The 57,671-nt window shown below is 70.4% G+C and carries 18 protein-coding genes (1 of these 18 running past the window's edge); 15 read left to right on the top strand and 3 right to left on the bottom strand.

The features are described 5' to 3' along the window. The 3 genes in view from AB0M73_RS24495 to AB0M73_RS24485 are tightly spaced (at most 38 nt apart) and all read left to right on the top strand, a layout consistent with a single transcriptional unit that may run on beyond the window. Positions 1-3,023: the 3' portion of a type I polyketide synthase gene (locus AB0M73_RS24495; RefSeq protein WP_363894409.1), read on the top strand. Its footprint begins 1,681 nt before the window's first position; the window shows 3,023 of its 4,704 coding nt (coding positions 1,682-4,704); the start codon falls outside the window, past its left edge; it ends in the stop codon at positions 3,021-3,023. 38 nt (positions 3,024-3,061) lie between these two features. After that, positions 3,062-18,070, top strand: a complete 15,009-nt coding sequence (locus AB0M73_RS24490) for a type I polyketide synthase (protein WP_363894407.1) — start codon at positions 3,062-3,064, stop codon at positions 18,068-18,070. 7 nt (positions 18,071-18,077) lie between these two features. Continuing rightward, positions 18,078-23,882, top strand: coding sequence for a type I polyketide synthase (locus AB0M73_RS24485; RefSeq protein WP_363894404.1), 5,805 nt, complete (start codon positions 18,078-18,080; stop codon positions 23,880-23,882). A gap of 292 nt (positions 23,883-24,174) precedes the next feature. Here the strand turns inward: AB0M73_RS24485 and AB0M73_RS24480 are convergent, their stop codons facing one another. After that, the gene (locus AB0M73_RS24480; RefSeq protein WP_363894401.1) at positions 24,175-24,588 is read right to left on the bottom strand and encodes an SRPBCC family protein; all 414 of its coding nucleotides are present in this window, start codon (positions 24,586-24,588) and stop codon (positions 24,175-24,177) included. 201 nt (positions 24,589-24,789) lie between these two features. Between AB0M73_RS24480 and AB0M73_RS24475 the strand changes: the two genes are divergently transcribed. Both AB0M73_RS24475 and AB0M73_RS24470 read left to right on the top strand, forming a co-directional pair. Further along, a complete protein-coding gene (locus tag AB0M73_RS24475) occupies positions 24,790-25,686 on the top strand; it encodes a proline iminopeptidase-family hydrolase (protein ID WP_363894398.1) in 897 nt (298 codons plus the stop codon). 13 nt (positions 25,687-25,699) lie between these two features. Beyond that, positions 25,700-26,644, top strand: a complete 945-nt coding sequence (locus tag AB0M73_RS24470) for an ACP S-malonyltransferase (protein WP_363894395.1) — start codon at positions 25,700-25,702, stop codon at positions 26,642-26,644. Positions 26,645-26,730: 86 nt separating this feature from the next. Here AB0M73_RS24470 and AB0M73_RS24465 read toward each other — a convergent pair whose 3' ends face one another. Then, positions 26,731-26,979, bottom strand: coding sequence for a phosphopantetheine-binding protein (locus AB0M73_RS24465; protein ID WP_043724431.1), 249 nt, complete (start codon positions 26,977-26,979; stop codon positions 26,731-26,733). A 189-nt stretch (positions 26,980-27,168) separates the two neighbouring features. Here AB0M73_RS24465 and AB0M73_RS24460 point away from each other — a divergent pair, with 189 nt between their 5' ends. From AB0M73_RS24460 to AB0M73_RS24420, 9 genes are all read left to right on the top strand, one after another. Beyond that, positions 27,169-28,683 carry an AMP-binding protein gene (locus AB0M73_RS24460; protein ID WP_363894392.1) on the top strand — a complete coding sequence of 505 codons (1,515 nt, stop codon included), beginning with the start codon at positions 27,169-27,171 and terminating at the stop codon, positions 28,681-28,683. Between the two features lie 139 nt (positions 28,684-28,822). Continuing rightward, positions 28,823-30,364: an AMP-binding protein gene (locus AB0M73_RS24455; protein ID WP_363894390.1), complete on the top strand. Its 1,542-nt coding sequence runs from the start codon at positions 28,823-28,825 to the stop codon at positions 30,362-30,364. Next, on the top strand, positions 30,361-31,596 hold the full coding sequence (locus AB0M73_RS24450; protein ID WP_363894387.1) for a type III PLP-dependent enzyme: 1,236 nt from the start codon (positions 30,361-30,363) through the stop codon (positions 31,594-31,596). The genes AB0M73_RS24455 and AB0M73_RS24450 overlap by 4 nt, the downstream gene beginning before the upstream one ends. Continuing rightward, entirely contained in the window at positions 31,593-32,087 is a 495-nt protein-coding gene (locus AB0M73_RS24445) for a cobalamin-dependent protein (protein WP_043724441.1), read from the top strand. Before AB0M73_RS24450 ends, AB0M73_RS24445 begins: the two co-directional genes overlap by 4 nt. Beyond that, on the top strand, positions 32,084-33,397 hold the full coding sequence (locus AB0M73_RS24440; RefSeq protein ID WP_363894383.1) for a methylaspartate mutase: 1,314 nt from the start codon (positions 32,084-32,086) through the stop codon (positions 33,395-33,397). Before AB0M73_RS24445 ends, AB0M73_RS24440 begins: the two co-directional genes overlap by 4 nt. Before the next feature lie 35 nt (positions 33,398-33,432). Then, positions 33,433-49,320, top strand: coding sequence for a type I polyketide synthase (locus AB0M73_RS24435; protein WP_363894380.1), 15,888 nt, complete (start codon positions 33,433-33,435; stop codon positions 49,318-49,320). 14 nt (positions 49,321-49,334) lie between these two features. Next, positions 49,335-54,659: a type I polyketide synthase gene (locus AB0M73_RS24430; protein WP_363894377.1), complete on the top strand. Its 5,325-nt coding sequence runs from the start codon at positions 49,335-49,337 to the stop codon at positions 54,657-54,659. 105 nt (positions 54,660-54,764) lie between these two features. After that, a complete protein-coding gene (locus tag AB0M73_RS24425) occupies positions 54,765-55,517 on the top strand; it encodes an alpha/beta fold hydrolase (RefSeq protein WP_363894374.1) in 753 nt (250 codons plus the stop codon). A gap of 258 nt (positions 55,518-55,775) precedes the next feature. Next, positions 55,776-56,045 carry a PqqD family protein gene (locus AB0M73_RS24420; RefSeq protein WP_043724450.1) on the top strand — a complete coding sequence of 90 codons (270 nt, stop codon included), beginning with the start codon at positions 55,776-55,778 and terminating at the stop codon, positions 56,043-56,045. A gap of 49 nt (positions 56,046-56,094) precedes the next feature. Here AB0M73_RS24420 and AB0M73_RS24415 read toward each other — a convergent pair whose 3' ends face one another. Next, complete coding sequence (locus AB0M73_RS24415) at positions 56,095-56,943, bottom strand: mycofactocin-coupled SDR family oxidoreductase (RefSeq protein ID WP_043724452.1); 849 nt, start codon at positions 56,941-56,943, stop codon at positions 56,095-56,097. 248 nt (positions 56,944-57,191) lie between these two features. On the opposite strand from AB0M73_RS24415, the gene AB0M73_RS24410 reads away from it, so the two are divergent. Then, entirely contained in the window at positions 57,192-57,623 is a 432-nt protein-coding gene (locus AB0M73_RS24410) for a VOC family protein (protein WP_363894369.1), read from the top strand. Positions 57,624-57,671: the final 48 nt, after the last annotated feature.

Raw genomic sequence — 57,671 nt, 5'->3', positions numbered from 1 at the left:
TGCATGCGGCTTTTCCGGTCTTTGCGGCGGCTTGGGACCAAGCGGTCGACGCCGACCTGTCCGCACAGGTCTGGGGTGCTGACCAGGACGTTCTGAACCGCACCGGCGCCGCGCAGCCGGCGCTGTTCGCGTTCGAAGTTGCACTGTACCGTTTAGTTCAGTCCTGGGGTGTGCAGCCCGACTTCGTGGCCGGCCACTCGGTCGGCGAGATCGCGGCGGCCCACGTGGCCGGCGTGCTGTCCCTGGAGGACGCCCGGAAGCTGGTCAACGCCCGCGGCAAGCTGATGCAGGCCCTGCCGGCCGGCGGCGCGATGGTGGCGATCCAGGCGTCCGAGGACGAGATCGAGCTGCCGGACGGCGTGAGCATCGCGGCGGTCAACGGCCCGCAGTCGGTGGTGATCTCCGGTGACGAGGCCGCGTGTCTCGCGATCAAGGCGGACTTCGAGGCGCGGGGCCGCAAGACCACCCGGCTCAAGGTCTCGCACGCGTTCCACTCGGCCCTGATGGAGCCGATGCTGGACGAGTTCCGCAAGGTCGTCGAGGGTCTGACCTTCACCGAACCGTCCCTGGGTGTGGTGACCACCTCGGCCGGCGGCGGGCAGTGGACCGAGCCGGAGTACTGGGTCGACCACGTGCGGGCGGCCGTCCGGTTCGCCGACGCGGTGACCGGGCTCAGGGCCCAGGGCGTGACCAAGTTCGTGGAGATCGGCCCCGACGGCGTGCTGACCGGCATGGGCTCGAACTGCCTGGAGGACGCGGCCTTCACGGCCCTCCAGCGGCGCGACAAGCCCGAGGAGCGCGAGCTGGTTTCCGGCCTGGCGCAAGCGTTTGCCCACGGCGTGACCGTGGACTGGGCCAAGTTCTTCGAGGGTCGCGAAGCGCGGCGGATCGACCTGCCGACCTACGCCTTCCAGCACCAGTTCTACTGGCGTGACAAGGAAGCCCTGGTCGCCTCGGCCGACCCGATCGACGCCGCCTTCTGGGACGCTGTCGAGCGCGAGGACCTCGCTGACCTGGCCGATCGGCTGGAGCTCCAGCCGGGCGTGCTCGGCGAGGTGCTGCCGGCGATGTCCGCGTGGCGCAGGCAGTATCGCGACCAGGCCATGGTGGATTCCTGGCGCTACAAGGTGAGCTGGCTGCCGGTCGAGGACATGCAGGCCGAATCCCTGCTCGGCACCTGGCTCGTCGTGGTGCCCCAGGGTTTCAAGGACCACGAGCTGACCAGGGCCGTTGCCGCCGCGACCGACGTCGAGATCCTCGAGTTCGCCGACGCCGACCGCGCCGGCCTCGTCACCCAGCTCGGCAGCCACGCCCCGGCCGGCGTGCTCTCGCTGCTGGCGCTGGACGACACACCGCACCCGCTCTACCCGGCGATGTCCACCGGCGGCGCCGCGACCGTCGCCCTCGCCCAGGCCCTGGCCGACGCCGGTGTCACCGGAAAGCTGTGGTGCGTCACGGCCGGCGGTGTCGCCGTGGCCGACAGCGCCGAGCTGACCAGCGCCACTCAGGGTTCGCTGTGGGGCCTCGGCGGCGTCCTCGCGCTGGAGCACGCCGACACCTTCGGCGGCATGATCGACATCGAGAGTGTCGACGAGACGACCGTGCGGCGCCTGCTCGGCGCCCTGTCCGGCATCGACGACGAGGACCAAATCGCTTTACGCGCCAACGGTCGCTTCGCCCGCCGCATGGTTCGTGCCGGCCTGAACGGATCCGCGCCCAAGCGGTCGTGGAAGCCGCGTGGCGCAACGCTGATCACCGGCGGCACCGGCGGCCTCGGTGCCCATGTCGCCCGCTGGCTCGCCGGCAACGGCGCCGAACACCTGGTCCTGACCAGCCGTCGGGGCAGCGCCGCCGAGGGCGTCAGCGAGCTGGAAGCCGAGCTGAAGGAGCTCGGTGCCGAGGTCAGCGTCGTCGCCTGCGATGTCGCCGACCGCGAGGCCGTGCGCGAACTCCTCGACGGCATCCCGAATCTGACCACGGTCGTGCACGCGGCCGGTGTGTCGCAACGAATCGCGTCGGTTGAGGAGATCACGCTGGACGAGTTCGCGGAGGTCGGGCGGGCCAAGGTCCTCGGCGCCGCGCACCTCGACGAGCTGCTCGGGGATCGCGAGCTCGACGCCTTCGTGCTCTTCTCCTCCGGCTCCGCGATCTGGGGCAGCAGCGGCCAGTCCGGCTACGGCACGGCCAACGCCCACCTCGACGCCCTGGCCCACCAGCGCATTGCCCGGGGCCGCACGGCCACCTCGATCGCCTGGAGCTCTTGGGAAAGCGGCATGGTCGACGAGGAGATGGTCGCCTTCATGCGGCGCATGGGCGCCCCGGCGATGCCGCCGAAGCAGGCCATCAACGCCATGCAGCAGGCTCTCGACAACGCCGACGCGCACATCGTCATCGCCGACTTCGACTGGGCCAAGTTCGTGCCCACCTTCACCATGTCCCGCCCGCGGCCGTTGCTCGACGCGCTGCCGGACGTCCGCGAGGTCCTCGACGCTGGAGAGGAGGCCGCCGGCGAGTCGGCGTTCGCCGCCAAGCTGGCCGGCCTGTCCGACGCCGAGCGCGGCCGTGCGGTGCTGGACCTGGTGCGCAGCCACGTCGCCGCCGTGCTCGGGTACGACGATCCGTCCACACTGGACCCGAGCCGGCCGTTCGAGGGGCTGGGCTTCGACTCGGTCAGCGCGGTCGACCTGCGCAATCGACTCGGCACGGCAACGGGCCTGAAGCTGCCGTCCACTTTGGTCTTCGAGTACACGTCCACCTCCGCGGTGGCCAGCCATCTCAAGTCGCTGCTGGGCGAGAGCGCCGGCGGCGTGCTGCCGGTGCTGGCCGACCTGGACCGGCTGGAGGAGACCGTGCTGGCGCTGTCGGCCGAGGACCTCGAACGCAACCGCATCACTTCCCGGCTGCAGACGCTCATCGGCCGGATCGGCGAGATGTTGGGCGACGGCAAGGAGAACGTCGCGTTGGACGACGCCAGCGCCGACGACGTTTTCGACTTCATCGACAAGGAACTCGGTCTTGCCTGACCGTGCGGTGACCCACTTGAAGGACGCGTGAGGCTGGGATGGCGAACGACGAGAAACTCCTCGACTACCTCAAGAAGGTGACCGCGGAGCTCCACCAGACGCGCAGGCGGCTGCACGAGGTGGAGACCGAGGAGCAGGACCCGATCGCCATCGTGGCGATGAGCTGCCGATACCCTGGTGGGGTTTCCTCCCCCGAGGAGCTGTGGCGGCTGGTCGCCGACGGCGTCGACGCGATCACCCCGTTCCCGACCGACCGCGGCTGGGACCTGGACGCGCTGAGCGGCGGCTCGGACACCGGCTCCAGCTATGTCAGCAGCGGCGGTTTCGTGCACGACGCCGGCGACTTCGACCCGGGCTTCTTCGGCATCTCGCCGCGCGAGGCGCTGGCCATGGACCCGCAGCAGCGGCTCATGCTCCAGGTGTCGTGGGAGGCCTTCGAGCGCGCGGGTATCAACCCGCATGCCGTGCGCGGTGAGCCGGTGGGTGTGTTCGCCGGTTCCGGCGTGCAGGACTACGAGTACGTGCTGGCGCAGCAGCCAGAGATCGCTGAGGCGTTCCTGACCACGGCCAACGCCGCCGCGGTGATCTCCGGCCGCATCTCGTACACGCTGGGTCTTGAGGGTCCGGCGGTCACCATCGACACCGCATGCTCCTCCTCGCTGGTGGCCCTTCACCTTGCGGCGCAGGCACTTCGCAAGCGTGAGTGCACGATGGCCCTGGCCGGCGGCGTAATGGTGATGGCCACGCCCGGCCCGTTCATCGCCTTCAGCAAGCAGAAGGGTCTCGCGTTCGACGGCCGCTGCCGCGCCTTCTCCGACGAGGCCGCCGGCACCGGATGGTCCGAGGGCGCCGGCATGCTGTTGCTGGAGCGCCTTTCCGATGCCCAGCGCAACGGACACCCCGTCCTGGCGGTGGTTCGCGGTTCGGCGATCAACCAGGACGGCGCCTCCAACGGCCTGACCGCGCCCAACGGCCGGGCCCAGCAACGGGTGATCCGCGAGGCGCTGGCCAACGCGCAGATCAAGGCGTCGCAGATCGACCTCATCGAGGGCCACGGCACCGGCACCACCCTGGGCGACCCCATTGAGGCGCAGGCACTTCTGGCCACCTACGGTCAGGGCCGGCCCGAGGACCGTCCACTGTGGCTCGGGTCCATCAAGTCCAACATCGGCCACGCCCAGGCAGCGGCCGGTGTTTCCGGCATCATCAAGATGGTCATGGCGATGCGGCACGGCGTGCTGCCCAAGACCCTGCACGCCGAGAACCCCTCCACGCACGTGGACTGGACCGCCGGCAACGTCAAGCTGCTGACCGAATCCCGGCCGTGGCCGACGTCCGACCAGCCCCGGCGGGCCGGTATCTCGTCCTTCGGCGTCAGCGGCACCAATGCGCACATCATCATCGAGGAGCCGCCGGCGGTCGAGGCCGTCGAGGCGGCCGAGCCCGTCACGCCGTGGCCGGCTGCTGTGCCGCTGCCGTTGTTGGTGGCCGGTCGCAGCGCCGAGTCGTTGGCCGCTCAGGCCGCGCGAGTGTCCAATGTGGAGGATGACCTCCTGGACATCGCCTACTCGCTTGTCACTTCCCGCGCCGCCCTGGAGCATCGTGCGGCGGTGGTCGCCGGCAACCGCGAGGAGGCTCTGGAAGGCCTGTCGGAGTTGACACTTCGCGGCGTGGCCGCGGACGTGCCGACGGCATTCCTGTTCACCGGCCAGGGTTCGCAGCGCATAGGCATGGGTCGCGAGCTGCACAAGGCGTTCCCGGTGTTCGCCCAGGCGTGGGACGCGGCGATCGACGCCGACCTCAACGCCGTCGTCTGGGGTGCTGACCAGGACCTTCTGAACCAGACCGGCAACGCGCAGCCGGCCCTGTTCGCGTTCGAGGTCGCGCTGTACCGGCTGTTCGAGTCCTGGGGCATCAAGCCGGACTTTGTCGCTGGTCACTCGGTGGGCGAGATCGCGGCGGCCCACGTGGCCGGTGTGCTGTCGCTGGAGGACGCCCGCAAGCTGGTGTCGGCTCGCGGTCGGCTCATGCAGGCGCTGCCGGCCGGCGGCGCGATGGTGGCGTTGCAGGCCACCGAGGACGAGATCACGCTGGTCGACGGGGTGGGCATCGCGGCGGTGAACGGCCCGCAGTCGGTGGTGATCTCCGGCGACGAGGCCGCCTGCCTGGCCATCAAGGCGGAGTTCGAGGTCAAGGGCCGCAAGACCACCAGGCTCAAGGTGTCGCACGCGTTCCACTCGGCGCTGATGGATCCGATGCTGGACGAGTTCCAGGCCGTCGTCGCTGGTCTGGAGTTCGCCGAGCCGAAGGTCCCGGTCGTGACCACCTCGGCCGGTGGCGGGCAGTGGACCGAGCCGGAGTACTGGGTCAAGCATGTGCGCGAGGCCGTCCGCTTCGCCGACGCGGTCAAGAACCTTGCGGCTCAAGGCGTCGGACGGTTCCTGGAGATCGGCCCCGAGGGTGTGCTGACCGGCATGGCCCAGGCGTCGGTCGACAACGCCACCCTGATTCCCGCGCTGCGCAAGGGCCGCGACGAAGCCTCCGCGATCATCGCGGCGATCGGCGCCCTGTACGTCTCCGGCCTGTCGGCCGACTGGGAGGCGTTCTTCGGCGGCCACGGCGCTCGTCGCATCGACCTGCCGACCTACGCGTTCCAGAACGAGCGGTTCTGGCTGCGTGGCGACGGCGTGGTCGGCAGCGATCCCACCGCCATGGGCCTCGGCGCGGCGGACCACCCGTTGCTCGGGGCCACCGTCACCCTCGCCGACTCCGACGGCGTCGTGCTGACCGGTCGCCTCTCGTCCGGAAACCAGGCGTGGCTGGCCGATCACGTGATCGGCACCGCGATCCTGTTCCCCGGCACTGGGTTCGTCGAGCTCACCCTGCGCGCGGGCGACCAGGTCGGCTGCGACGCGGTCGAGGAGCTGACCATCGAGGCCCCGCTGATCCTGCCCGAGCGTGGCGGCGTCGCGGTGCAGGTCGTGGTCGGTGGCCCCGAGGACGGCCGGCGGCAAGTCAGCGTTTACTCCCGTGGCGACGACGACCTGGCCTGGACCCGGCATGCGTCCGGTGTGCTCGGCACGGCCTCCGCCTCGTTCGATCTGACCGAATGGCCGCCGCGCGGCGCGGAGGCCATCGACGTCACCGGCACGTACGCGGGCCTGGCCGAGGCCGGCATGAACTACGGCCCGACGTTCCAGGGCCTCAAGGCGGCCTGGCGGGTCGGCGACGAGGTGTACGCCGAGGTTCAGTTGCCGGCGGGAGCCGACGCCGAGCAGTTCGGCCTGCACCCGGCCCTGTTGGACGCGGCCCTGCACGTGGTGCCGATGACCGGCGTGGTCGGCGACCAGGCGGCGCTGCCGTTCTCCTGGTCCGACGTCACGCTGCTGGCCGCCGGCGCGTCCGCGCTGCGGGTCAGGGTCAAGCCGGTGGGCGAAGGCACGATCTCGTTGCAGGCGGCCGACGCCGGCGGTGCGGCGGTCGTGTCCGTCGGCTCCCTGATGTTGCGGCCGGTCGCGGTCGACCAACTCAGCGCGTCGAATTCCGCCGAGTCCCTGTTCGGTGTCACGTGGTCGCCGATCCCGACCACGCCCGCCGACATCAGCGACGTCGAGGTGTTCGAGCCCGCTACGAACTCCGCCCTTGGTGCGGCGGCCGAGACCCTGGCCAAGCTCCAGACCAGCGAAGCCCCGGTGCTGGCCGTGGTGACTCGCGGCGACCTGGTCGGCGCGGCCGTGCGCGGCCTGGTGCGGTCGGCGCAGTCGGAGAACCCCGACCGGTACGTGCTGATCGATCTGGAGCCCGGCGTCGATGTCGGCTCCGTGCTGCCGGACGTGATCGGATCCGGCGAACCGCAGGTCATCGTGCGTGACGGCGTCATTCAGGGCGCCCGACTGACCCGCGTCACACCGGACGAGCCGGCGACGCCGTTCGGCGAGGGCACGGTGCTGCTCACCGGCGGCACAGGCGGCCTGGGTGTGCTGTTCGCCCGGCACCTCGTCAACGAGCACGGCGTGAGCAAGCTGCTGATCACCAGCCGCCGCGGTACCGACGCCCCCGGTGCGGCCGAGCTCAAGGCGGAGCTGGGTGATGTGGTCACCTTTGCCGCCTGCGACGTGGCCGACCGGGACGCGCTGGCCGCGCTGCTGGCCGACATCCCCGACCTGAACGCGGTGGTACACGTCGCCGGTGTGCTGGACGACGGCGTGATCTCCACACTGACGCCCGAGCGCCTGGCCACGGTGTTCCGCCCCAAGGTCGACGCGGCCTGGAACCTGCACGAGCTGACCCGCGACCGCGACCTCTCGGCATTTGTACTGTTCAGTTCAGCTGCCGGCGTGATCGGCGCGCCCGGCCAGGGCAACTACGCGGCAGCGAATGCGTACTTGGATGCGTTGGCCGAGCAGCGGCGGGCCGAGGGTCTGCCGGGCCTGTCGCTGGCGTGGGGCCTGTGGGCCGACTCCAGCGACATGACCGACACCATCGACGACGCCAACCGGTCCCGCATCTCGGCCGGCGGCCTGGTCGCGCTGGGCAAGGATGAGGGCCTGGAGCTGTTCGACGCCGCACTGGCTGTCGATCGTGGCGCCGTGGTCCCCGTGCACCTGGACCTATCTGCGCTGAAGGCCCGGGGCGAAGAACTGCCGCCGCTGTTCCGCACGCTCGTTCCGTTGGCGCGCAGGCGTTCCGCTGGTGCGAAGGCGGAATCCGGCGCGCTGCGGCGACTGCTGGCCGCGCTGCCGGCCGAGGAGTGGGAGAGCACGGTCCTCAACCTCGTGCTGACCAAGGTCGCGGCCGTGCTGGGCTTCAGCTCGGCCAAGGCCGTCGAGCCCGAGCGGGCCTTCCGCGACCTGGGCTTCGACTCGCTGGCCGCGGTCGACCTGCGCAACACCCTGAACACCGAGACCGGACTGCGGCTGCCGGCGACCCTGGTGTTCGACTACCCGACGCCGATCGTGCTGGCCCGCTACCTGCTGGACGAGGTCTCGGGCAGCGGCGAGGACGCCAAGATCGTCGCGCCTGTGTCGACCGCGTCCACTTCGGACGATCCGATCGTCATCGTGTCCATGGCTTGTCGTTACCCCGGCGGGGTTTCCACGCCTGAGCAGCTGTGGCGACTGGTGGCGGACGGCGTGGACGCGATCACGCCGTTCCCCGAGGACCGCGGCTGGGACACGGCCGCGCTGTTCGACCCGGCGAACGAGCGGCCGGCCACCAGCTACACCAACCAGGGCGGCTTCCTGCACGAGGCCGCCGAGTTCGACCCGGCCTTCTTCGGCATCAGCCCCAACGAGGCGCTGATGATGGACCCGCAACAGCGTTTGCTGCTGGAGGCCACCTGGGAGACGTTCGAGCGGGCCGGTATCGACCCGGCGACGTTGAAGGGCAGCGACACCGGCGTGTTCGCCGGCATGATGTACCACGACTACGCCGCCAACAGCAGCACCGGCGCCATCGCCTCCGGCCGAGTGTCCTATGTGTTCGGTCTGGAGGGGCCGGCCGTCACCATCGACACCGCCTGCTCTTCGTCGTTGGTGGCTCTGCACCTGGCCATGCAGGCGCTGCGGTCGGGGGAGTGCACCCTGGCGCTGGCCGGCGGTGTCGCGGTCATGGCGACGCCGGAGCTGTTCGTGGAGTTCTCGCGGCAGAAGGGCCTGGCCCACGACGGCCGAGCGAAGTCCTTTGCCGGCGCCACGGATGGCACCAGCTGGGGTGAGGGCGTCGGCATGCTGCTGGTGACCCGCCTCTCCGAGGCCAAGCGTAGGGGCCTCCCGGTCCACGCCATTGTTCGCGGCTCGGCCGTGAACCAGGACGGCACTTCCAACGGCCTGACCGCCCCCAACGGGCCTTCGCAGCGCCGGGTTATCCGTCAGGCGCTGGCTTCTGCCGGTCTCGCGGTGTCCGATGTGGACGCTGTCGAGGCGCACGGCACCGGCACGACCCTGGGTGACCCGATCGAGGCTCAGGCGCTGTTGGCGACCTATGGTCAGGATCGGGACGAGCCGTTGTGGCTGGGGTCGATCAAGTCCAACATGGGTCACACGCAGGCCGCTGCCGGTGTCGCCGGGATCATCAAGATGGTCATGGCGATGCAGAACGGTGTGCTGCCCAAGACTTTGCACGTCGACGAGCCGACCCCGCACGTGGACTGGACCGCCGGCAATGTGCAGCTGATCACCGAGTCTCGCCCGTGGCCGGCGGTGGATCGCCCACGCCGGGCGGGTATCTCTTCGTTCGGCATCTCCGGCACCAACTCGCACGTGATCATCGAGCAGGTGCCCGAGGCCGCCCCGGTCGAGCGCACGGAGACGGCACGGATCGTCCCGGTGATCGTCTCCGGCAAGACCCCCGAGGCTTTGGCGGCGCAGGCGGCTCAACTGTCCGCAGTGGACGTTTCCCCGCTGGACCTGGCATACACGCTGCTCACGGATCGGGTCGCCTTCGAGCACCGGGCCGTGGCCCTCAGCGACGCGCTCGACAGCGGGCTGGACGCCATCGCCGCCGGTCGGAACCGTTCCGTGGCAAGGGCAACTGGCGCGACGGCCTTTCTGTTCACCGGCCAGGGTTCGCAGCGCATAGGCATGGGTCGCGAGCTGCACAAGGCGTTCCCGGTGTTCGCCCAGGCGTGGGACGCGGCGATCGACGCCGACCTCAATGCCGTCGTCTGGGGCTCAGACCAGGATCTACTGAACCAGACCGGCAACGCACAGCCCGCCCTGTTCGCCTTCGAGGTCGCGCTGTACCGGCTCCTCGAATCGTGGGGCGTGAAGCCGGACTTCGTGACCGGTCACTCGGTCGGTGAGATCGCCGCCGCGCACGTCGCCGGTGTGCTGTCGCTGGACGACGCGAAGAAGCTGGTCAGCGCCCGTGGTCGCCTGATGCAGGCGCTGCCGGCCGGCGGTGCGATGGTGGCTCTGCAGGCCACCGAGGACGAGATCACCCTGCGCGAAGGCATGGGTATCGCGGCGGTCAACGGCCGGCAGTCGGTCGTGATTTCTGGTGACGAAGCGGCCGTGCTGGCGGTCCAGGCCGAGTTCGAGGCGTTGGGCCGCAAGACCTCGCGGCTGAAGGTGTCACATGCGTTCCATTCGCCGCTCATGGAGCCGATGCTGGATGAGTTCCGGACCGTTGTCGCTGGTCTGGAGTTCGCCGAGCCGAAGATCCCGGCGGTCATCACCTCGGCCGGCGGCGGCGACTGGACGCAGCCGGAGTACTGGGTCAACCACGTTCGGGCGGCCGTGCGGTTCGCGGACGCCATCACGTCGCTGCACGAACAGGGCGCGACCAAGTTCGTGGAGGTCGGACCGGACGGCGTGCTGACCGGCATGGGTGCCGACTCCGTCGAGGACGCGGCGTTCGTGGCGACCCAGCGGCGCGACCGGGACCAGGAGCGCGAGCTGGTTTCCGGTGTGGCGCAGGCATTCGCCAACGGCGTGCCCGTCAACTGGACGAAGTTCTTCGAGGGCGCCGGTGCGCGGCGGGTCGAGCTGCCGACCTACCCGTTCCAGCACCAGGCGTTCTGGATCAGCACCACCAACTACATGAAGGAAGCCTGGGCCGGGGCCGCTTCCGGGCTCGGCGACGTGCTGTCGGCCGGCCTGGAGTCGGCCGAGCACCCGCTGCTCGGCGCGATCCTCGGCTCGCCGGAGTCGGACGGCCTCGTGTTCACCGGCCGCCTGGCCGTCGGATCCCAGTCCTGGCTGGGTGATCACGCCGTCGGTGACACGATCCTGTTCCCCGGCACCGGAATCGTCGAGCTCGTGCTGCGCGCGGCCGACCAGGTCGGCTGCGATGTCATCGAGGATCTCACCCTGGAGGCCCCGCTCGTCCTGCCCCCGCTGGGCGGCGTCGCGCTCCAGCTCGTGGTCGACAACGGCCAGGTCACCGTGTACTCGCGTGGCGACGACGACAGCTCGTGGACCAAGCACGCCACCGCCGCCGTCGGCAAGGCCCCGGTCTCGACGTTCGACCTGGCGGCGTGGCCACCGGCCGGCGCGGAACCCATTGACCTGGACGGCCTCTACGACAACCTCGCCGGCGCCGGCCTCAACTACGGCCCCACCTTCCAGGGCCTGCACAACGCCTGGAAGAGCGGCGACGAGGTGTACGCCGAGGTTCAGTTGCCCGCTGGCACCGACGTCACCGGCTACGGCGTGCACCCCGCGCTGCTCGACTCGGCCCTGCACGCCATCGGCCTCACCGGCATCGTCGGCGAGCAGGCCGCGCTGCCCTTCGCCTGGGCCGGCGTCGCCCTGCACGCCACCGGGGCGTCCGCGCTCCGCGTGCACGTCAAGCCGACCGGCGACGGCGTGGTCACGCTGCGCGCCGCCGACCCGGCCGGCGCTGCGGTGGTGTCGGTCGGCTCCCTGATGCTGCGGCCGGTCGCGGTCGAGCAGGTCGGGGCGCGCCGCACCGCAGACTCGCTGTTCGGCGTCACCTGGACGTCGATCACCGCCAATCCCGTTGCCGTGGAGGGCTTCCGCGTCTTCGAGCCGTCGGGAGACGTCCGCGAGGCCACCTACTCGACGCTTGCCGAACTCCAGACCGGCGAGCCGCTGGTGATCGTCACCCGCGGCGGCCTGGTCGGCGCGGCGGTGGCCGGACTGGTCCGTTCGGCGCAGTCGGAGAACCCTGAGCCGTTCGTGCTGGTCGACCTGGAGCCCGGTGTCGACGTGAACACCGTGCTGCCGCAGGTGATCGGCGCAGGTGAGCCGCAACTCCGGCGTCGCGACGGCAAGCTGGAGTCCCCGCGCCTGGCCCGGGTGCCGCTGCCCGAGTCGACAAATCCCTTTGACGGCAAGGTGCTCATCACCGGTGGCACCGGCGGCCTCGGCGCCAAGCTGGCCCGGCACCTGGTGGTCAACCACGGCGTCACCGACCTGGTCCTGACCAGCCGGCGTGGCCTGGAAGCACCCGGGGCCGCTGAGCTGCGGTCGGAGCTGGTCGAGCTCGGTGCCACGGTCACCGTCGCGGTCTGCGACGCCGCCGACCGGGCCTCGCTGGCCGGCGTGATCACCGACGACCTGCGGGCCGTGATCCACGTGGCCGGTGTGCTGGACGACGGCGTGATCTCCGCGCTGACGCCCGAGCGTCTGGACAGGGTGTTCCGTCCCAAGGTCGATGCGGCGTGGAACCTGCATGAGCTGACCCGTGATCTTGATCTGAGTGCGTTTGTACTGTTCAGTTCAGCTGCCGGCGTGATCGGCGCGCCCGGCCAGGGCAACTACGCGGCAGCAAATGCGTACTTGGATGCGTTGGCCGAGCAGCGACGGGCCGAGGGTTTGCCGGGCCTGTCCCTGGCCTGGGGTCTCTGGGACGACGGCATGGGCGATCACGTCGACACCGCCCGAATGCAGCGGACCGGCGTGCTCGGGCTGTCGGCCGAGGAGGGCCTGGCCCTCTTCGACGCGGTCATCGGCAGCGACGCCGCCGCGCTGGTGCCGATCCGCCTGGACATCCGGGCCCTGAACGCGGCCGGCGCCGACCGGCTGCCGCCCGTGTTCCACGGCCTGGTCCGCGCTAGCCGTCGTGTCGCCGGCGGTGCCGCCGCGGCCGGCGCATTGCAGAAGCGGGTCGCGGGCGTGCCGGTGGAGGAGCGGCTGACCGTTGTGCTGGACGTGATCCGGCGCGAGGCCGCCGCCGTGCTCGGCCACGCCGGGCCGGAGGCGATCGAGCCGGAGAAGGCGTTCAACGAGCTGGGCTTCGACTCACTGTCCTCAGTGGAGTTCCGCAACGCCCTCAGCGAGGAGGCGGGCATCCGCCTGCCGGCGACGATGGTGTTCGACTACCCGACGCCGGTGGCGCTGGCTGAGTACCTGCTCGGCGAGGTGCTCGGCGGCGACGGGCCGGGTGCGGCGATCGTGGCCACCACCTCGGCGTCCGACGAGCCCATCGCCATCGTGAGCATGGCCTGCCGCTATCCCGGCGGCGTGCTGTCGCCGGAAGACCTGTGGCGGCTGGTGTTCGACGGCGTGGATGCCATCTCCGAGTTCCCGACCGACCGTGGTTGGGACACCGAGCGCATCTTCGACCCGAGCGGCGAGCGGCCCGGCAGCACCTACACCCGTGAGGGCGGCTTCCTGCACCGCGCGGCCGAGTTCGATCCGGGGTTCTTCGGTATCAGCCCCAACGAGGCGCTGATCATGGATCCGCAGCAACGGCTCCTGCTGGAGACCGCGTGGGAGACCTTCGAGCGGGCCGGCATCGACCCGGCCACGCTGAAGGGCAGCGACACCGGCGTGTTCGCCGGCATGATGTATCACGACTACGCGACCAACAACAACACGGGATCCATTGCCTCCGGCCGGGTTTCGTACGTGTTCGGGCTGGAGGGCCCGGCCGTCACGGTCGACACCGCGTGCTCGTCGTCGCTGGTCGCGCTGCACTGGGCGATCCAGGCCCTGCGCACCGGCGAGTGCTCGCTGGCCCTGGCCGGCGGCGTGACCGTGATGGCCACGCCCGAGACGTTCGTCGAGTTCTCCCGTCAGCGCGGCCTATCGCCCGACGGCCGTTGCAAGTCCTTTGCCGGCCAGACGAACGGCACCGGCTGGGGCGAGGGCGTCGGTCTGCTCTTGGTGGAACGCCTTTCCGACGCCGTCCGCAATGGACACGAGGTGCTGGCCATCGTCCGCGGTTCCGCCATCAACCAGGACGGCGCCTCGAACGGCCTCACTGCACCGAATGGTCCCGCGCAACAGCGGGTCATCCGCCAGGCACTGGCCAACTCTGGCCTGACAGTGTCCGATGTGGACGCCGTCGAGGCTCACGGCACCGGCACGACTTTGGGCGATCCCATTGAGGCGCAGGCCTTGTTGGCGACCTATGGTCAGGATCGCGATGAGCCGTTGTGGCTGGGGTCGATCAAGTCCAACATGGGTCACACGCAGGCTGCTGCCGGTGTTGCCGGGATCATCAAGATGGTCATGGCCATGCGTAACGGCGTGCTGCCCAAGACCTTGCACGTGGATGAGCCCACCCCGCACGTGGATTGGGCCGCCGGCAGCGTCGAGCTATTGACGGAGTCGCGGCCGTGGCCGGCGGTGGATCGTCCGCGCCGCGCGGGTATTTCGTCCTTCGGCATCTCCGGCACCAACGCCCACGTGATCATCGAGCAGGCGCCGGCGGCCGCGGAGCCCGCGCGGGAGATCACCCCGGCCGTCGTGCCGTGGGTCGTCTCCGGCAAGACCCGGGAGGCCCTGCGCGAGCAGGCCAGCCGGCTGTTGACCAGGGTCGATGCGCTGGAGCCGTTGGACGTCGCCTACTCGCTGACCACCAGCCGTGCCGCCTTCGACCACCGCGGCGTCGTCGTCGGCGCCGACCGCGACGACCTGATCCGGGGCTTGATCGCCCTTTCCTCCGGCACCTCCGGTGCCGGCGTCACCACCGGCACGGCCGCAAGTGGCAAGACGGCGTTCTTGTTCACCGGCCAGGGCTCGCAGCAGATCGGCATGGGCCGTGAGCTGTATGAGCGGTTCCCGGTGTTCGCGACGGCGTGGGATGAGGCGATTGATCCGGAGGTCGCCGCCATTGTCTGGGGCGCCGATCAGGAGGCTCTCAACCAGACCGGGAATGCGCAGCCGGCGCTGTTCGCGTTCGAGGTTGCACTGTACCGTTTAGTTCAGTCTTGGGGGGTGAAGCCGGACTTCCTGGCCGGTCACTCCGTGGGCGAGATCGCCGCCGCGCACGTCGCCGGTGTGCTTTCGCTGGAGGACGCTCGGAAGCTGGTGTCCGCTCGCGGCAAGCTCATGCAGGCGCTGCCGGCCGGTGGTGCGATGGTGGCGTTGCAGGCCGGCGAGGACGAGGTCCAGCTCCGTGACGGCATGGGCATTGCGGCGGTGAACGGGCCGCAGTCGGTGGTGATCTCCGGCGACGAAGAGGCCGTGCTGGCGATCAAGGCGGAGTTCGAGGCGCTGGGGCGTAAGACGTCACGGCTGAAGGTGTCGCACGCGTTCCACTCGTCGCTGATGGACCCGATGCTGGATGAGTTCCGCGAGGTCGTCACCGGCCTGACCTTCAACGCGCCGAAGATCCCGGTCGTGGTCACGTCGGCCGGGGGCGGGGAGTGGAGTGAGCCGGAGTACTGGGTCAACCACGTCCGCGAGGCGGTGCGGTTCGCGGATGCGGTCGGGCAGCTGTCCGAGCTGGGCGTGACGAAGTTCGTCGAGAGCGGGCCGGACGGCGTGCTGACCGGGATGGCGGCGAACTCCGTGGACAACGCCGTGCTGATCGCGACCCAGCGGCGTGAGCGGCCACAAGAGCAGGAGTTGGTTGCGGGCATCGCGCAGGCTTATGCCAACGGCGTGGCCGTGGACTGGATGAAGTTCTTCGCCGGGGCGCGCCGGATCGACCTGCCGACCTACGCCTTCCAGCACCAGCGGTTCTGGCTGCGGGCCGATCAGCTCAACGGCGGCGGGGACGCGGCGTCGATGGGCCTGAGCACTGCCGACCACCCGCTGCTCGGCGCGGCCGTTGCGCTGGCCGGTTCCGAGGCAGTGGTGTTCACCGGGCGGCTGTCGGCCAGCACCCAGCCGTGGCTGGCCGATCACGTGGTGGGCGGCTCGATTTTCTTCCCCGGTACGGGATTCGTGGAGCTCGCGGTCCGGGCCGGCGACCACATCGGCTGTGACGTGGTCGAGGACCTGACCCTGGAGGCCCCGCTGGTGCTGCCGGAACGCGGCAGCGTGGCGATCCAGGTCGTGGTCGACGAGAACCGGGGCATCGCCGTCTACTCCCGTCCCGACGAGGACGAGGCGTGGACCCGGCACGCCACCGGCCGCCTCGGCACCGGCGCCCCGGCCGCCACCGCGGTCGAATGGCCGCCGGCCGACGCGGAGCCGATCTCCCTCGACGGCCTGTACGACAACCTGGCCGACGCCGGCCTCGCCTACGGCCCGGTGTTCCAGGGCCTGCACACCGCCTTCAGGCGCGGCGACGAGGTGTACGCCGAGGTTCAGTTGCCCGACGACGTCGACATCGACGGTTTCGGCCTGCACCCCGCGCTACTGGATGCGGCTTTGCATGCCATCAGTCTCACCGGTGTCACCGGCGACCAGGCCGCGCTGCCCTTCTCGTGGGGCGGTGTTGCCCTGCACGCCACCGGCGCGAAGGCCTTGCGCCTCAAGGTGAAGCCCGTCGGCGAAGGCGTGGTCGAGCTGCACGCCGTCGACCCGGCCGGCGGTGCCGTGGTCACCGTGACCACACTTGCCCTGCGGGCCATGTCCATGGACCAGCTGGCCGCCAGCCGTTCCAACGATTCGCTCTTCGCCCTGAACTGGACGTCGATCACCGCCACCCCGGCCGACACCGCCGGCTGGGAGGTGTTCGAGCCGACCGGTGACGTCCGCCAGGCCACCTACGCCACGCTGGCCGAGCTCCAGAAGGACACGCAGCTGGTGGTGGTGACCCGCAGCGGCGTGGCCGGTGCGGCCGGAGCGGTGGAAGGTGGTCCGGCCGGGGACGGCGCCGCTGGGATTGAGTCGGCTGAGGCTGGCCTGGCTGGGATCGAGTCGGGTGAGGCTGGCATGGCTGGGGTCGGGTCGGCCGAAGCCAGCCTGGCCGCTGCCGCGGTCACCGGTCTCGTGCGGTCGGCCTGGTCGGAGAGTCCGGGGCGGATCGTGCTCGTCGATCTGGAACCCGGGGCCCCGCTGGAGAAGCTGGCGGAGATCATCGGGTCCGGCGAGCCGCAGCTGCGGGTGCGTGACGGGCAGCTGTTTGCCGCCCGCCTGGCCAAGGTGCCGACGCCGGAGCCGACGAATCCGTTCGACGGCAAGGTGTTGCTGACCGGTGGCACCGGCGGCCTGGGCGCGAAGCTGGCCCGCCACCTGGTGGTCAACCACGGCGTCACCGACCTGGTGCTGACCAGCCGTCGAGGACTGGAAGCCCCGGGGGCCAAGGAGTTGGCCAAGGAGCTGACGGAGCTCGGGGCCAAGGTCAAGATCGCGGCGTGCGACGCGGCCGACCGGAAGTCGCTGAAGAAGGTGATCACCAAGGACCTGCGGGCGATCATCCACGCGGCCGGCGTCCTGGACGACGGGGTGATCTCCGCTCTGACGCCCGAGCGCCTGGACAGGGTGTTCCGGCCCAAGGTGGACGCGGCGTGGAACCTGCACGAGCTGACTCGCGACCTCGATCTGAGTGCTTTTGTACTGTTCAGTTCAGCTGCCGGCACGCTCGGCACGCCCGGCCAGGGCAACTACGCGGCAGCAAATGCGTACTTGGATGCGTTGGCCGAACTCCGGCACAGCGAGGGCCTGCCAGCCGTGTCGCTGGCCTGGGGCCTCTGGGACGACGGCATGGGAGGGGACCACGCCGACGCCGCCCGCATGCAGAAGTCCGGTGTGCTCGGGCTGTCCACCGAGGAGGGCTTGGCCCTGTTCGACGCCACATGCGGCAGCTCGACGCCCTCGCTGGCACCGATCCGTATCGACATCCGGGCCCTCAACGCCGCCGGCGCCGACCGCCTGCCCCCGGTGTTCCACGGACTGATCCGCCCCACTCGCCGGGCCGCCGGCGGCGCCGTCGCCGGGTCGCTGCGGGACAAGCTGATCGGGCTGCCGATCGAGGATCGTGCCAGCACCGTCCTGGATATGGTGCGTCGGGAAGCCGCCGCCGTGCTCGGCCACGCCGGGCCGGAGGCCATCGAACCGGACCGTGCCTTCTCCGAACTCGGCTTCGACTCGCTGTCCGCGGTCGAGTTCCGCAACCAGATCAACACCGTCACCGGGCTCAAGCTGCCGGCCACGCTGATCTTCGACTACCCGAGCGCGAAGGCGCTCGCCGACCACCTCCTGGAGGAGTTGGCGACGACCGTCACCGACGGCGGCGGGGACGACGAGATCCGCCGTGTCCTGCAGTCGATCCCGCTGGCCCGGCTGCGGGACTCCGGCCTGATGGACAGCCTGCTCGAACTGGCCGGGGTGCGGGTGGAGCAGGCCGCGGCCGCCGGCACCGAGGACGACACCGAGTCCATCGACGACATGGACACCGACAGCCTGATCAGCATGGCCCTGGGCGACCTGGACCTGGACGACGCGATGCGGGAAGCGTGAGAGTGCGATGGCCGAATCCGACAAGAAGCTGGTCGACGCGCTGCGGGCGTCGCTGAAGGAGACCGAGCGGCTGCGGCAGCAGAACCGGAAGCTGAACGCGGTGATCCGGGAGCCGATCGCGATCGTGGGCATGGCGTGTCGATACCCCGGTGGGGTGTCGTCGCCGGAAGAGCTGTGGCGGCTGGTGCGCGACGGCGAGGACGCGGTGACGTCGTTCCCGACCGACCGGGGCTGGGACGCGGAGCGGATCTTCGACCCGACCGGGGAGCGGCCCAACACGACGTACACGGACCAGGGCGGCTTCCTGCACGGAGCGGCGGACTTCGACCCGGGCTTCTTCGGCATCTCGCCGAGGGAAGCCCTGGTGATGGACCCGCAGCAGCGCCTGCTGCTGGAGGCGACGTGGGAGGCGCTGGAGCGGGCGGGCATCGACCCGACGACGCTCAAGGGCAGCTCCACGGGTGTGTTCGCTGGCATGATGTATCACGACTACGCGGCCAACAACTCGACCGGCGCCATCGCCTCGGGCCGGGTCTCCTACACGTTCGGGCTCGAAGGGCCGGCGGTCACGATCGACACGGCCTGCTCGTCGTCGCTGGTGGCACTGCACTGGGCGGTGCAGGCGCTGCGGGCGGGGGACTGCTCGCTGGCGCTGGTCGGCGGCGTGGCGGTGATGGCGACGCCGGAGACGTTCGTCGAGTTCAGCAAGCAGCGCGGGCTGTCCAAGGACGGTCGGTGCAAGTCCTTCGCCGGGGCCACGGATGGCACGGGCTGGGGCGAAGGCGTCGGCATGCTGGTGGTGGAGCGGCTTTCCGACGCCCGCCGCAACGGGCATGAGGTCCTGGCCATCGTGCGGGGCTCGGCGATCAACCAGGACGGCGCGTCGAACGGCCTGACCGCGCCGAACGGTCCCTCGCAGCGCCGGGTGATCAAGGCGGCGCTGGCCGGCGCGCAGGTCTCGGCCGACCAGGTGGACATGGTCGAGGCGCACGGCACCGGCACCACCCTGGGTGATCCCATTGAGGCGCAAGCGCTTCTGGCCACCTACGGCCAGGATCGGGCCGAGCCGCTGTGGCTGGGGTCGATCAAGTCGAACATGGGGCACACGCAGGCGGCGGCCGGCGTGGCCGGCATCATCAAGGTCGTCATGGCCATCCGCAACCGGACCATGCCGAAGACGCTGCACGTGGACGTGCCGACGCCGCAGGTGGACTGGACCGCCGGCAACATCGAGCTGCTGACCGAGTCGCGGCCGTGGCCGTCGGCCGATCGCCCGCGCCGGGCCGGCATCTCGTCGTTCGGCATCAGCGGCACCAACGCCCACGTGATCATCGAGGAGGCGCCCGAAGAGGAGATCGCCGAGCGCACCGTCGCCCAGCGGCCGGTGCCGTGGATCCTCTCCGGCAAGACCCCCGAGGCGCTGGCCGGTCAGGCCGTCAAGCTGTCGCATGTGGACGGTGTGCCGCTGGACGTCGCCTACTCGCTGGCGACGGGCCGTGCTGCCTTCGAACACCGGGGCGTGATCGTCGGCAGCGATCTTGAGGAGCTTCGACGGGGCGCGATCGCCCTGTCCGAAGGCGCTTCGGCGCCGGGCGTGGTTCGTGGGTCGGCGCGTGGCGGCGGTTTGACGGCGTTCTTGTTCACGGGCCAGGGATCCCAGCGCATCGGCATGGGCCGTGAGCTGTACGAGCGGTTCCCGGTGTTCGCGGCGGCTTGGGACGAGGTCGTTGATCTGCTGGACCTGGCCATGGCCACTGCCCTTGGCGCTGCTTCGTCGGCGTCTTCTTCCCTGCGCGACGTCGTTTGGGGCACCGACCAGGACCTTCTCAACCAGACCGGTTTCGCCCAGCCCGCCCTGTTCGCGTTCGAAGTTGCACTGTACCGTTTAGTTCAGTCCTGGGGCGTCAAGCCGGACTTCGTGGCTGGTCACTCGGTCGGTGAGATCGCCGCCGCGCACATCGCCGGCGTCCTCTCCCTCGAAGACGCGTGCACGCTGGTGTCGGCTCGCGGTCGCCTGATGCAGGCGCTGCCGGCCGGTGGTGCGATGGTCGCCTTGCAGGCCGGCGAGGACGAGGTCCAGCTTCGTGACGGCATGGGTATCGCTGCCGTGAACGGGCCGCAGTCGGTGGTGATCTCCGGCGACGAAGAGGCCGTGCTGGCGGTCCAGGCCGAGTTCGAGGCGTTGGGGCGTAAGACTTCGCGGTTGAAGGTGTCGCACGCGTTCCACTCGCTGCTGATGGAGCCGATGCTCGACGAGTTCCGCGCTGTCGTCGCCGGGCTTGAGTTCAGCGCCCCGAAGATCCAGGCGGTGACCACGTCCGCCGGCGGCGGGGAGTGGAGCCAGCCGGAGTACTGGGTCAACCACGTCCGGGCGGCCGTGCGGTTCGCGGACGCGGTGAAGACGTTGGCCGGCAAGGGCGTCGGCCGGTTCGTCGAGATCGGGCCGGACGGCGTGCTGACCGCGATGGCCGCCAACTCCGTGGACGACGCGGTGTTCGTGGCAACCCAGCGGCGCGACCGGGAGTCCGAGCGCGAGCTAGTTTCCGGGCTGGCGCAAGCGTTTGCCCACGGCGTGAACGTGGATTGGGCCGCGTTCTTCGAGGGGCGCGAGGCGCGGCGGGTGGACCTGCCGACCTATGCGTTCCAGCACGAGACGTTCTGGCTGACCGCGCAGGACTACCTGGCCAATTCCTGGCTCGGCGGCGGCGCGGGCGATGTGGTGTCGGCCGGGCTGGAGGCGGCCGGGCATCCGCTGCTCGGCGCCGTGCTGACCGCGCCGGACGGCGACGGGCTGGTGCTGACCGGGCGGTTGTCGCCGGCCACGCTGCCGTGGCTGGCCGATCACGTGGTCGGCGGCTCGATCTTCTTCCCGGGCACGGGATTCGTGGAACTGGCGCTGCGGGCCGGCGAGTTCGTCGGCTGCGACGTGGTGGAGGAGTTGACGCTGGAGGCCCCGCTGGTGCTGCCGGAGCGCGGCGGCGTCGCGGTGCAGGTGCGGGTCGGCGACGACCGGCAGCTCGGCGTCTTCTCGCGTGCCGACCAGGACGAGACGTGGACGCGGCACGCGACCGGCCGCCTCGGCAGCGGCGGGCGGGCGGAGACCGTGGAATGGCCCCCCGTCAACGCCGAGGCGGTCGACCTGACCGCCCACTACGACGTCCTGGCCGACGCCGGCCTCGCGTACGGCCCCGTGTTCCAGGGCTTGCACACGGCGTTCAAGCGTGGCGACGAGGTGTACGCCGAGGTTCAGTTGCCCGAGGGCGTCGAGATCGACGGCTACGGCGTGCATCCCGCGCTACTGGATGCCGCTTTGCATGCCATCAGCCTCACCGGCGTCACCGGCGACCAGGCCGCGCTGCCCTTCTCCTGGGCCGGCGTTTCCCTGCACGCCACCGGGGCCAGTGCGCTCCGGGTGCATGTCCGGCCTACGGGTGAGGGCGTCGTCTCCTTGCACGCCGTCGACCCGGCCGGTGGCAGTGTCGTGTCGGTGGAGTCCCTCATGCTGCGGCCGGTCGCCCTGGATGCGGGCAATGCCCGGCGCGCCAACGATTCCTTGTTCGGTCTCACGTGGACGCCGATCACCGCCAGCCCCGCGGACACCGCCGGCTGGACCGTGTTCGAGCCGACCGGTGATGTGCGCGAGGCGACCTACGCCACGCTGGCCGAGCTCCAGAAGGACACACCGCTGGTGGTGGTCACCCGCGGCGGCCTCGCGGCCTCTGCCGTCGGTGGCCTGGTGCGATCCGCGTGGTCGGAGAGCCCGGGGCGGATCGTGCTGGTGGACCTGGAAGACGGGGCACCGCTCGACAAGCTGGCCGAGATCATCGGGTCGGAGGAGCCGCAGGTCCGGGTGCGCGGGGGAGAGATCGAGGCCGCGCGGCTGGCCCGGGTGCCGGCGCCGGAGTCGACAAAGACGTTTGGCGGCAAGGTTCTCATCACCGGCGGCACGGGCGGGCTGGGGGCGAAGTTGGCCCGACACCTGGTGACCGAACACGGCGTCACCGAGCTGGTGCTGACCAGCCGTCGCGGCCTGGCGGCTCCCGGGGCGCAGGAGCTGAGGGAAGAACTGGCCGGGCTGGGGGCGAAGGTCGAGGTCGCGGCGTGCGATGCGGCGGACCGGGAAGCCCTGGCCAAGGTGGTCACGCCGGACCTGAAGGCGGTGGTTCACGCGGCGGGGGTGCTCGATGACGGGGTGATCTCCGCATTGACGCCGGAGCGGCTGGACAAGGTGTTCGGGCCGAAGGTCGATGCCGCCTGGAATCTGCACGAGCTGACCAAGGACCTGGAGCTGGACGCGTTTGTACTGTTCAGTTCAGCTGCGGGGATCCTGGGCACGCCGGGGCAAGGCAACTACGCGGCGGCAAATGCGTACTTGGATGCGTTGGCGGAGCTACGGCGGGCCGAGGGGCTGCCGGCGGTGTCACTGGCTTGGGGCCTGTGGGACGACGGCATGGGCGACCACGCCGACGCCGCCAGGATGCAGCGCAGCGGCGTGCTGGGCCTGACCACGGAAGAAGGCCTGGCGCTGTTCGATGCGGCAACCGCGAGCGAAAAGCCGGTGCTGGCGCCGATCCGGATCGACGTGAAGGCGCTGAACGCGGTGGGACAGGACCGGCTGGCGCCGGTGTTCCACGGCCTGATCCGCACCACCCGCAAGGCCGCGGGCAAGGCGGCCGACCCGGCGGTGCTGCGCAAGCAGCTGTCCGGAATGGACGAAGCGGGGCAGGAACAGGTGCTGAAGGACCTGATCCTGGCCAACGCGGCCGTCGTGCTCGGGCACGCCAGCGCGGACAGCGTCGACCCGGACCGGGACTTCCTGGCCGCGGGCTTCGACTCGCTGACGGCGATGGAGCTGCGCAACGCGCTGAACGCGGCGACCGGTCTCACCCTGCCGGCGATGGTGGTGTTCGACAACAAGTCGCCGGCCGAGTTGGCCCGCTGGCTGTGTACTGAACTGTCCAGTACACAGACCGAGGACAGCAACGCCGACGAGACCCTGAGCGACTTCTTCCGGGACTCGGTGCTGTCGGGCAACCTCCAGAAGGGCCTGACCCTGCTGCGGGCGGTCGCGGACATCCGGCCGAAGTTCACCGGCGTGGCGGACGTCGACCACCTGCCCAAGCCGGTGACCTTCGCGGAAGGCACGACCACGCCGCGCCTGATCTGCATCAGCACCCCGATGGCCTTGGGCGGCACCCACCAACACGCCCGCGTCGCCGCCAACATCGGCGGCGGCCGGTCGGTCAACGCGTTGCCGGTGCCGGGCTTCGGCCGCGGCGAAAGCCTGCCCGCCACGGCGGAAGCGGCCGTCAGCGTGCTCGGCGAGGCCGTGAACCAGTTGGCCGGAGGCGAGCCGTTCCTGCTGCTCGGTTACTCCTCCGGCGGCGTGCTGGCCCACGCGACGGCGAAACACCTTGAGTCCCAAGGCATCAAGCCGGACGGCGTGGTGCTCGTCGACACGTATCACGTCAGCGAGGGCGAGGAACGGGACGTCTTCGAGCAGCTGGCCGTTGTGCTGTTGGAGAAGGAATCCGTGTTCGGCAAGTTCGACAGCGCAAGGCTGAGCGGCATGAACGCCTACATCGACCTGCTGCCCAGCTTCGACCTCGGCCCGATCGAGGCCCCGGTGTTGTTCCTGCGGGCCGACAAGTCCTTCATGAACCCCGACGACACGGGCGACGACTGGCGGGCCGTGGCCTGGGACAAGACCCACAACGTGGTCACCGTGCCCGGCGCGAGCCACTTCACCATCGTCGAGGAGCACGCCGCCGCGACGGCCCAGGCCGTCAACGACTGGCTGTCCTCCCGATAAAGGCGGCTGTCCCCGGTCTGGGATCGGCAGACCGGGGGCAGCACGACAACAGCCCCGGCGTGACCATCACGCCGGGGCTGTTGGCAGCCCCAGGGGGTGGAGGGGGCTGCGGGGGGAACACCGGTCGCCACGTCGAGCCAGAGGGGTTGACGTCCGGTGGCCGGGGCGGACACCGCGGGATGTGAGGGGATCCCATCCGCGGCGCCGCGCCGGCGATGAAGTTGTGGGGGACAGCGGGGCCGGGAACGCCGGCCCCGCTGCCGTGCTCAGAAATCCCGCGCCGGAACCGACTTCAGCTCGCGACCTTGGCCAGGGCGTCGAGGCCCGCGTCGATGCCGCCGCTGAGGAACTGGCCGATGGCCGCGCCCATCTCGTCGCTGCCGGGGCCGTCGAGCTCGGTGCGGTGGGTGATGGTGGAACCGGCGCCGGCCGCCACGACCTTGCAGTGGGACCGCACGACCACGTTCTCGTCGATCTGCGTCTGCGTGGTGAAGCTGACCCCGTCAACGACGTCGACGAGGGTGAACGGTGCCGGACCCTGCTGGGCGTTGGTGATCACGCCGGTGGAGCCGCCGGCGAACGGGCCGTCGAGGGTCATCTTCTCCATGCCGGCGTTCCACTCGGGCCAGGTGGCCACGTCGGTGTAGCGCGCCCAGACCGCCGCGGGGGTCGCGTCGGCGTCGATGCTGCGCTCGTAGTGCCACACGGGGATCCTCCAGTGAAGTTCATACGTACTTACGTCTAATACATTTGTACAGCACTCGTCGATCCAGCACAAGGACCGAACGCCCCCGAGGTTAGGGACTTCGATCGAAGGGTTTCCCCACCTTCTCCGGCGCTACCGTCGACCTGCGGTGCGCCGCCGCACGCGTTGGCGGCCAAGGACTATCGACGAGGTGGTGGAACGATGTCGCTTGCCCCCAGCGCCAAGGGGACCGTGAAGTTCGGTGATTACAAGACGTGGTACCGGGTGACGGGCGACCCGAGCTCCGGCAAGCCGGTGCTGGTGGTGGTCCACGGCGGTCCCGGCAGCACCCACGACTACCTGCTGCGCCTGAGCGAACTGGCCGCCCGCGGCTGGCCGGTCGTGCACTACGACCAACTCGGCAACGGCGGCTCCACGCACCTGCCGGACAAGGGCGCGGACTTCTGGACCCCGGAGCTGTTCGAGGCCGAGCTGACGAACCTGGTGCGGCAACTGGGCATCGACGGCAACTACGTGCCCTTCGGCCAGTCCTGGGGCGGCCTGCTGGTCGCCATGCACGCCGCCAAGCGCCCGAAGGGCCTCAAGGGACTGGTGATCGCCAACTCGCCGGCCTCCTACCCCTTGTGGTTGCAGGAGATGAAGGTCCTGCGCGACCAGCTGCCGGCCGGCGTGGACGAGATCCTGCGCCGCCACGAGGCCGAGGGCACAACCGACAGCCCCGACTACCACAACACCATGCAGGCCTTCTACGACAAGCACGTCTGCCGGATCAAACCGGCGCCGCGGGACATGCAGGCCTCGCAGTACGAGATCTACAACGACTCCACCGTCTACTCCACCATGAACGGCCCCAGCGAGTTCCACGTGATCGGCACGCTCAGGGACTGGGGCGTCATCGACGTCCTGCCCGACATCGAGGTGCCGACGCTGATCATCTCCGGCCGGCACGACGAGGCCACGCCGGCCACCGTCCAGCCCTTCCAGGACCTGATTCCCAGCAACCGCTGGGAGATCTTCGAGGAGTCCAGCCACGTGCCGCACCTCGAGGAGCCCGAGCTGTTCGACGACGTCCTGCACACCTACCTGTCCAGCCTGTAGCGGAGACAAGCCAATGCGCACCGAGTTCACCGCGTCCGAAGCGGTCGTCTTCCCCGGCATGGGGCCGTCCCGCTTCGCCGACGTCGGCAAGTTCATGGTCATCAACCCCTACGCGCGGCGCCTGGTCGCCCAGGCCGACGAGCGCCTGGGCTACTCGCTGGTGGACGCCTTCCGTGACACCGAGGGCGACTACAGCCGGCACGCCCAGGTCAGCTTCCTGGTCAACTGCGTCGCGCTGGCCCAGTGGGCCGAGGGCGAGCTGGGCGCCAAGCCCGAGGTCGTCGTCGGCCCGAGCTTCGGCGGCAAGGCGCTGGCCGCCTACACGGGCTCACTGTCCTTTTCGGACGCTGTGTGGATGACGTACGAGTTCGCCCGCTGCCTCGACGAGTTCTTCGCCACGGAGTTCGCCGACGTGGTCACGCACTCGTTCGTCCGGACGCCGCAGGACATCCTCGCGCAGCTGTTCGCCGAGATGGACGAGCTGGGCTACTGGCACGACGTGTCCTGCCACATCGACCACGACTTCCACATGGTCTCACTGAGCCGGGACAACCTGGAGTGGTTCCAGCAGAAGCTGCGCCGCAACGGCGGCATGTCGCTGTACACCATGCATCCGCCGATGCACGTGAGCAGCTTCGGCCCGCTGCGCGAGAAGATCCGGACCGAGGTCTTCGACCAGCTCGCGTTCGCCGACCCCGCGCTGCCCGTGGTCAACGACCAGAACGGCGAGATCGTCACCACCGGCGAGCACGTCCGGGACATGCTGCTGGACGGCATCGTCAACACGGTGCGCTGGCCGGACGCGGTGGCCACGCTCAAGCGCCTCGGCGTGACCAAGGTGCACATCGCTGGCCAGGACAGCCTGTTCGGCCGGGTCGCCGTGACGACCAAGAACTTCGAGGTCGCGGCGGTCGATCCGAAGCTCGCGGTCAGCCCCCGCAAGCGCACCGCGGCGTGAGAAAGGGGACCGGCTCACGAAGCCGGTCCCCCTACAGAACAGAAGCGGCCATGTCCACAGTGGACATGGCCGCTTCGACGCAGCGCTCAGGCCGCCTGCTTGTCCAGGTTGTCCAGGGTGGCCCACAGCACGCCGGCGTTGGCGAAGGTCTCCAGGCTCAGGGCGTCGTCCACGAAGCGGACGCCGAACTCGTGCTCAAGCGCGCCGAGCAGCTCGACGGTGCCCAGCGAGTCGAGCCCCAGGTCGCGCAGGCTCGACTCCTGCGTCAGCGGCTCGTCCGCCGGCAGGAAAGGCAGGTACGGGCGCAGCACTTCCTCGAACCGTGCGTCCCACATGGGTGACTCCAATCTATTTCCGGGCCGAATTGGTCCGGCTGTGGCCGATGTTGACGCTAAACCGCTATCCCCCCGGTCGCTACCCCTGTCCAGCATGACGCAAACAGGGGGCGGGATTTCCCTCGAATCTCTGGCCGATCCTTGAAATCCCTAGTAGACCCATGCCATGCATGTCATAGAGGAGGAAGAATGAACTCATCGCTGCACGCACGTTTCCTTCGTGGCCTCGCCGCTTCGCCGGACGGGGCCGCGATCCGGTTCGGCGACCGGGAGGTCACGTACCGCGAGGCGCACGAACGGGCCCTGCTGTGGGCGGGATCACTCCACGCCGGCGGCCCGAGGCCGCCGGCCGTGGTCGGGGTCCTGTTCGGCAAGACCATCGAGTCCTACCAGGGCCTTCTCGCCGCCCTGTACTCCGGCGCCACCGTCGTCCCGCTCAACGTCAGCTTCCCCAGCCCGCGGCTGCGGGCCATGATCGACCTGGCCGGGGTGACCGCGCTGCTGGCCGACGAGTACGGCCTGGCCGTGCTGGAGGACGTGCTGGCCGGCGACACCATGCCGGTGTTCGACCTGACCGGCGAGCCCGAGCCGGCGCACAAGCTGGCGCAGCCGCATCCGGTGACCGCGACCGACACCGCGTACATGCTGTTCACCAGCGGTTCCACCGGCCGGCCCAAGGGCGTGCCGATCACCCACGGCAACACCCATCACTACTTCTCGTACCTCGACGAGCGCTTCGACTTCACCCCGGACGACGTCTTCTCGCAGACGTTCGACCTGAACTTCGACTGCGCGATGTTCGACCTGTTCTGCGCCTGGGGCGCCGGCGCCACCGTGTGCGCGATCCCGCCGCACGCCTACCGCGACATGCCGGCCTACTTCGCCGCGCAGAACATCACCGTCTGGTTCTCGACGCCGTCGGCGATCGGCCTGGTCAAACGCATGGGCGGCCTGAACGCCCGGTCGATGCCGACGCTGCGCTGGAGCTTCTTCGCCGGCGAGGCCCTCAAGTGCGCGGACGCCGCGGACTGGCAGGCGGCCGCGGCCGGCTCGACGCTGGAGAACCTGTACGGGCCGACCGAGCTCACCGTCACCATCACGGCCCACCGCTGGTCCGCGGAGTCCGAGAGCCTGAGCGTCAACGGTGTCGTGCCGATCGGCGACCTCAACCCGGGCCACGAGCATCTGATCATCACCCCGGACGGCGAGCCCACCGAGGACGAGGGCGAGCTGTGCATCACCGGCCCGCAGATGACGCCCGGCTACCTCGATCCCGAGGACGACAAGGGCCGTTTCCTGGAGTACGGCGGCAAGCTCTGGTACCGGACGGGCGACCGGGTCCGCTGGGTCACGCCGACCGAGCTGGCCTATCTGGGCCGCCTGGATTCCCAGGTGCAGATCCACGGGCTGCGCATCGAGCTGGCCGAGATCGACAACGCGGTGCGGGCCAGCGGCGTGGAGGACGCCGTCACCGTGACCCGGGAGACCCCGGGCGGGCTGGAGCTCGTCGTCTTCTACACAGGCGAGCGCGTGTCCGCCGCCGAGCTCAACAAGCGGCTGTGCGACCGGCTGCCGCAGAGCATGGTGCCCAAGCACTACCAGCACGTCGAGGAGTTCCCGCTCAACGCGAACCGCAAGGTGGACCGGCGTGCGCTGGCCGGTGTGGCAGCCGACCTGCTCAAGGCGAAGGCGGGCGCACGTTAGGGGTGCCAGGGGGGATGACGAACGTATGTACAAATCTTACTCTTGGGTGGTGAGGAGATTTAGTTCGCACCAGGTCGGGTATTACCCGGCAGCGAGGTGAATCACTCGTCGTTCTTTTCCGAGCGTACGGAGAGCGACCATGGATGCCACAGCCACTCCAGTCGTCAATGTCAGCGCGGCGCACCACGCACCGGGTGAACTGATTCACTCGCTGCTCGACGGCGCCCTTATCGAAAACGCGGACAGCGTCGCCGTCCGCGACTCGCAGGGCCACTGGACCTACCGCCAGCTGGCCGAGCACAGCCACCGGTTCGCGCACTGGCTGCGCCTGCACGGTGTCAACCACGGCGACCGCGTCGCGGTCCAGCTGCCCAGCACCCGGGAGCTGGTCGCGATGCTGCACGGCGCGGTGCGCGCCGGCGTGGTCCTCGTGCCGCTGAACCCCGCCATGAAGCCGTTCCTGATGTCCTCGGTGTTCGAGAACTCGCAGCCGCGGCTGGTCATCGGCAAGGGCAACGCGGTCGAGGCCATCCGGGAGGTCGCGGCGACCATCCCGGTGCACGACTTCGACGCCGTCTGGCCCGACGTCCAGGAGCAGGACGCCACGCCATTCGTGCACGACGTGCGGCCGACCGACCTGGCCGTGCTCATCTACACCTCCGGCAGCACCTCGGCCCCGAAGGCGGTGATGTGCCCGCACTCGCAGGTCGTGTTCGCGACCCGCGCCCTGGTGCAGGCGCTGGAGTACCGCCAGGACGACGTCGTGTTCTGCCGGTTCCCGCTGTCCTGGGACTACGGCCTGTACAAGGTCCTGATGACCGCGGCCGTCCAATGCGAGATCGTGCTGGCCGGCGAGGAGTCCGATCTGGGCCTGCTGCGGCGCATGAGGGAGACCGGCGCGACCGTCGTGCCGATCGTGCCGTCGCTGGCCTCGATGATCGTGTCGCTCGCCTCGCGGGACAAGGAGACTCCGCCGCCGGTGCGCATGTTCACCAACACCGGCGCGGCCCTGCCGGAGGCCACCATCGACGGCCTGCGGGAGAACTTCCCCGGGGTCAAGGTGGTCCGGCAGTTCGGGCAGACCGAGTGCAAGCGCATCACGGTCATGCCGCCGGACGAGGACACCGAGCGCCCCGGCTCGTCGGGCATTCCGTTGCCCGGCACGCGGGTCGCCATCGTCGACGAGAACGGTGACGAGGTGCCGGCGGGCACGGTCGGCGAGATCGTCGCCGACGGGCCGCACGTGATGCCCGGCTACTGGCGCAACCCCGAGGTCACCGCCAAGGCGTTCCGCCTCGACCCGCGCACCGGCCGCACCCGGCTGCACACCGGGGACTACGGCTCCGTCGACGCCGACGGCTACCTGTACTTCGAGGGCCGGCGCGACGACATGTTCAAGCGCAAGGGAATCCGCATGAGCACGCTGGAGATCGAGGCGGCGGCCATGGACGTCCCGGGCGTGCGGGCGGCGGCCGCGCTGCCGCCGAGCCAGGACCACGACCTGGCCCTGTTCGTGGAGGCCGATCTCCAGCCGGCGATCGTGCTGCGCGAGCTGTCCCGGCGCCTGGAGGCGCAGAAGATCCCGTCGATCTGCCGGGTGCTCGAGGAGTTCCCGCTGACCCTGCACGGCAAGAACTCGCGGGCCGCGCTCCTGAGCCTGCTGGAAGGGAGCGCGAAATGAGCCGCTACGAGAAGCTGGCCGCCGAGCACGGCACCCCGCTGTACGTCTACGACGTCGAGGAGGTCCTGGCCGCCCGCGAGCAGCTGTTCGACCAGCTGCCCGAGCCCTTCGAGCTGTTCTATGCCCTGAAGGCCAACCCCCATCCCGATCTGCTGCGGGCCCTGCGGTCCGGCGACGGCCGCAGGTGCCGGGCCGAGATCAGCTCCACCGGGGAGCTGGCCAACGCCCTGGCCGCCGGGTTCGCCGGCAGCGACTGCATGTACACCGGCCCCGGCAAGACCTTCGGCGAGCTGCGCGAGGCGATGAGCCTCGGCGTGCGGATGTTCTCCACCGACTCCGTCACCGATGTGCAGCACGTCGGCCAGGTCGCCGTGGAACTGGGCATCACCGCCGAGTGCCTGCTGCGCGTCAACCTGGCCACGGCCAGCGCCGGCAGCGGCATCCGGATGACCGGCACCCCCTCGCAGTTCGGTTTCGACGCCGAGCACCTTCCCGAGGTCATGCCGCAGCTGCGCCGCGTGGACGGGGTGACCATCGCGGGCATGCACCTGTTCCCCCTGTCCAACACCACCGACGAAGACGCGCTGATCGGCGAGTTCCAGAACACCATCGCCGGCGCGGCGGCCCTGGCCGAGCAGCTCGACCTGCCGCTGCGCTACCTGGACATCGGCGGCGGATTCTCCGTCCCCTACGGCGTTCCCGGCATCCGGGCCACGTACCCGAAGCTGCGCCAGGAGCTGGAGATCGCGCTGGACACGCACTTCCCCAGCTGGCGCGAGGGAGCGCCGCAGCTGGCCTGCGAGTCCGGCCGCTACCTGATCGGCGCCAGCGGCACGCTGCTGGCCGGCGTGAGCAACGTGAAGGTCAGCCGGGGCAAGAAGTTCGTCATCCTGGACGCCGGCATCAACACCTTCGGCGGCATGTCCGGGCTGGGCCGGCTGATGCCGGTGCAGGTGGCCACCGACGACGAGGAGACCGTCGAGACGGTCAGCCTGGTCGGGCCGCTGTGCACGCCCGGCGACACCTTCGGCCGCGCCGTCAAGGTGCCGGACCTCAAGGCCGGCGACGTGATCACCATTCCCAACGTCGGCGCCTACGGCCCGACCGCGAGCCTGCTGATGTTCCTCGGCCGCCCCTCGCCCACCGAGGTCGTGGTGCGCGGCGACGAGATCGTGTCCGTTTCCCGGCTGGACCACAGCCGCACGTACTCCAACCAGGCGGTGGCCCGATGAGCGCGCAGATCTTCGAAGACAGCAACACCACTTCCACCTCCGGCCGGGGCACGGTCGTGGTCAGCGGTGTCGCCTCCGACGCCCACACGTGGAACCTGGTGTTCCTCCAGCTGATGATCGAGGAGCTCGGCTACGACGTGGTCAACCTGGGCCCGTGCGTGCCGGCCGAGCTGCTGGTGGCCGAGTGCGAGCAGCACAAGCCGGCGCTGGTCGTCATCTCCAGCGTCAACGGCCACGGCTACCAGGACGGCCTGCGTCTGATCGACGAGGTCCGCGCCAGCTCCGAGCTCGTGGCCACCCCCGTGGTGATCGGCGGCAAGCTCGGCATCGCCGGCTCCCTGGACGAGGGCGCGTCGGACCGTCTGGTCTCGGCCGGCTTCGACGCCGTCTTCGAGGACGGCGCCCGCACCGTGCTGAGCTTCTACGACTTCATGGCTGGACTGCCGTCGGCGGCGACACCGCTAGCGGCCCGGACCAAGGTGTCGGTGTGAGCGCCTGCTTCCCCACTCGGCCCAGCGCGGACGAGAACCCCGTCGACTTCGGGGAGTTCGTCCGCAGCCGGGGCGGCCGCGGCTCGATCGTGGCCCAGCCGAGGATGGGGTTCAGCGACCCGAACCGCATGCGAGAGGGGCTCATCGCCACCAAGAAGGCCGACGCCCACACCGTCGGCACGCTCACCCTGGACAGCTACACCCGCGTCGGCGACCACGAGGCCGCGGACACCGCGCTCCGCGAGGGCTTGGCCCTCAACGGATATCCCATCGTCAACCACCCGGTCGAGACCACGCGGTGGGTGCTGGACGGCATCCGCGACGACGAGTTCCCGGTGCAGGTCCGGCACGGATCGGCCACCCCGCTCAACATCTTCGCCTCCATGGTGGCGCTGAACCTCAACGCCACCGAGGGCGGCCCGGTCTCCTACTGCCTGCCCTACGGCCGGGTTCCGCTGCAGGACTCGGTGCGCAACTGGTCGCAGTGCTGCGAGATGTTCACCCAGTTGCAGAGCCGCGGCATAGAGCCGCACCTGGAGACCTTCGGCGGCTGCATGATGGGCCAGCTGTGCCCGCCGAGCATGCTGGTGGCGATCAGCGTGCTGGAGGCCCTGTTCTTCGCCGACCACGGGCTGCGCAGCGTGTCGGTGAGCTACGCCCAGCAGACCAACCTGGACCAGGACATCGAGGCGGTGCAGGCACTTCGGGCCCTGTGCGCCGAGCTGCTGCCCACCGACAACTGGCACGTCGTGATCTACACGTACATGGGCATGTACCCGACCACCGACCACGGGTGCGAGAGCCTGCTGGGCTCGGCGGCCCAGCTGGCCGTGGCCACCGGGGCGGAGAGGGTGATCGTCAAGACCGTCGCGGAGTCGCGGCGCATCCCGACAATCGCGGAGAACGTGCAGGCGCTGGAGCACGCGCACAACAGCACGCGGGTCTTTCGTCCGGAGGTCGGCCGTTCGCGAGAACTGGCGGATTCCCAGACGTACCAGGAGGCCCGGGCGCTCGTCATGGCGGTGTTGAACCTGCACAGCGACCTCGGACAGGCCCTGCTGCTGGCTTTCAAGCAGGGATATCTGGATGTTCCCTACTGCCTGCACCCCGACAATGCTGGGAGGAGCCGCAGCTACATCGACGCCGATGGCTGGCTGCGGTGGGGTGAGGTCGGGTCACTGCCGTTGGGGCACCTGGTGCCCAGGACGCGGTCCCGCCGCATCACTTCTAGCGGTTTGCTGGACGACTTGTCATACGTTCGACGCAAATATGACGAGGAGCCGTCGACGCGGGTCGAGGTCGGCGTCTAGGCGTCGTCGAGGGCAGCGGTGTGGAGAGTGGGCGAATGAGCGAGTCCGGAAACTTCGTTCCTGACGCGGGTGGGGCGCTCGCGAGTCGGCTGGGCGCGGTTCCACCCGCCGAGCAGGTCCGGATCCTGGTGGGTCTGGTGAGCGAGCACACACTCGCCGTGCTGCGGCGGATCCGGCCGGAGACGACCGTCCGGATCGGACCCGACGAGGCCTTCCGCGACCTGGGTCTGGACTCGCTCGGTCTGGTCGAGCTGCACACGCGGCTCGGGGCCGAGACGGGTCTGTCCCTGCCGCCCACCGTCGGTTTCGACTACCCGACACCGAATCTGCTGGCCGCCCATCTGCGGGCGGAACTGCTCGGCCTGGAGGCGGAGGCGCCGGAGACGGTTGCCTCCGCTTCCGCGGATGACGAGCCGATCGCCATCGTCGGCATCGGCATCCGCCTGCCGGGCGGCGTGGACTCCCCGGATGCGCTGTGGCAGCTGGTTTCCGAGGGGCGTCACGTCAGCGACGAGTTCCCGACCGATCGCGGCTGGGACCTGGATCGCCTGTACGACCCCAATCCCGACAACCCCGGCACGACGTACGTGCGGCACGGCGGCTTCCTGCCCGACGCCGGCGACTTCGACGCCGACTTCTTCGGCATCAGCCCGCGTGAGGCGTCCGCGATGGACCCGCAGCAGCGGCTGGTGCTGGAAACCTCCTGGCAGGCCCTCGAACGCGCCGGCATCGACCCGCACTCGTTGCGGGGCAGCCGATCCGGCGTGTTCGTCGGCGCCGAGCCGCAGGAGTACGGCGTGCGCCTGCACGAGGCGCCCGACGGCTTCGACGGATATCTGTTGACCGGCAACGCCCCCAGCGTGGTCTCCGGGCGCGTGGCCTACACCCTGGGGCTGGAAGGCCCCACTCTGACGGTTGACACCGCGTGCTCCGGCTCGCTGGTGGCGCTGCACCTGGCGGTGCAGTCGCTGCGTCTGGGCGAGTGCACGCTGGCCCTGGCCGGCGGCGTCGCGATCATGGGCAGCCCGGGCACCTTCACCGCCTTCGCCCGCCAGCGCGGCCTGGCCGCCGACGGTGTAGTGAAGGCCTTCGCGGCGGCGGCCGACGGCACCGGTTTTGCCGAGGGCGTCGGCATTCTCGTGTTGGAGCGGCTGTCCGAGGCGCAGCGCAACGGGCACAAGGTGCTGGCCGTGATCCGCGGTTCCGCGATCAACCAGGACGGCGCGTCCAACGGCATCACCGCGCCGAACGGCCTAGCCCAGCAGAAGGTCATCCGCCAGGCGTTGGCCAACGCCGGCCTGACGGCCGCGGACGTGGACGCGGTCGAGGCCCACGGCACCGGCACCACCCTCGGCGACCCGATCGAGGCCAACGCGTTGCAGGCCGTGTACGGCCGCCATCGCGAACGCCCGATGTGGTTGGGGTCGTTGAAGTCCAACATCGGGCACACGCAGGCGGCCGCCGGTGTGGCCGGCGTGATCAAGATGGTCACGGCCATGCGGCACGGGGTGCTACCCAAGACCCTGCACATCGACGCGCCTTCGCCGCACGTCGACTGGGCGTCCGGGGCCGTCACGCTGCTGACCTCCGAAGTCCCCTGGGACAGCGAGGTTCGCCGAGCGGGCATCTCGTCCTTCGGCGTCAGCGGCACCAACGCCCACCTCATTCTTGAGCAGGCCCCCACTGGAGATGTCGAGTCCGCACAGCCGACCCCGGACTCGCTCTCTCCTTTTGTCGTCTCCGCCCGCAGTGCCGACGCCCTAAAGGCCCAGGCCGCCCAGCTGTCCACTATGGATGCGCCGCTGGTGGATCTGGCCAACTCCCTGGCCACGACCCGGGCCGCGCTGGAGCACCGCGCCGTGGTCATCGCCGGCGACCGCGACGAGCTGCTGCGTGGTCTGGCCAGCATCGCCTCCGGCGACGCCGCGACCAGCACGGTCGACGGCCGGCTGGCCTTCCTGTTCACCGGGCAGGGTTCGCAGCGTCTCGCCATGGGGCGGGAACTCTCTGGCAAATACCCAGTCTTCGCCGAGGCGTTGGAAGACGCCATCGCCCACCTCGACGTGCAGCTGGACCGTCCCCTGAGCGAAGTCCTGTTCGGCGACGACGAGGAGCTGCTGGGGGAAACCGCTTACACACAGGCCGCGCTGTTCGCGGTCGAGACGGCGCTGTTCCGGCTGCTGGAGTCCTGGGGCGTCACCCCGGACCTGGTCGCCGGCCACTCCATCGGCGAGCTGGTCGCCGCGCACGTCGCCGGCGTGCTGTCGCTGGAGGACGCCGCCACCCTGGTCGCCGCGCGCGGCCGCCTGATGCAGGAGCTGCCGCGTGTCGGCGCGATGGTGTCGGTGCGGGCCAGCGAGGGCGATGTCCGTGCCGCGCTCGAGGGTTACGAGGGTGTGAGCATCGCGGCCATCAACGGCCCGCGGTCGATCGTCCTGTCCGGCGTCGAGGAGCAGGTGCTCGCCGTCGCCGGGAAGTTCGAGAAGTCCAAGCGGCTGCGCACTTCGCACGCGTTCCACTCGGCGCTGATGGAGCCGATGCTGGAGGAGTTCCGGCTCATCGCCAGCGTGCTCGACTTCCGGCCGCCGCAGATTCCCGTCGTGTCCAACGTGACCGGCGGCGTCGCCGGCTCGGCCGACCTGTGCTCGCCCGACTACTGGGTCCGGCACGTGCGGGAGGCCGTGCGTTTCGCCGACGGCATCACGACCCTGGTCGACGAGGGCGTGACGACGCTCATCGAGCTCGGCCCGGACCCGGTTCTTTCGGCCATGGGAAAGGAAAGCGTCGACGGCGATGTCGTGTTCGCCGCCGCGCTCCGCCGTGACCGGGACGAGGTCCGCGAGCTGCTGACCGCCCTGGGCACGGCCTGGTCCCGTGGAGCCAAGGTCAACTGGGCAGCCTACTTTGCCGGCGCGGCAACGGTCGAGCTGCCCACCTACGCCTTCCAGCGGCGCCGCTACTGGATGTCCGCGGCCATCGGCTCCGGCGACGCGACCGGCTTCGGCCAGGTCGCCGCCGATCACCCGCTGCTCGGGGCCGTGGTCGGCCTGGCCGGCGGCGACGGAGTGGTGCTGACCGGCCGGGTGTCGCTGCGTTCGCACCCGTGGCTGGCCGACCACGTGATGTCCGGCGTGGTTCTGTTCCCCGGCACGGCTTTTGTCGAGCTGGCCGTTCGGGCCGGCGACCAGGTGGGGCTCGACGTCGTCGAGGACCTGACCCTGGAGAGCCCGCTGGCGCTACCGGAGACCGGCGGCGTGGCGCTACAGATCGTGGTCGGGGCCGAGGACCAGGGCCGTCGGACCGTGGAGTTCTACTCCCGCGGCGAGGCCGACGAGTCCTGGGTCCGGCATGCCGCCGGTGTCCTGGGGCGTGGCAACGCATCTGAACCGGTCGCGTTGGATACATGGCCGCCTGCGGGTGCTTCGAAGATCGACATCTCCTCGCTGTACGCCGACATGGCCGACCAGGGATACGGCTACGGGCCGGTGTTCCGGGGCCTGCGTGCCGTGTGGCGCACCGGTTCCGAGGTGTTCGCCGAGGTCGCGCTGCCGGAGCAGGAGAAGGCCGGCGCGTTCGCGCTGCACCCGGCGCTGCTGGACGCCGTCCTGCACGCCACCGACTTCGCCTCCGACGAGCCGGTCGGCGACGACATCCGCCTGCCGTTCGCGTGGAGCGGCGTCTCCGTGCACTCCACCGGCGCCTCGGCCCTGCGGGTGCGCATCAAGTCCACCGGCCGTGAGGCCGTCGCCATGGACATCGCCGACTCGACCGGCGCCCCCGTCGCCACGGTCGAATCCTTTGTCGTGCGGGCCGTCTCGGCGGAGCAGCTGCGCGCTGCCGGCCGTGGCGGCGAGGCCCTGTTCCAGGTGCGCTGGGAGGCCATCGCCCCGGTCGCGCAGGTCCCGTCGGTCAAGGGCTGGGCGGTCGTCGGCGCGGACTACATTGGTCTCGCCGACGCTCTCGGCAGCGGCATCACCGTGCATGCCGACCTTCAGGCCCACCGCGAGACCCTGGACTACGGGGCGCTGCCGAGCGAGGTCGTGCTGGCCCCGTTCGCCTGCTGCAACGGCGATGTGCCCAACGCGGTGCGCCGCACCACGTACCGGGCGCTGGAGCTGATGCAGGAGTGGCTGTCCGACGAGCGTTTCACCACCTCCCGCCTGGTCGTCGTGACGCAAGGCGCGGTCGTCGGCTCTGCCGACCCGGCGGCGTTGAGCTGCGCCCCGCTGTGGGGCCTGTTGCGGTCGGCGCAGGTGGAGAACCCGGGTCGGATCGTGCTCGTGGACGTGGACGAGAACTCCGCCGAGCTGCTGCCGGCCGCGCTGGCCTCCGGCGAGCCGGAACTGGCCCTGCACGGCGGCGAGATGCTGGTGCCGCGCCTGGCCAAGATCTCCGTCGCCGCAGCGGAAGGCCCGTGGACCGCCGACGGCACGGTGCTGATCACCGGCGGCACCGGCGGCCTGGGCGGCATCGTCGCCAAGCACCTCGTGGCCAATCACGGTGTGCGCAACCTGGTCCTGACCAGCCGCCGCGGCGCGGACGCCCCCGGTGCCGCGGAGTTGTCGGCCGAGCTGACCGAACTCGGTGCCACCGTTGGCATCGCGGCGGTCGACGTCGCCGACCGGGACGCCCTGGCGACCGTGATCGAGGGCATCGCCAACCTGACCGGTGTGGTGCACGCGGCCGGCGTGATCGACGACGGCCTGGTCGAAACCCTGACCTCCCAGCGTATCGACACCACGCTGCGGCCCAAGGCCGAGGCCGCCTGGCACCTGCACGAGCTCACCAAGGACCTGGACCTCAAGGCCTTTGTGCTGTTCTCCTCGTCGGCCGGCTTGGTCGACGGCTCCGGCCAGGGCAACTATGCCGCCGCCAACGTCTTCCTCGACGCGCTGGCCCGGTACCGGCACGCCCTCGGCCTGCCGGCCTCCGCGCTGGCCTGGGGCCTGTGGGCGGTCGGCGCGGGCATGGGGGAGCAGCTCGACGAGCTGGCCATTCAGCGCATTCGTCGCCTCGGCCTGGATCCCTTGAACGCCGAGGAAAGCCTGGCCCTGTTCGACGCCGCCGTCGCCGCCGACCTGGCCAACGCCGTGCCGGTGCGGGTCGACGCCCGCGCGCTTCAGTCACGTTCGGACGGTGTGCCGGCCTTGCTGCGCGGGCTGGTCCGCACGCAGCGGCCGACCGCCTCCGGACCGGTCTCCGTCGAGCAGACGCTGGCCCACCGGCTGGCGGAGTTGTCCGATGTGGAGCGTGACCGGGTGCTGTTGGACCTGGTGCGCAAGCAGGTCGCCGACGTGCTCGGGCATGACGGCGCCGAGGCGATCGACCCCAAGCGGGCGTTCACCGAGTTGGGCTTCGACTCGCTGGCCGCGGTGGAGCTGCGCAACAGGTTGAACTCCACGTTCGGCCTGCGCCTGCCGGCCACCCTGACCTTCGACTACCCGACCTCGGCCGCGCTGGCCAGGCTGATTGGCGACAAGATCCTCAGCGTGGCCGACAAGGTCGTGGCCAAGGCCCCGACGGTGGTGGCCTCGACCGACGAGCCGATCGCCATCGTCGGCATCGCCTGCCGTTACCCCGGCGGGGTTTCCTCGCCCGAGGACCTGTGGCGGGTAGTGGCCGAGGGGCAGGACGTCGTCAGCTCCTTCCCGACCGACCGCGGCTGGGACATCGACGGCCTCTACGACCCCGAGCCCGGCAAGCCCGGCAAGAGCTACTCCCGCGAGGGCGGCTTCCTGCACGAGGCCGCCGAGTTCGACCCGGCCTTCTTCGGCATCAGCCCGCGTGAGGCGTCCGCGATGGACCCCCAGCAGCGGCTGCTGCTGGAAACCGCCTGGGAGACCTTGGAACGGGCCGGCATCGACCCGGTCTCGTTGCGGGGCAGCGACACCGGCGTGTTCGCCGGCGTGATGTACCACGACTGGGGCACCCGCCCGGGCGAAGTGTCGGAGGACGTCGCCGGCTACCTCGGCAACGGCAGCCTGGCCAGCGTGGTCTCCGGCCGTATCGCTTACGTGCTCGGCCTTGAGGGCCCTGCGGTCACTGTGGACACCGCGTGCTCGTCTTCGCTGGTCGCGCTGCACTGGGCGATCCAGGCCCTGCGGGCCGGCGAGTGCTCGCTGGCCCTGGCCGGTGGCGTCACGGTCATGTCCACTCCGGACACCTTTGTCGACTTCAGCCGCCAGCGTGGCATGGCCTCCGACGGCCGCTGCAAGTCCTTCGCCTCGGCCGCCGACGGCACGGGCTGGGGCGAGGGCGTGGGCCTGCTGCTGGTCGAGCGGCTCTCCGACGCGGTTCGCAACGGCCACGACGTTCTTGCCGTGGTGCGGGGTTCCGCGATCAACCAGGACGGCGCCTCCAACGGCCTGACCGCCCCCAACGGGCCTTCGCAGCAGCGGGTCATCCACCAGGCGCTGGCCTCCGGCGGCCTGACGACGTCCGATGTGGACGTTGTCGAGGGCCACGGCACCGGCACCATGTTGGGCGACCCGATCGAGGCCCAGGCCCTGCTCGCGACCTACGGCCAGGACCGGTCCGAGCCGCTGTGGCTGGGGTCGATCAAGTCCAACATGGGCCACACCCAGGCCGCCGCCGGCGTCGCCGGCATCATCAAGATGGTCATGGCCATGCGCCACGGCGTGCTGCCCAAGACGCTGCACGTGGACGAGCCGTCCAGCAAGGTCGACTGGGCCGAGGGCGCGGTTCGACTGCTGTCGTCGGAGCAGCCGTGGCCGACGGTCAACCGCCCGCGCCGGGCCGGTGTCTCGTCTTTCGGCATCAGCGGCACCAACGCCCACGTGATCATCGAGCAGGCCCCGGCTGTCGAGGCCGCGGAGCGCACTGTCGAGCCGCGGATCGTCCCGTGGCTGGTCTCCGGCCAGACCGCCGAGGCCGCCGCCGCTCAGGCACTCAAGCTGTCCGCTGTAGACGGTGAGGCCGTTGACATCGCGTTCTCGCTGGCCACTACCCGTGCGGCGTTGGAGCACCGCGTCGCCGCCGTCGCGGCCGACCGCGAGTCGGCGCTGGCCGATCTGACCGCCGGCAAGATCACCGATGTCGCCAACGACGGCCTCACGGCGTTCCTGTTCACCGGCCAGGGCGCGCAGCAACTCGGCATGGGCCGCGAGCTGCACGACCGCTTCCCGGTGTTCGCGCAGGCCTGGGACGCGGCGATCACCCCCGAAGTGCAGGCCGTGGCCTGGGGCGACACCCAGGATGCCCTCAACCAGACCGGCACCACCCAACCCGCCCTGTTCGCCTTCGAGGTCGCGCTGTACCGGCTCATCGAGTCCTGGGGCGTCACGCCCAACTTCGTCGCCGGCCACTCCATCGGCGAGATCGCCGCGGCCCACGTCGCCGGCGTGCTTTCCCTGGACGACGCGAAGAAGCTGGTCAGCGCCCGTGGCCGGTTGATGCAGGCGTTGCCGGCCGGTGGCGCGATGGTGGCTGTCCAGGCCACCGAGGACGAGATCACCCTGGTCGACGGCGTCGGCATCGCGGCGGTCAACGGCCCACAGTCGGTGGTCATCTCCGGCGACGAAGTGGCCTGCCTGGCCATCAAGGCCGAATTCGAGGCCAAGGGGCGGAAGACGTCCCGCCTCAACGTCTCGCACGCGTTCCACTCACCGCTGATGGAGCCCATGCTCGACGAGTTCCGCGGCATCGTCTCCGGTCTCGCTTTCAACCCACCGCGTATTCCCAACGCCGGCAGCGACTGGACCTCGCCGGAGTACTGGGTCAACCACGTTCGCGACGCGGTTCGCTTCTACGACAACGTGAAAACGCTGTCGGCGCAGGGCGTCACCCGCTTCGTCGAGATCGGTCCCGACGCGGTGCTCACCGGCATGGCCGCCCACTGCGTGGAGAACGCGAAAGACAGCGTCGACGAGGCCGCGGTAATCGCGACCCAGCGTCGCGGCCGTGGCCAGGAGAACGAGCTGATCACCGGCCTGGCCAAGGCCTGGGCCAACGGCCTGACCGTGGACTGGACCAAGTTCTTCGCCGGCACCGACGCCCGTCGCACCGGCCTCCCGACCTACGCCTTCCAGCACCAGCGCTACTGGCTCAACCCCGTCGCGACCTCCGGCGACGTCTCCTCGGTCGGCCAGGTCGCCGCCGGGCATCCGATGCTCGGCGCGGTCATCGCCCTGGCCGACGGCGACGGCATCGTCGTCACCGGCCGGCTGGCCGCGGAATCCCTGGGCTGGCTGGCCGATCACCAGGTGCTGGGCTCGATCCTGCTGCCGGGCACCGGTTTCGTCGAGCTGGCGGCGCAGGCCGGCCAGCACGTCGGCTGCGAGTCCGTGGAGGAGTTGACGCTCCAGGCCCCGCTGATCCTGCCGCCACGCGGCGGCTACGCCATCCAGGTCACCATCGGCGGCGCCGACGCCTCGGGGGCCCGCACGGTCAGCATCCACTCCCGTCCCGAGGGCAGCGACGCCGCCTGGACACGGCACGCCATGGGCACTCTGGCCCCGGCCAAGGCTGCCGCCTTCGATCTCACGGAGTGGCCGCCGGCCGGCGCGACGCCGATCGACACCGAGAACGCCTACGGCCGCCTGACCGACCGCGGTTACGGCTACGGCCCGACCTTCCAGGGCCTGACCGCCGCGTGGAAGCGCGGCGACGAGATCTTCGCCGAGGTCAGCCTGCCCGAGGGCAGCGAGGGCGAGCGTTACGGCCTGCACCCGGCCCTGCTGGACTCGGCCATGCACGCCGACCTCCTCGACGACGTCGGCGAGGGCGCGACCCTGCTGCCGTTCTCCTGGAACGGCGTCACCCTGCACGCGGTCGGCGCGACCTCGCTGCGAGTGCGGATCCAGCGCCTGCGTGGCGACGAGGTCTCGGCCATGTGGATGGCCGATCAGACCGGCCAGCCGGTGCTGACGGTGGAATCCCTGGTCTCCCGGCCGGTTTCGGCCGAACAGCTCAGTGCCGCCAAGGGATCCGACGGCCTGCACCGCATCGAGTGGAAGCCCGCCACCGCCCAGCCCACCGACCTCCACGTCGTGCACTACGTCAGCCCCAACGCCAGTGGCGAGGTTCCGGAAGCGGTCCGACAGGTCGCCGGCCTGGTCCTCAACGACATCCAGTCGCTGCTGGCCGACGGCACCGCCGGGGTCACCGCGGTTGTCACCTCCGGCGCGGTTGCCGTTGGGGGAGAAGACATCGCCGACCTGAGCCAGGCCGCCGTGTGGGGCCTGATCCGGGCGGCGCAGGCCGAGCAGCCGGGCCGGCTGGTCCTGGTCGACACCGACAACACCGAGGCGTCGACCAAGGTGCTGTCCGCCGCGGCGACGCTTGGCGAGCCCGAGGTCGCCATCCGCAACGGCGAGATCCTGGTGCCGCGCCTGGTCTCTGCGGTTGGTGCGGAGTCCACTTGGGACACCGTGGGCACGGTCCTGATCACCGGCGGCACCAGCGGGCTTGGCGCGATCATCGCCCGGCACCTGGTGGCCAACCGTGGCGTCACAAAGCTGGCCCTGCTCAGCCGTCGCGGCGCGGATGCCCCGGAGGCCGCGGCACTATCGACGTTGGACGCTGACGTCCGCTTCTTCGCCTGTGACGTCACGGATCGGGCCGCGTTGGCCGATGTCGTGCGTCAGATCCCCGACCTGACCGGCGTCGTGCACGCGGCGGCGGTGGTCGACAACGGCCTGATCGACACGCTGACCACCGAGCGGGTGGACAAGGTGTTGCGCCCCAAGGTGGACGCGGCCTGGCACCTGCACGAGCTCACTCGCGACCTGCCGCTGACCAAGTTCGTCCTGTTCTCGTCGGCCGGTGGAATGGTCCTCGCCGCGGGACAGGCCAACTACGCGGCGGCCAACGTCTTCCTGGACGCCCTGGCCCACCACCGACGTGCGCAAGGCCTGCCGGCCAACGCCCTGGCGTTCGGCATGTGGGCGGTCAACACTGGTCTCGGCGGCGAGCTCGTTGACGCCGACCTGGACCGGATGCGCCGCCTCGGCACCCCGGCCCTGGCGGCCGAAGAGGCGCTGGAGCTGTTCGACCAGGCTCTCGGCGCCGACGACGCGGTGATCGTCCCGCTGAAGATCGATCGCGAAGCGCTGCGCACCCGCAGCGAGGAGATTCCGGCGCTGCTGCGTGGATTCGTGCGGGTGCAGGCCCGCCGGGCCGCGCAGGGACAGGCCGCCGTGCAGTCGCAGTTCGCCGGTCTCACCGGGGCCGACCTCGACCGCGCGCTGCTGGAGCTGGTGCGGGGCAAGGTCGCCGCCGTGCTCGGTCACGACGGCGTCGACTCGGTGCCGGCGGACAAGGCGTTCAAGGAGCTCGGCTTCGACTCGCTGGCCGCCGTCGAGCTGCGCAACATGCTCAACGCGTCGACCGGGCTGAAGCTGCCGGCCACGCTGGTGTTCGACTACCCGAACTCCCGCCGGGTCGCGGAGTTCGTCGCCACGCTGGTCGGCGGCGTCGCCGAGCCGGCCGCCAAGCAGGCCGCCACTCAGGTTCGCGCCGACGACCCGATCGCCGTGGTCGCCATCAGCTGCCGGTTCCCCGGCGGCGTCACCTCGCCGGAAGACCTGTGGAAGCTGGTCGCCGAGGGCCGGGACGCGGTCACGCCGTTCCCGACCGACCGCGGCTGGGCCATCGATGCCCTGTACGACCCGGAGCCCGGCAAGCCCGGCCACACCTACGCCAAGGACGGCGCCTTCCTGCTCGACGCGGCCGACTTCGACGCCGAGTTCTTCGGCATCATGCCGCGCGAGGCGGTGGCCATGGACCCGCAGCAGCGGCTGCTGCTGCAGTCGTCGTGGGAGGCGTTCGAGCGGGCCGGTATCGACCCGAACTCCATGCGCGGCAGCCAGACCGGCGTCTACGCCGGCGTGATGTACCACGACTACGGCACCTGGCTGCGGGACATCCCCGACGACCTGGCCGGCTACATCGGCAACGGCAACGCCGGCTCCATCGCCTCCGGCCGCGTCGCCTACACCCTGGGCCTGGAGGGCCCGGCCGTCACAGTCGACACCGCCTGCTCGTCGTCGCTGGTCGCCGTGCACACCGCCTGCCAGGCCCTGCGCAGCGGCGAGATCGACATGGCCCTGGCCGGCGGCGTGACCGTGATGTCGACGCCCGAGATCTTCGTCGAGTTCAGCCAGCAACGCGGCCTTGCTTCGGACGGACGCTGCAAGGCCTTCGCCGGCGCGGCCGACGGCACCGGCTGGTCCGAGGGCATCGGCATGCTGCTGCTGGAACGGCTGTCCGACGCCAAGCGCAATGGGCATAACGTGCTGGCCGTTATCCGCGGCTCGGCGATCAACCAGGACGGCGCCTCCAACGGCCTGACCGCGCCCAACGGCCCCTCGCAGCAGCGGGTCATCCAGCGGGCGCTGGCCGTCTCCGGCCTGACCGGGGCCGACGTGGACCTGATCGAGGGCCACGGCACCGGCACCCGGCTCGGCGACCCGATCGAGGCCCAGGCCCTGCTCGCCACCTACGGCCAGGAGCGCACCGAGGACGACCCGGTGTGGCTGGGCTCCGTCAAGTCCAACCTCGGCCACGCCCAGGCCGCGGCCGGCGTCAGCGGCCTGATCAAGGTGATCATGGCCGTGCGCAACGGAATCATGCCTAAGACGCTGCACGTGGACGAGCCGTCGCCCCAGGTCGACTGGACCGCCGGCGCCGTGAAGCTGCTGACCGAGGCCCGCGAGTGGAAGGCCTCCGGCCCCCGCCGCGGCGCCGTATCGTCGTTCGGCCTCTCCGGCACCAACGCCCACGTGATCATCGAGCAGGCCCCGGCAACGGAGAGTGCGGCGGCGCGCCGTCGTCTGGACCCGCGGGCTGGTTCGGCCGCGCCCCACGGGGAAAACAACAACGGCCTACGCGCGGTCGAAGCAGACAAGGGGAAGACGGCGGATCAGAGCGCCGTCGCCGCCTCGCCGGAGGCGGGGCAGACAAACACAATGATTCCCCTTGTGCTGTCGGCCCGCACGGCCGCCGGCCTGCCCGACCAGGCCGAGAAGCTGCGCGGCTTCCTGGCCTCCGGCGTCGACCTCTTCGACACCGGCTTCTCGCTGGCCACCACCCGGGCCCAGTTCGACCACCGGGCCGTCGTGCTGGCCAACGACCGCGAGTCGGCGCTGAGCGCCCTGACCGCCCTGGCCACCGGCGAGGAATCCCCGAACCTGGTGCGAGGGAACAGGAACGACGGCCAGACCGCGTTCCTGTTCACCGGCCAGGGCTCACAGCGGCTGGGCATGGGGAAGGAGCTGTACGAGGCCTACCCGGCCTTCGCCAAGGCCTGGGACGAGGTCATGGCCCACCTGGACCCGTCGGTTCAGTCCACGGTCTGGGGCACCGACGTCGACGCCCTCAACCAGACCGGCGTCACCCAGCCCGCGCTGTTCACCCTCGAAGTTGCACTGTACCGTTTAGTTCAGTCTTGGGGCCTGAAGCCCGACTTCCTGGCCGGCCACTCCATCGGCGAGCTGGCGGCGGCCCACGTGGCCGGGGTCCTCTCGCTCGAAGATGCGGCCAAGCTGGTGTCGGCCCGTGGGCGGCTGATGCAGGCGCTGCCGGCCGGCGGGGCGATGGTGGCGATCCAGGCCGCCGAGGACGAGATCACGCTGGTCGACGGGGTGGGCATCGCGGCGGTCAACGGCCCGCGGTCGGTGGTCGTCTCGGGTGACGAGCAAGCCGTGCTGGCGATCAAGGCGGAGTTCGAGGCCAAGGGCCGCAAGACCACGCGGCTGAAGGTCTCGCACGCGTTCCACTCGCCGCTGATGGAGCCGATGCTCGACGAGTTCCGGAAGGTCGCCGAAAGCCTCACCTACGGCACGTCGACGATCCCGGTGGTCACGACCTCGGCCGGCGGCGGGCAGTGGACGGAGCCGGAGTACTGGGTCAACCACGTGCGCACGGCGGTCCGCTTCTGCGACGCCGTCCGCACGCTGGAGGCCCAGGGGGTCACCAAGTGCCTGGAGATCGGTCCGGACGGCGTGCTGACCGGCATGGCCCAGGGCTGCCTCACCCGTGACGACGACGTCTTCGGTGCAGGCAAGGCGGAGTTGCATGCAGCGCTGCGCAAGGACCGTCCCGAGGTGCACACCCTGCTCGCGGCGGTCGGCCTCGACCTCGACGGCCGGGCGTTCTTCACCGGCGGCCGCCGCGTCGACCTGCCGACCTACGCGTTCCAGAAGCGCCGCTACTGGCTCGACGCGCAGGCGGCGAGCGTGGAGGACGCGGCCGGCCTGGGCCAGGTCAACGCCCAGCACCCGCTGGCGGCCGCGGTCGTCCAGTCGCCGGAGACCGGCGGCGTCACCCTGACCACCCGCCTGTCGGTCGACACCCACCCCTGGCTGGCCGACCACGACGTGCTCGGCACGGTCATCCTGCCCGGCACCGCGTACGTCGAGCTGGCCATCCGGGCCGGCGAGGAGGTCGGCTGCGACACGGTCGAGGAGCTGACCATCGAGGCCCTGATGCCGCTGCCGCGTGGCGAAGGCCTTGCCGTGCAGACGGTTGTCGGCCCCGAGGACAAGCACGGCGCCCGCTCGCTGGCCATCTACTCCCGGACCGAGGGCAGCGACGCCGGCTGGACCCGGCACGCCTCCGGCGTGCTGACCGCGGAGAACAAGCCGGCGCCCACGCCGGAGGCGTTCAACGTCGGCCTGCGCGAGTGGCCGCCGGCCGGCGCCGACGCGGTCGACATCAGCGGCGTCTACGACTACCTGAGCGGCCAGGGCTACATCTACGGCCCGATGTTCCAGGGCCTGCGCGGGATCTGGCAGCGCGGCGAGGAGACGTTCGTCGAGGTCGCGCTGCCGGAGGAGGCCAAGGCCGACGCGGCCGAGTTCTTCCTGCACCCGGGCCTGCTCGACTCCGCGCTCAGCGCCACCGACTTCATGTCGGGCCGCAAGCCGCAGGATGCCGGCGGCACGCAGCTGCCGTTCGCGTGGACCGGCGTCACCATCCACTCCGTCGGAGCGAACAAGCTGCGCGGTCGCGTGGTGTACACGGGCGGTTCGGACGCGGTGCGGCTGGAGCTGTCCGACCCGATGGGCACGCCGGTCGCGACGATCCGCTCGCTGGTCGTCCGCGCGGTCACCGCCGACAAGGTCAACGCGGCGGCCGCCGGGGCCGGCCAGCTGGATTCGGTCTTCCGCATCGGCTGGAACCAGCTCCCGCTGGGCAGCCTGCACACCGCTTCCCGCGGCAACTGGGCGACGGTGACCAGCGCTGCCGAGGTAACTGCACTGTCCAGTACACCCGAGGTGGCAGTGCTGCCCGTGGTCGCGACCGGCAAGGACGTCCCGGCGCAGGTGCGGGCGGTCGTGACCGGCGTGCTGGACACCTTGAAGGCCTGGCTGGCCGACTCCCGCTTCGCCGACGCCAAGCTGATCGTCGTCACCCGCAACGCGGTTTCCGTCGGTGACGAGGAGATCGACCTGGCGCAGGCGCCGATCTGGGGCCTGGTCCGGTCCGCGCAGGAGGAGAACCCGGGCCGGATCGTGCTCGTCGACTCCGAAGGCCCGGACGACCTGCTGCCGGCGGTCATCGCCACCGGCGAGCCGCAGGTTGCCTTGCGGGGCAACGGGGTCAAGGTGCCGCGCTTCGCCCGTGTCGCGCCGAGCCCGGCCGGCATGCCTGAGCTCGACCCGGACGGCACGGTTCTCATCACCGGCGGCACCAGCGGCCTCGGCGCCACGTTCGCCCGGCACCTGGTGGCGGACAAGGGAATCAAGCACCTGTTGCTGACCAGCCGGCGCGGCATCGACACACCGGGCGCGGCCGAGCTCCAGACGGAACTGACCGCCCTCGGTGCGACGGTGAAGATCGCGGCCTGTGACGTCGCGGACCGCAAGGCGCTGGCCAAGCTGATCAAGGGCGTCAAGAAGCACCCGCTGACCGGTGTCCTGCACGCCGCCGGCGTGATGGACAACGCGCTGATCGACGGCCTGACGCCCGAGCAGGTGGAGAACGTGTTGCGCCCCAAGGTGGACGCGGCCTGGCACCTGCACGAGCTGACCAAGGACCTGTCGCTGGCCCAGTTCGTGCTGTTCTCCTCGTGCTCCGGTCTGGTGATCGGGGCCGGGCAGGGCAACTACGCGGCGGCCAACCGGTTCCTGGACGGCCTGGCCACCCACCGGCGGGCTGCGGGCCTGCCGGCCACCGCCCTCGGGTGGGGCCCGTGGGCGGCCGACAGCGCGATCGGCGGCGGCGCGGCCGACAAGGACCTGGAGCGGATGGCCCGGCTGGGCATCGTCACCCTGCCGACCGAGGAGGGCCTGCGGCTGTTCGACCAGGCCATGACGGTCGACGAGGCGGTGCTGGCGCCGATCGTGCTGGCCCCGGCCGAGTCCGAGGTTCCGGTGCTGCTCAAGGACGTCGCGGTCAAGGCGGCGCCGAAGAAGGCGGCCCGGGCCAAGGCCGCTGACGCGCCGGCCGAGCCCGAGGGCGGTCCGTCGCTGGAGCAGCGGCTGACCGGCCTGAGCGAGAGCGAGCGCGACCGGGTGCTGCTCGACCTGGTCCGCACGCACGTGGCCGTGGTCCGGCACGACGATCCGTACTCCATCGACGTCACCAAGGGCTTCACCGAGCTGGGCCTGGACTCGCTGGCCGCGATCGAGCTGCGCAACCGCTTGCAGGCGGCCACCGACCTGCGGCTGCCGGCGACGCTGATGTTCGACTACCCGAGCCCGGTGGCGCTGGCCAAGTTCCTGCTGGAGGAGCTGTTGCCCAGTATCGGCGAGGCCCCGGCCGCGCAGTCCGACGACGACATCCACCGCGCGGTTGCGGCCATCCCGGTGGACAAGCTGCGCGCGGCCGGCCTGCTGGCCCAGCTGCTTGAACTAGCCGGTTCAGTACAGGTCGAGCCCTCCGACGACCAGAGCGAAGCGATCAAGACCATGGACATCGACGACCTCGTGGCCGCCGCGCTCGCGGCCGGCGACAACTGACCGGGAGCACGGACGTGGACGCACAAGTCGAGAAGGTCGTCAACGCCCTTCGCAAGTCCATGCTGGACAACGAGAAGCTGCGCCAGCAGAACGCGAAGCTGGTCGCCGACGCCGCCGAGCCGATCGCCGTCGTCGGCATGGCCTGCCGCTACCCCGGCGGGGTCACCACGCCGGAACAGCTGTGGGACCTGGTCACCGAGGGCCGGGACGCGATCACCGCGTTCCCGACCGACCGAGGCTGGGACCTGGACGGGCTGTACGACCCGGAGCCCGGCACGGCCGACAAGTCCTACACGCGGGAAGGCGGATTCCTCCACGACGCCGCCGACTTCGACGCCGACTTCTTCGGCGTCAGCCCGCGCGAGGCCGTCGCCATCGACCCCCAGCAGCGGCTGCTGCTGGAGGTCGCGTGGGAGGCCATCGAGCGGGCCGGCATCGACCCGGCGTCGCTGAAGGGCAGCAGGACCGGCGTGTTCACCGGGCTGATGTACCACGACTACGGCCTCGGCTCGTCCGACGGCTGCCTGGTGTGCGGCCGCGTGGCCTACACCCTGGGCCTGGAGGGGCCGGCCGTCACGGTCGACACCGCCTGCTCGTCGTCGCTGGTGGCCATCCACTCGGCCGTGCAGGCCTTGCGCGGCAAGGAATGCAACCTCGCGCTGGCCGGCGGCGTGACCGTGATGTCCAACGCCGACATGTTCGTCTACTTCTCCGGCCAGCGCGGCGCGTCGGCCGACGGCCGGTGCAAGTCGTTCTCCGGCTCGGCCGACGGCGTCGGCTGCTCCGAGGGCGCCGGCCTGATCCTGTTGGAGCGGCTGTCCGACGCCCGCCGCAACGGGCATCCGGTGCTGGCGGTCATCCGCTCCAGCGCCGTCAACCAGGACGGGGCGTCCAGCGGCCTGACCGCCCCGAATGGCCCGTCGCAGCAGCGGTTGATCCGGCAGGCGCTGGCCGCCGCCGACCTTCGGACGTCCGATGTGGACGTCGTCGAGGCGCACGGCACCGGCACCAAACTCGGCGACCCGATCGAGGCCCAGGCGGTGCTGGCCACCTACGGCCAGGACCGGGACGAGCCGCTGTACCTGGGGTCCATCAAGTCCAACATGGGCCACACCCAGGCCGCGGCCGGCGTGGCCGGTGTGATCAAGATGGTCAAGGCCATCGAGCACGGCCTGCTGCCCAGGTCCCTGTACGCCGACGAGCCCACCCCACAGGTCGACTGGAGCGCAGGCAACGTCGAGTTGCTTGCGGACGCCCGCCCCTGGCCCGAGGTGGACCGCCCGCGCCGGGCCGGGATCTCATCCTTCGGCCTCGGCGGCACCAACGCCCACGTGATCATCGAGCAGGCGTCGGCCGAGGAGCCGGCGGAGCGGGCTCCGGTGTCCCGTGTGCTTCCGTGGATCGTGAGCGGCAAGACCCCGGAGGCATTGGCCGCCAACGCTTCCGCCCTGTCGACTGTGCAGGGTTCCTTCGCCGACACCGCCTACTCGCTGGCCGCTACCCGGACCCCGTTCGAGCACCGGGGTGTTGTGGTGGCGTCCGACCGCGAGACAGCGGTCGCCGGCCTGGCCTCGATCGCCGAGGGCGCCAACCACTCCGTCGCCCGGGCCCAGGGCCTGGTGGCCTTCCTGTTCACCGGCCAGGGATCCCAGCGCATCGGCATGGGGCGCGAGCTGTACGACGCCTTCCCAGCCTTCGCCACGGCCTGGGACGAGGTTGTCGCACAACTGGATCAGGCCGGCACCGCCCGTGCCTCCTCCGCCCCCTCGCTCCGGGACGTCATCTGGGGCGCTGATCAAGAGGCCCTCAACCAGACCTGCGCGACTCAGCCCGCGCTGTTCGCGTTCGAAGTTGCACTGTACCGTTTAGTTCAGTCTTGGGGTGTGCGCCCGGACTTCGTGGCCGGTCACTCGGTCGGTGAGATCGCCGCCGCCCACATCGCCGGTGTCCTCTCCCTCGATGACGCGGCCAAGCTGGTCAGCGCTCGTGGCCGTCTCATGCAGGCCCTGCCGGCCGGCGGCGCGATGGTGGCGATCCAGGCCACCGAGGATGAGATCACCCTGGTCGACGGCGTCGGCATCGCCGCTGTGAACGGCCCGCGGTCGGCGGTCATCTCCGGTGCTGAGAAGGCCGTCCTGGCCATCCAGGCGGAGTTCGAGGCGCTGGGCCGCAAGACCACCCGCCTGAAGGTCTCGCACGCGTTCCACTCGCCGCTCATGGAGCCGATGCTCGACGAGTTCCGCAGCGTGGTCGAGGGGCTGACCTTCGCCGAACCCAGGATCCCGATGGCGGTCGCGTCGGCCGGCGGCGGCACGTGGTCGCAGCCGGAGTACTGGGTCAACCACGTCCGGCAGGCCGTTCGGTTCGCGGACGCGGTGACCGGCCTGACCGCCAAGGGCGTGACCAAGTTCGTGGAGATCGGCCCCGACGGCGTGCTCGCCGGCATGGGCGCCGGTTGCGTGGACGGCGACAACGCGGTGTTCGTCGCCTTGCAGCGTAGGGACAAGCCGCAGGAGCACGAGCTGGTCTCGGGCCTGGCCAAGGCCTTTGCCCACGGCGTCGCCGTGAACTGGACGGAGTTCTTCGCCGGCCTCGACGTCCGGTCGGTCGACCTGCCCACCTACGTGTTCCAGCGCCAGCGCTACTGGTCCGACCTCCAGGCCGGCACCCGCACCGTGAAGGGCTTCGGCCACTCCGACCACCCGCTGATCGACGCCACCGTCGAACTGCCCGACACCGGCGGCCTCGTGCTGACCGGCCGGCTGGCCGTGGACGCCCAGCCGTGGCTGGCCGACCACGACATCCTCGGCAGCATTCTGTTCCCCGGCACGGGTTTCGTCGAGCTGGTCGGCCACGCCGGCCGGCACGTCGGCAGCGACGTGATCGAGGAGCTGACCCTGGCCGCGCCGCTGATCCTGCCCGGGCGCGGCGGCGTCATCGTGCAGGTCACGGTCGGCACCGCCGACGAGAGCGGCCACCGTTCCGTCGGCGCCTACTCGCGGGCCGAGGGGAGCGAGGACGAGTGGACCCGGCACGCCACCGGCATCCTGTCCTCCGAGCTCGCCGCGCCGGACTTCGACCTGACTACGTGGCCGCCGGCCGATGCCACGGCCCTTGACCTGGGCCGGGCGTACGAGCTGCTGCACGACCGCGGCTACGGCTACGGCCCGGTGTTCCAAGGCCTCAAGGCCGCCTGGCGGCACGGCGACGATGTGTACGCCGAAGTTCAGCTGCCTGAGGGGGCCGAGGGCGACCGCTACGGCCTGCACCCGGCCCTGCTCGACGCCGCCATGCACGCCGACCTCGTCGACGACAGCGGCGAGGGGGCCACGCTGCTTCCGTTCTCCTGGAACGGAGTCACGCTGCACGCCACCGGCGCTTCCGCGCTGCGGGTGTGGATCCGGCAGGTCCGCGGCGACGAGGTGTCGTCCATGCGCATCGCCGACCAGGCCGGGCAGCCGGTGCTCACGGTCGCGGAACTGGTGTCGCGGCCGGTTTCCGCCGAGCAGCTCAGCGCCGGCACCGAGTCCCTGTACGGCATCGACTGGGTTTCCGTGCCCACGCCGACCATACCGCTGGGCTCCGTCGCCGTTGTCGGGCCCGATCTGGGACTGGGCAAGGCCTTCCCGTCGCTCGCGGCCATCGACGTTGTGCCGGAACTCGTGGTTGTCGTTGTGCCGCCGGGCTCTTTCTCCCTAGACGGAGTCCGCACGGTCGCCAACTTCGTGCTGGGCATCGCCCGCGAGTGGCTGGCCGATGCCCGCTTCGCCGACTCCAAGCTGGCCGTCGTCACCGTGCGGGCGACCGGCGAGGACGTCGACCTCCGGCAGGCCCCCGTGTGGGGTCTGATCCGCGCCGGCCAGGCCGAGAACCCCGGTCGGTTCGCCCTCGTCGACCTCGACGGAACTTCCGCCTCCGACAACGCTTTGCCGCACGCCCTCGCCGCCGGCGAGCCGGAAATCGCCGTGCGCAACGGTTCCCTGTTTGTGCCCCGGCTCACCTCCGTCGCCACCGGATCGTCGACTCCGTGGTCCGCCGACGACACGGTCCTGATCACCGGCGGCACCGGCGGTCTCGGTGCCTTGGTGGCCAAGCATCTCGTCACCAAGCACGGCGTGCAGAACCTGGTGCTGACCAGCCGTCGCGGCCTCAACGCCCCCGGTGCCGCCGACTTGCAGGCGGCGCTGATGGACAGCGGCGCCACCACCGTCACCATCGCCGCCTGCGACGTCACCGATCGCTCCCAGGTCGCTGCGCTGCTGGCCGGCATTCCGGGACTTACCGCCGTGATACACGCCGCCGCGGCCGGGGAGAACGCCCTGATCGGCGCGGTCACCCCCGAGGACTTCGAGGCGACCATCCGTCCCAAGGCCGACGCCGCGTGGCACCTGCACGAGTTGACCAGCGACCTCAAGGCTTTCGTGCTCCTCTCGTCCGCCGGTGGCCTGGTTCTCGCCGCCGGTCAGGCCAGCTATGCCGCCGGCAACGTCTTCGTCGACGCCTTGGCCCAGCACCGCCGGTCCCAGGGCCTTCCCGCCACCTCGCTGGCATTCGGGCTCTGGGGCGGCATCGGCCTCGGCGCCGAGCTGTCCGAGGCCGACCTGTCCCGCATGGCCCGCCAGGGCCTGCCCGCGCTGCCCGTCGACCAGGGCCTCGCCCTGTTCGACGCCGGTGTTTCCGCCGACCGGGCCGTTGTCGTCCCCATGCGCATCGACGGCTCCGCCCTCCGCAACCGCACCGACGAGATCCCGGCCCTGCTCCGCGGTCTCGTTCGTACCCCCGTCCGCGCCGCCGCCAAGCCTTCGGTGGCAGTCGGCCTCGCCGACCGCATCGCCGGTCTGTCCGAAATGGACCAGGCCCGCGTCGTGCTCGACCTCGTCCGCGCCCGCGTCGCCTCCGTCCTCGGTCATTCCTCGGTGGAGAACATCGGCCCCGACCGCGACTTCCGTGAACTCGGCTTCGACTCCCTGTCCGCCATCGACTTCCGGAACCTGCTCAGCACCGAGACCGGCCTGCGCCTGCCCGCCACGCTCGTCTTCGACTACCCGACCCCTTCGGCGATTGCCTCTTTCCTCGTCGCCGAACTCGGCGGCGCCTCCGGCGAGCCCGACCTGTCCGCCCTCGACGGCGAACTGGCCAAGCTTGAGGCTGCCATCGCCGCCGCCCTGACTACCAACCCCGACGCCACCGACCGCTCCCGTATCGCCTCCCGCCTGCGCGCCCTGACCTCCAAGTGGGTCGACGACCAGCAGGAGGACACCCCCGCCGAGGACCTCACCGAGGTCAGCGCCAGCGACCTGTTCGACATCCTGGACAACGAGCTCGACTCCATCGCTTAGCTCACCCGCCCCAAGTGATGCAGGGAAGGACGCCTTACCTGCGCTGAACGAGGGTAAGGCGTCCTTCCCTGCATCAGGGGGGACCACCGAGAGGATGTACCCGTCATGTCAGGCGATGCCTGGATCCGCCGCTTCCACCCGGTGTCGGACGCCCCGACGCGGCTGGTGTGCTTCCCGCACGCGGGTGGCTCGGCGACCTTCTACTTCCCGGTCTCCCGCGTGCTGTCGCCGGAGATCGACGTGATCGCGATCCAGTACCCCGGGCGGCAGGACCGCCGGGCGGAGTCCTGTGTGGACTCCGTCGGGGAGCTGGCGGACATCATCGCGGCCCACCTGGAGCCGTTGGCCGACAAGCCGATCTCGCTGTTCGGGCACAGTATGGGCGCGATGATCGCGTTCGAGGTGGCCCGGCGGATGGAGAAGGGCGGCACGCAGCCGCTGAAGCTGTTCGCCTCGGGCCGCCGCGCGCCGACGTGCTACCGGGACGACCGGATGCACCTAGCCAGCGACGATGCGCTGGTCGAGGAGCTGAAGTCGTTGAGTGGCACGGATTCCGCAGTGCTGGGCGACGACGAGATCATCCGCATGATCCTGCCGTCGGTGCGCAGCGACTACAAGGCGGTCGAGACCTACCGGTACCAGGAGGGCCCGCTGCTGAACTGCCCGATCACCGTGCTGACGGGCGACAACGACCCGATGGTCACCGCGCAGGAGGCGCAGGCCTGGGCCAACCACACCAACGGCCGCTTCGACCTGAAGGTGTACCCGGGCGGCCACTTCTTCATCAACGACCACGCGACCGCGGCGATGCGGCTGATCCGGGAGACCGCGGGAACCCGGACGGCGCTGGCCGCCTGAGACCACACCGCCGGCCCGGGACCCGTCAGTCCCGGACCGGCGGTGGAGGAAAGAAGGAGAAGAAGCGCCGAAGGCCCGCCGCCGGCGCGGAAAACCGGAACAGAAACATTGAAAAGCCGGCCCGGATCACCGGGCCGGCTGAGCACTATCCATCCATCAAACCAACAAATCGGCCACCTGCTTGGAGAAAGCCGGGACTCGCCACGCACCCCGGCAGGACAGCGAGGTCACCGCAAAGATCCCTAGTGGGGTGCGAACATGCCTGTGAAACCGACTGCCGGCGTGACTGCCGCGCTGCTCGACGACGGGCGGCTGGAACTGGTCTCGTCCACGACGGGAACCAGATTCCGTTGCGACACCGTGGGTGCGGCGATGTGGATCGCCCTGCGCCAGCACGGTGGCGATGTGGAGACGGCGGCCAGAACCCTGGCCGGCGCATGGGAGAGCGATCCCGTGAACATCAGGGCCGATCTGGACGTCTGGGTCGACGAGCTGTGCGACGCGGGTCTCGTCGGCGCGACACCGTAAAGGCCACGAACTCCGACCGGGCACTGTCCACAGTGCCCGGTCGGGGCCGTCAGAAGCCCAGCTTCACCAGGGCGCCGCCGTCGACCTTGAGCTGGAGACCGGTCACGTAGCGGGACTCGTCGGACACCAGGTACGTCACGGCGTGTGAGACGTCCGAGGGCTCGACGTAGGGGATCGGCATGGCCTGGAACGCCACGAAGCCCAGCTCGGCGTCCTCGCGGGTGGGGTTCTCCAGGTCGGGACGGAAGGTCTTGTACATCGGGGCGCTGTGCAGCATGTCGGTGTTGCAGTTGCTGGGGTGCACGGCGTTGACGCGGGTGCCGGACTTGGCCAGCTGCAGGGCCAGCGTGTTCACGTACTCGGCCAGCGTCTGCTTGGAGAAGCTGTAGCCGGCGCCGCCCGGACCCTCGGGGCCGTTGCCGCCGCGGCCGGGGATCAGGCCGGCGGCGGAGCCGATGACCACAATGGACGCACCCTCGGCCAGGTGCGGCAGGGCGGCGTGCACGGTGTTGATCGCGCCGACCAGGTTGATGTCCAGGGTGTCGGTGAAGGCCTGCACGGGACGGCCCTGGCCGATCGGGCTGATGCCGGCGTTGGCGATCACGGAGTCCAGCCGGCCCAGTTCGGCGACACCCTCGGCGATCGCCGCCTTCATGGCCGCATAGTCGCGCACGTCCGCCTTGCGGGTGACGATGCGGCGGCCGGTCTTCTCCACCAGCCGCGCGGTCTCCTCGAGGTCCTCAGCGGTGGCCATCGCGTACTCCGCGATCTCGACGTCCTCGCACAGGTCGATCGCGATGATGTCGGCGCCCTCCTCCGCGAGCCGAACGGCGTGGCTACGGCCCTGTCCGCGCGCGGCGCCGGTGATCGCCACGACCTTGTCTGCTACCCGGCCCATCAGGCCCTCCCACTGTTTGTCGACGACAGCCGAAATCGATTGTCGGCCGTGACCCGTATCGACCCCAACCCCCCTTAATGAAGCCCCTAGTACGTCTAGGGGGATGACACCAGGGGTGTTCGATGCTGACGTAGCGTAGTAAACGGATTCAGCTGTTTCCTAGTCAACTAGGGGTGTGAAAGGGCTCTCACCGCGGTTACCGTCATCGGTGAGACCTATCTCTGCCGTGCCATTCGTGAGGAGCGCACATGGGCACCCGGCCACCGATTCTCGTCGAGACCCTGCACACCCGGCTGCTGGTCACCAACTACGTCGAATGCTTCCGCTTCTACAACGCGGTGCTGCCCGAGCTGACCGGCGCGAAGCTGGCCAAGGGCGACGAGCAGTGGCCGTACGCCCGGTTCGACGTCGAGTTCCAGAAGCCCTACCTGGCCCTGATGAACCGCCAGGTCATGACCCCGCACGCCGGCAGCGCCGAGCTGTCCCGCAACGGCGGCGACGCCTCCCTGCTCTGCTTCCGCGTGGCCGACGTGGACGCCGCCCAGGCGGTCTGTGTGGCCGCGGGGGCGACCGTTGTGGAGCCGGCGGTGGACGTCCCGGACTGGGGCGAGGACACGCGTATCGCCCTTCTCCGCGACCCCGACGGCAATCTCGTCGAACTCCAGTCCTCCCCGGACTAGTCGCCCGACTCGCCTCCCGCGAAGAATCCCCCGACCCGCATGCGGGTC

It is taken from the genome of Kutzneria sp. NPDC051319 (genome assembly GCF_040682195.1).
GTDB lineage: Bacteria > Actinomycetota > Actinomycetes > Mycobacteriales > Pseudonocardiaceae > Kutzneria.
This window is presented reverse-complemented; position numbering and strand designations above follow the sequence as displayed.

Bases quoted from the DNA above. Each gene is read 5' to 3' on its own strand.
- AB0M73_RS24450 (WP_363894387.1), top strand. From the start codon at position 30,361: ATGAGCCGCTACGAGAAGCTGGCCGCCGAGCACGGCACCCCGCTGTAC.
- AB0M73_RS24475 (WP_363894398.1), top strand. From the start codon at position 24,790: ATGTCGCTTGCCCCCAGCGCCAAGGGGACCGTGAAGTTCGGTGATTAC.
- AB0M73_RS24435 (WP_363894380.1), top strand. From the start codon at position 33,433: ATGAGCGAGTCCGGAAACTTCGTTCCTGACGCGGGTGGGGCGCTCGCG.
- AB0M73_RS24470 (WP_363894395.1), top strand. From the start codon at position 25,700: ATGCGCACCGAGTTCACCGCGTCCGAAGCGGTCGTCTTCCCCGGCATG.
- AB0M73_RS24415 (WP_043724452.1), bottom strand. From the start codon at position 56,943: ATGGGCCGGGTAGCAGACAAGGTCGTGGCGATCACCGGCGCCGCGCGC.
- AB0M73_RS24445 (WP_043724441.1), top strand. From the start codon at position 31,593: ATGAGCGCGCAGATCTTCGAAGACAGCAACACCACTTCCACCTCCGGC.
- AB0M73_RS24465 (WP_043724431.1), bottom strand. From the start codon at position 26,979: ATGTGGGACGCACGGTTCGAGGAAGTGCTGCGCCCGTACCTGCCTTTC.
- AB0M73_RS24420 (WP_043724450.1), top strand. From the start codon at position 55,776: ATGCCTGTGAAACCGACTGCCGGCGTGACTGCCGCGCTGCTCGACGAC.
- AB0M73_RS24455 (WP_363894390.1), top strand. From the start codon at position 28,823: ATGGATGCCACAGCCACTCCAGTCGTCAATGTCAGCGCGGCGCACCAC.
- AB0M73_RS24460 (WP_363894392.1), top strand. From the start codon at position 27,169: ATGAACTCATCGCTGCACGCACGTTTCCTTCGTGGCCTCGCCGCTTCG.
- AB0M73_RS24490 (WP_363894407.1), top strand. From the start codon at position 3,062: ATGGCGAACGACGAGAAACTCCTCGACTACCTCAAGAAGGTGACCGCG.
- AB0M73_RS24485 (WP_363894404.1), top strand. From the start codon at position 18,078: ATGGCCGAATCCGACAAGAAGCTGGTCGACGCGCTGCGGGCGTCGCTG.
- AB0M73_RS24410 (WP_363894369.1), top strand. From the start codon at position 57,192: ATGGGCACCCGGCCACCGATTCTCGTCGAGACCCTGCACACCCGGCTG.
- AB0M73_RS24425 (WP_363894374.1), top strand. From the start codon at position 54,765: ATGTCAGGCGATGCCTGGATCCGCCGCTTCCACCCGGTGTCGGACGCC.